Below are 57,671 nucleotides of genomic sequence, written 5' to 3'. Positions count from 1 at the left end.
TGCAACGCGAAAGATAAAAAAATAAAAGATACCAACATTTTGGATACTTAGAGTGCCACAAACCTTGCGGTTTTTAGTGCACTCCTTATCCAACCTCACTTTCATCCCATGCCTAAAGGCGAGGGGCTTTCTCGTTCGGGAAGGGCTGTAATTGCATAATCATTTCTGTTCCACATTGATTACAGTTATACATGTACCATTCCCCTTTACTGGATAACACAATTCGTCTCTCTTATATTCTTCCTGTCCTTGAAGTTAAAAATTATACTATTTTACTTTAAAAATATTCCTCTTATGCCACTTAAAGTATAATTTATTCTCCGGTTGAATTCCTATCTTAGCTTTTGGTATTAATCCAAATTTCAAATAATCTGTTTCCACTATTAATGAGGAAATATGCAGTCGTCCCTGGCCATCAAATGTGATAAACCCTTTATCATAAAGAGCATCATGATTACAGCACAGTAGTACACCGTTATACGGATCTAAGCGTTCCATACTTGTACTATCTTTCCATGGCTTAGAATGACTTGCTCTTAACAATTCTGGTAAATTTATTCCACATAATGCACATTTTCCGTTCCAAATCTCCATTAATTCCTCTCTAAATTTTTGCTGTCCAATTCGGATTTTTGCTTTTACTTCGGATTCCGTCTCAGCTATAACTGGAATTAATGTGTTATTTTCTGTCCTTCTTACCGGATCAACTGCTAACTCTAATTGCTCATCATTTATTTTATAAATGTTTGAATCACCAATTAGTTCCATTAATTTAAGGGCTAATTCTTCATTACATGGATATAAATAACCTTGGTTTCCATTTGCATCTGATTGAAAAGGTGAATATTTAATTGGCAACAGGTGCGATATCTCTTCAAATTTCTCACGTATATTAATTGGTTTTTCTAACTCATGATATTTTAAAGATACCAAATAGCCTTCATCATTCCATTGATCATGGCTTTTCATAATCGATGGTTTATTCGATTCCTTACAATCCTCTTCAGCTATACTAACTGCTACAATGTTTCCTTTTACATAATGAAAGACTTGATCTCCCTTTTTTACTTCCATCATTCTCTTCCATGAATGGGGTACATTATCGCCTTTATCTTCTTTGGGGGACCAAATAATTTCTAGTTGTTTTTCCTCTTGATACGTATGCCCCTGCATAACAATAAAATGATTCATATACTCTCTCCTAAAGCGTTAACTCATTACGCTGTTTTCTATTTAATATAATACTAAAAAACTCTCCTATGATTAGCAAATTGTCTGTTTCATTTTCAATACCAAACAACCTTTTCTACAGAAAAATTCTGCAATTCCTTTTACTCAACAATTGAGAAATTCAATTTTATATCCATTTATAAAAACAAAAGAGTTGACCCAAAAGGTCAACTCTTCTATTTTAAATTTCTTATTTCTCTTCTTCTTTTTTTGCAATTTCCCGTTCATTTTTAGCGATTAAATCATGAAAATGCTCTTCTTTATTTTCTTCAATATAATTCATAAGGTCTTTAAATTCCATTTATATCGCCTCCTGTATTTATTATATCAATAATATAATAAAATGTCAGGATAAAATCCATTAATTATTTTATAAAATTTATACGATATATACTCACTAAAAAACAAGAGCTGATTTCTCGATAAATTGATTATTTCGAGATTCATCAACAATAATTTCTTTTGCTCGTTTTGATTCTTTAAAAGCAAAAACTTCTGGTTCCTTCCCAGTATTATCATATAAAGTATAGCAATCTATTAAATCTTTAATTTTAGAAAAAGTAGTCGCTACTTTCATATGGCTTTCTTCAATTATATTTTGGGGTACCAATCTTCCTGTTATTTTAAAACGCAAATTGGATCGCTCTAAAGCAACCTTTATTGGAACATCTACAATAATTACTTTAATACTAAAACCTGCTAGTCTTAATTGTTGAATTAACTTTTTGTATTTTACTTCATTTTTCATTGTACCATCATACATAAAATTTATTTTTCTTTTCATGCAGATTTTTAAAAGTTTCATGGTAATATCACTACTTTCATCATGAACTAAAAAAGCTGCTTGTTTCATTAACTCAATATCCCCAGATTCTGTTAACTCTTGATATTCTGGTATTTTTTCTTTGATCTTATCAGGATCTATCCAAACCATGTTTTGTTTCTGATGTTTATATCCCTTACTTACTAACTCTCCAATTGAGCTTTTTCCAGCAGCAGAACCACCACCAAGTAATATAGCTTCAGGTTCCTGCTCTTGCTGCGGTTGATCATTTAGAAATAATTTAATGATTTCATTATGTAAAACCTTACGTTCTATTGTATACTCCCCATTAATTACGTACTTTTCTCTAGTTGGTTTCAATTTTTATTCTCCTCTTCTATAGATGCATTATTGTGTCCCTTTAAAATTTGAGACCTTCCCCTTTAACTGCGCTTATTACTTCGGTATTTTGAAATCTCTATAAGAGATTTAACTTACTATAATTTCATATAACTCTTTTTGTTAGATGCTCTATCCTTTATTTCTTTTTTTACACATTCCTTCTAAACAACGATCTTTCTCTCTGACTCAATGTCTTCTACATATATCCACTTAAACAAAAAAAGGACTTCTTTAAGTCGATTAATCGTGCATAGCAAAATAAGCTATATACACTAATCGGCTCAAAGAAGCCCTCTCAAAATTGAAACAAGAAAAAACTTGCTTCTACAACTCAACCACAACACATAAGGTAGGTGTGGGAATAAACGAAATCAAATAAACTAACAATATAACTATATATTACATAATAAAATTATAATTCTCAAGGGTATTTGATTAAAATATTCCTACAGTGCTTCTACCGTAGGAACATCAGCGGGTGCCCACTTTAAATGCTTTAAGTCCTTAATACTCATCCATTTTAGCTCTGCATGTTCAAGAGCTTTAGGCTTACCTGCCAAGATTCTAGCTTTATATGTAGTAAGATGAACAACAATGGTTTCATACTCGTACTCAACTTCCTCTACCTTCTCATCTACAACAATTGTACATCCAAGCTCTTCTTTAATTTCACGAATTAATGCAGCTGATGGTTCTTCTCCTTTGTTTATCTTACCACCTGGAAACTCCCAATAATCAGGTAACGTCATTGTCGGAGAACGTAATGCACATAAGACTTCATTATTTTCATTAACAATTACCGCACCAACCACCGATACTTTTCTCTTCATACTTACACACTTCCTTATACAGATTAATTAATACTTACTATCTTATATTAATTCATATTTTAACACCAAGTTTTCCTTTTAAATGATGATTAACCTTTCATTTGCTAATGAATGAGCCAAAATAAAGCATCTAAAATCTCTAATATACTAAAATCTTTCGAGTAAACAAGACAAAATGAAAATAAAAAAATGGAAAATTTGTTAACGACAATGATATGCTTACATATGTATATTTGTTACATAAATACATTAATTTTATTGAATGAGAGGTGATGAATTGCATCTCAATATTAAATCATTACAGTATTATAATTTATGAGCAAAATCTAGTATCTTAGATAAGGAGGTTCTTAAATGAACTGGAGAAAAATTTTTGGTTATCGCTCTAAAACCGCATGGAAAATGTTTATTGCTTCCATTGTTTATATCTTTATTTTATTTTTAATACTTCAAGCAATTATTCCAAATTCTATCCGCCCTGCCCTTGTTAATATTGGTTTTTTGGGATTTCCGTTAAGCTTACTTGTTTTAATTATTGGATTAATTAAACCACAATTTGTGTTACCCAAAATACAAATTAAAACCAGAAAGAAAGTAGTATATTCATATTTATATCTAGCACTAGCTTTCTTTTTAATGGGTATTGTATTTATTGATGGAAAATCAACTTCCAATCAAACTGTACAAAAGGCAGACACCAAAGTTGCCACTTCACAAGATACTAAAAAAGATACAGCAGACACAAAGAGTAAGGAAGAAGCTCAACGTAAAGCTCAGGAAGAAACTGAACGTAAAGCTCAAGAAGAAGCTGACCGTAAGGCTCAGGAAGAAGCTAACCGTAAAGCTCAAGAAGAGACTCAACGTAAAGCTCAGGAAGAAGCTAACCATAAAGCTCAAGAAGAGACTCAACGTAAAGCTCAGGAAGAAGCTAACCATAAAGCTCAAGAAGAAGCTCAACGTAAAGCTCAGGAAGAAGCTAACCGTAAAGCTCAGGAAGAAGCTAACCGTAAGGCCCAGGAAGAAGCTAACCGTAAGGCCCAGGAAGAAGCTAACCGTAAGGCCCAGGGAGAAGCTAACCGTAAGGCCCAGGAAGAAGCTTCACAAAAAAGTAATGCTGTTGTTTCCTCATCTAGTGGTAATCATAACGGTTCTAATCGGAAACCTTTCCAAAATGATCCTAGTGATGACAAAGAAGCCAATACCACTTGTAAAGGACAAATTAAAGGAAATGCCAATTCGAAAAAATACCATGTTCCTGGTGGACAATATTATGATTCTACAAAAGACAATATTGTTTGGTTCTGTTCAGAAGCTGATGCTCAAGCAGCTGGTTATGTGAGATCTAAAAAATAAAGTCAATTACATTAGAAAAGGAAACACTCTATAAAATGTACCCTATAGAATAGACACTTGAAAAAAGTCTATTCTATAGGGTATTTCTTGTATAATAAAAGGAAAATTGGGATCGGAGAATGTTGAAAATGACAAAAAAACTATTTACAGAAAGAGAAATTCAAATTCTATCAAATAACCTATACGTAAAATCTGTAAGTCAGAAAGGTATCACTTATACAGAGGAATTTAAGCATATTTTTATTGAGGAAAATGAAAAAGGAAAGCTACCTCGAAATATTTTTGAAGAATGTGGTTTTGATATAGATATGATTGGAATGAAACGAGTTATGTCATCGGGAAGTAGATGGCGTGCTGCTTATAGAAAAAATGGTGTATTGGGTTTAAGGGATACACGTATCGAAAACGCTGGAAGAACTCTTGAGAGAGAGCTTACGTTAGAAGAAAAGTATGCCCGTTTAGAAGCCGAACGAAACTTACTAAAGGCGGAAAACGAATTGCTAAAAAAAATCAAACTTATGGAAGGGAGGATGAGAAGGAAATAACACTACCACCTAGTCAGAAATTCATCTTGATTCGTTCTGTCATCATGAAATACAACTTAAGGAATATGGTCAGTCATTTGTGTAAAGTAGCTGGTGTATCCCGTTCGGGATACTATAATTACTTTTCAGTTTCATCTCAAGAACAACGGAAACAAAAGAGTGATCGAGATGAAATCTTGAAGGAAACCATATTAAAAGCACTTCGATTTAGAAATAGAAACAAAGGGGCTCGTCAGATAAAGATGACATTGGCGGGTCAGTTTCAAGTTGTCTACAATTTAAAGCGTATCCGTAGAATTATGAAGAAATACGAGATTATCTGTCCGGTTCGCAAAGCGAATCCTTATAAAAGAATGCTTAAAGCTACAAAAGAACATCGAATAGTACCAAATCAATTAAATCGGGAATTTAAACAAAATACCCCAGGGAAAACACTTCTTACAGATATCACCTATTTAGTTTACGGTAAGAATCAAAGGGCCTATTTATCTACAATTTTAGACGGCTCAACTAATGAAATTTTAGCTTACCATGTTTCAGAACAGATGACATTAGAGCTCGTAACGACAACTCTCCATAAACTAAAAAGGAATCCGCGGATTCGATTGACTGAAGGTGCTTATATTCATTCAGATCAAGGATCCCACTACACAAGCCCTACCTATCAAAAGCTAGTTAAAAAGCTAAACCTAGGACAATCCATGTCAAGAAGAGGAAACTGTTGGGATAACGCCCCACAAGAATCATTTTTTGGTCATCTGAAAGATGAAGCTCATATAAAACCTTGCGTGTCCTTTAATGAATTGAAACAAGAGATTAAGAAATATATGACGTATTATAATCATTATAGATATCAATGGAATTTAAAAAAGATGACTCCTGTTGGATACAGAAACCATCTTCTTGATGTTGCCTAACTTTTTTCAAAATGTCCTTTACAAAGGGTACAGATTACTATAAGCGTTCCCTTTTCTAATGTCAAAATATTATTATCCATTTATTAATAGCGAATAATAAGCTACACCCTATTAAGAGATTAAATATAAGCTGCTTTAAAAGCTTGTTGGACAGCTTGTACTTCAGATGAATTTTTACCATATAAGTTTGTTGCTATACGAATACAACCCTCTTTTAATTCTTTAAAATCAGAAATCATATTTAACTCATCTTTATTCACATAATACAAGATATTAAACATCTTATCTTCTTCCAAAATCCCTTTTCTCTCTTGCTTTTCTTTTAACTCTAACATTTCAAATTCCCCGTTATTATTTATTTCTATTTTCCTATTATCCCTATACATAATTACTTAGGTATAGCTCCCTTTCCTCCTGTTAAAAAAATATATTTTGATCAAATCTTTAAATTGAAAAAAGAGGTTATTGTTATAAAAATTACAATAATACATACTACTTGAATCTCAACAAATATAAATTGATAGAATATTCCGTCTTATATTGATAAATGCTATTAAATAGATTTTGATAGAGGAAATTTCTGATATGATACTAATTGCTGCATAATATCTTTGGAGAGGATGAAATTGAACAATGAATGTTCATATACAGGGGAACGAGCAAATAACTCATTTATTAAATGAATGGTATCAAGAAATTAGAGCTAGGCATGTAGACGCCGCTCAATTACTTAAACAGGAAATCGAAAACAAAATCCATAACATAGAGGAAAATCAAACGATATTATTATACTTCTCACTACTAGATTTTAGACATCAATATTTAATTGATAGTTTAAGTATTTCTAAAGATAGCTTTAAACAAAGTGATGCTTATAAAACTCCTACAGACGATTTCCTTTCATACTATTATCACTTCTTTAAAGCCATTCATTCCAATGTTACTGGCAATCATAGCCTTGCAAAAATACATTACGATAAAGCTGAATACCTATTAGAAACAATTCCTGATGAGATTGAACATGCTGAATTCCATTATGAGTTGGCCATTTTCTATTGTCATACACATAAATCGATTTTATGTATTAATCATGTAATGAAGGCGAAAGATATATTTTCAAAACATCCTGGGTATGAATTGAAAGTTGCCTTCTGTAATAACCTATATGGATTAGCATGTACTCATTTAAAGGAGTGGGAATTAGCTGAGGAACACTTTATCTCGGCTATGGATACATTCCAAAAAGAAAATTTAGAATACAATATTTTGATTGTTCGTCACAATCTAGGATTTATGTATGCTACACAGAATTTATCCGAGGTAGCATTACGTTATTTATCTGAAGTTAATCAGAAGCTACCTAGCGATTATAAAGCTGTTTTTATTGAAGCTAGGGAACATTATAAATTAGGAGAACATCAAATTGCTCAAGAATTAATAAAAAGAGGCCTACAGCTTTCTACTCAATTGGGAATTGAAGGCTATATACACCACTTTAAGATTTTAGAAAAAATGAATCTAAATAGTTGTGCTACTGATATAGAAAAAACTGTTTTAGAAGGAATTTCTTATTTTGAACGCGAAGAACTATATGAGTATATAAATGAATATACTGAAAAGTTAGCAACCCAATTTTACAAAGAAAATAATCATAAAAAAGCCAGCTATTACTATTATGAAGCTAGTAAAGCCAGTGAAAAAAACTTTAAAAAAGGAGCATTAAAATGAAAAAATTAGCGGTTAGCTTACTGGGTATCTTAATTGTTGCAACAGTAACTTTTGGATCAAATTCTTCAACAGGCTCTCAAAGTACTATAAATGTTATTAAATATTCACATGGACATACTGGATGATGAAAGGAAGGATTATACCTTCCTTTTTCTTATATTTTAGAATTCAATACGTATCCCCCTCCTACATTTATTTATATAAATTTAAGAAATAAATAATTCAAAAGGTAAAATAAAAATACTACAATTAAAAACTTCCATTTGTTTCTTTTCGTTGGTTTTCCAGCATGTTGTATATAAAAAAATAAGGCAATACCTGCCATAGTAATTAAAAACATTTGATAGTAATCCATCATTTGTAATACCCCCTCCATACAAAAAATAAGAAGTCTCTTTTTAAGAGACTTCTTATTTTTAATACAAACGACATACATAGGCTAAACACATACAATAAAGTCAGGATGATGTACTTTATTGCCTTTTTATCATAACATATAATTTGTAATTTTTGTTTAATAATCCCACTCAATGAAACTTTATCAACCTTAAAATGTTTTATGATAAAAAACAAATACAAATAAAATTAATAATATATTCACTTGATGCAGACGGAATATTCTCAAAAGATATATAGTTCGGTTACAATATCATTCATGATTTTTTAATTTTTTCCTTCCCTTCTGTTAAGAATACTTCAAAACTTGACTGATTACCTTATGTTAATACTTTATATATGCAAAATTACATACTAACCCTTATTGAAAATAATTCTCATTGTAACTATAATGGTTTCAGGGATTGAAATTTTCACTTTCGTTTCAAATCTCACAATATATTAAAGGAGGAAATACTATTATGAAAAAATTGATTTTAGCAGGGGCACTAGGAATTGCAGTATTTTCAGGTATAAACTTACCAGGGGCTGAGGCATCAAAAGCGAGTGCAGCTACTACGAATTTAGAAATTCAAGAAGTCACAAAATACTACTCTATGAGTTCCTATGAAGTGTCTCAAAAAGAATCATTTAATCTTAAAAAAGGGGAAGAACTTACAGTCTTTGTACAAAATTCAGGGTTCCCAATTTCTTATACGGTCTTTGATGCGGATAATCAAGTAATTGGCACATTTAATGCTAATTCCCCATATGGTCGCGTATTTAAAGCGCAAAAAGACGGTAATATTTCTGTACAATTTCAAGCAGGTGTAAATTCTACGTACATGAAGAAGATGAATTTTACAGCTAAATTTGCTGTTTCTAAACTTAACCAATAATAAAAAATGTAACGATCCTCTTTAAAAACAAATTAAAAAGGTATATCCCTTCAATGGGATATACCTTTAGTTTTAGTGAATTTTATATTGACCAGATAACTGCTCTTGCGCCATACGAACTAAACGTTTCGTAATCTCTCCACCTACTGAACCATTCGCTCGTGCTGTTGAATCTGGTCCAAGTGTAACACCAAACTCCTGAGCAATTTCATATTTCATTTGCTCAATTGCACTTGCTGCAGCTGCTATTAAGATTTCGTTTGAATTATTATTTTCGCGAATTTGCATTTTTTAAACACCTCCGTTGAATTTGGTAATATCATGCTCTATTTCCAACAAAATATGCAAAAAAATTATTCGTTTAGCTATTTTACATATATACCTAAGCTTTCATCCCTTATGTGGGAATAAATAAAGGTATAGGTCATACCCTATACCTTTACCTTCTTCTATCCTACTTACTTTTAAATTCCCCTATTAACCCCTGTAACTCTTGCGAGAGCCAATTTAGAGAATTTGCTAACTCTGCAATATCTTGTACATATAGTTCTTGCTCTTTCATACTTGTCTCCACATTACTACTACTATTCACATATGTATTCGCAATGTGTGATAATTCATTTATAAACTGAACAATAGTTTGATTATCTGTTAGAATTTCACTTGAATGATTCGAAGTCGCTTTAATTTGATTTGTAACAGATTGTGCAGATTCTGAAATCTTTTCAAAAAAAGCACCACTACTTTGAACAAGTGTTATTCCTACTTCTACTTCCTTTGAACTCTTCTGTATGGATCTTACAGCTCTCTCTGCTTCATCCTGGGTTTCACCAATTAATTTAGCTATATCCCTTGCAGATGCCTCGGTTCTTTCCGCTAATATATGTACCTCGTCCGCAACACCTGAAAATTCTTCCCCCATCTCTCCAGCACATGAGGATTCAGTAGAAGCATTTAAAGCTAATAAATTTGTTTGATTTGAAATGGTTGTAATTACAGTAAGAATTTCATGAATTTCCTTAGATCGTGCTTCGAATGCATAAATACTAGAAGATACATCCTGAACTGTATCTTGGATTCTTTTCATTTGATTCACGATTTGCTTAATCAAATCGTAGAGTAGGAAGCGAGCGCCTTGTCATATTGCTATGATAGGTTTCTCAAAACCCCTCACCGAACCGTACGTACTCCTCTCAGAGTATACGGCTCTCCATCAATTGCTTGTCAAAGTTATTTTTTTCTGTTTTTCGCTATAAGTTCTACTCTCATATCATAGTGAATTTCATTATGGCAATCCTCACATACGGCTAATGTTTTGCGTCTACGGGCAATCATTAATTTTTGCCATTTGGCTTTGCCTTTCTCAACATCTTTCATTTTTCGGACATGGTGCATTACTAAGTTAGAATCGGTTTTACCACAATGTTCACATTTGTTGGCTGACAACCTATCCATAAGACTAGTTGTTGACATATGAACTCTTGAGGCTAACAAGTTGTCGATGTTATTTTCTTGTGTTTTCATCTTAGTTATATCAACCGTTCTAAATCCTTCCCTGTAGAAAGAATGAGAGTGTTGTTTGCCTTTTTTATCTTTGTAATTGACTATGAATACACCGTTTTTGCAATATTTCCCCTTAATTTTTCCGATTGAGCTTTTATATTTATTGGCGAATGTTTTATACATGCTGTATTCTAGAACGTAACTGAATTTTTGGAGTACCGTTGAATTAACTGCATATTTGTAGTAGTTGTACATCCCTCTGATCTGTAATACATAATTATGTAGTATTTCCAAATCATCTAGGTGTGCCATTTCCGGTCTATGCTTTGGTTTCCAAGTTTCTTTCCCATTCACATACTTCATTTCTAAAACATTCAGGGCAAGTAATTTATTTCGCCATGTTTCATGGGGGATTTCAAGTCTTACTTTTAGATTGTGATGTCTTCTTTTTGCACCTTTCACCGAGTATTTGGTAAATAACTCGTTTCTAGTGATATTGACGTTGTACCCAAGAAATGTTGCTTTCTTGCTAGAGTGGGTGATAAGTGTTTTTTCTTCTGATAAAGTTAATTTTAATTCTTCATTGAGAAATTGAGCTATATCAGATTTAATGGCTTTGGCATCATCTTTACTGCCGATTATCATTACAATAAAGTCATCAGCATATCTAACATATTTTAGTGACTTAAATTTATCCGACATTGGATTGTAGTAGGGACGTTGTCCCCTTTCCTTAACCCATTCGTTGACTTGCTCGATTAATTCCTGAGCTTCATTGTGTTTACCTTGTTCTCTTAGTAAGTCTGCTTTCTTACGCCCTCTTTTTATTTTGAGGTGTAAGTATTGATATCTTTTATCAACTTCTCTGTCTTTTGGTTGACCTTTTCCGAACTTTTCAGCGTATTTTTCCATGTATATATCTAGTTCGTTTAGATATATGTTGGCAAGAAGAGGACTGAGAATCCCTCCTTGTGGTGTTCCACTGAATGTTTTGTGGAATTGCCAATCCTCCATGTACCCAGCTCTTAGGAACTTCCATATTAATCCGATGAGTGTTTCGTCATTGATACGTTTTCTTAGTAGGTTAATTAGGATATGGTGGTCGATATTGTCAAAGAAACCTTGAATATCACCTTCAATAAACCATTTAGTTCCATTACCACTCTTTTTAATTTGTTTCAAAGCTGTATGACAACCCCTATTTTTCCTGAATCCATGTGAGTTCTCAGAGAAGTTTGGTTCATAAATTGCTTCTAAGATATACTTTATTACTAATTGGACAAGTTTATCGTCAAATGTCGGTACCCCAAGAGGACGTTTTTTCTTACTCCCTTTTTTATCAATATATACTCGCTTAACAGGAGTAGGTTTATAGTTACCATTTTTAATGTTGTTGATGATTTTAGATACTCTATTTTTTGAGAAGCCATCAACAGTTTTATTTATGGTTCCTCTGGTCATATTACCTGGATTGGCATATATTTCTTGATAACCTTTATAGTAGAATTCTGGATTATAAAGATTTCTATATAATCTTTTGAACTTATAGTTTTCTTTAATAGTATTCTTCGACAAGGTGTTCAATACATAAACTGGATTTCTCATCAGCATCTCGCTTCCTTCCTGTTTATTATCATCATGAACTAATTGACTACCTTCCTTCGCCATCCTGATTTCACAACCATGACCTAACGTAATTTGTCATACGTTAGTGTGATAGGCTTTCCCTATCTCTGACTACTACGAAGGCTCCGTTACCATATGGAATATTCAAGAGCCACATTTCTTGGTTTTTACCTTGAAATCATCCTCTATAGCCATAAATGGCGCTTCCACTTAGGTAATCCCCATTTAGTACCTTGTAAATAGTTTGTAGTAATGTCGGTTGGGACTTTCAATCTTTACTAATGTACTTTAGTTGGTTCTCTAGTGTGAAACACACCTCTCTCCACAAAAAATAGATGAGCTGAACTAGAGACATATCGTTTCAATGACACTCCCCGCTCACTTTCGATTACGGATAAGGCTACCGGTGTCGGGTTGTTATCTTGTTTCACTTCACCCGCTGATTTACTAAATCAGAGTTTACAAGGCCCTTATGGGCGCACTTTTCCCTCTACAGAATGCTGTTCCATGTCTTCCAAAGCATTGCCAACTTGTTTTGCAGCTCCTTTAATTTCTTTCATCTTACTTTCCATTTCTTGAACAATCCCTAAACATTTTTGCACTACATATTCATGAGAATGTGCTCCTAAATTTAATCCTGTAATAGCACTTGCAATTTCTTTAAAGGCTATGCTATTCTCTTTTGTACTTACCGACAATTCCTGTGAAGATGTCGAAACTTGTTCAGCACTCTCCCTTACTTTATCTATAATCTTATTAAACTTTTTAATAGTGTTATTAAAATAGATATTAGTTATCCCTATATCATCAGATCTTTCATTCAATTTAATACTTAAATCCCCTTCACCAACTTTACGTAACCCTTCTTGTAAATCCTTTAAAGGCGATAGAGAGTTTCGTGAGATAAATATTTGAATTGTAATTGCGATAGTTAATGAAATTATAATAAATAGTAAACCTTGTATCATAAAGTTTTTCTTTGTAAGTGGAATAATAGAAGCTTCCAAATCCGCTGCAACAATTGCAATTATATTTTTATTTTCATCTGTAACTGGCTCTAAAATTGTTACCCAGAACCCTAATTCATCTTCATACACTTCTGTCATTTGTGCCTGTTTTGTTTGTATTACTTTATCATATGTTTTCATCCAATAAGTAGGCTGCTCATAGTATTCACCTGGTTTTACAGAAACAGTATTTGCTAATTCTGTATCCAAAGCTACTATTTGTAATTCAGCTTTTTCATTTAGCTTGGCTCCTGTAACATATGTTTGTCCAACACTTTTCATATCTTTTATAGATTTATTTAATTGCTCTGTCAATTTTTCTTTCTTCACTCTTTGAGCTGTGGGGTCTTTTGCTACATCTTTTACTATTTCTAGATCTAATTGATTTAATACCGCATCACCTGTTTCAAAAGACTGCCTCTCAAATATAGACATCATACTATTTTGAAACATATTAAAACTTAACGCTCCCATACTTCCAATAAGGGTCAGAATTACTAATACCGTTAGTAATACATTTTTTTGAAGCAACGATAGCTTATGCCAATATTTTTTCATTGATTTCTCCTTTCTTATTTTCAACAATACAAAAACAAAGTAGTAACATATTAAGAGGTGCTCTTTCTGTTATTAATTTAAACTTTAAAATGGCATACTAATCGTTCAACCAAATGTTCCAATTTTTTTCATTTACAATTGCATCTTTTATATGTCCAGCTGCTCTTGGAAATCTATTAAAAGGAAGACGTAATACTTCTACCACTTCATCTTTTCTATTTGTACTGATTTCTTCTAAATCGATGATATTAAAGGATTTGCCTATAATAATTGCTATAATGTTTTATAGACGACTAAGAATATTTAAAATTCCATATTTATCTCCTAAAGATTTTCGAATTAGATTTGTTGCAGTACCTTCAGCAAGGATTTTTTATAATATCGTTAGTTTTAAATAAAGATAAGAATTTTTAAGAGCCTCATCTTTAGTTATTTTTATCTTGCAGAACAATAAAATCTGAAAGTTTAATTCAATCTCCTATTTTATAACTTTTTCCCTTATTTTTCTATAATATTATAATATTTACCTGTACAATCTAAACTTAGACTCTTTTGGCCTTTACTCTTCAAGTGTCTTAAATTCATATGAGGTAGCGCAGAAAGTAAATTTTTAATAAAAAACTTTTGTATTAAAAAATGCAAAAATACATACTCCTCCAAAACTATATGCACTTAAATATTCATATAGTAAAATAAACAGTACAAGCGTGTCCTATACAGCATATTTCCTTAACTGGCTTGATATTATATTCATCATAAAATTGGTGTGACCTTAATATCTCACTTAGCTCTTTAATATTTTAATATTAACAATATAGTGTTAATATATCGCTACACCTACATATAAGCCAAGAATTCAATTACAGAACGGTTTTCATCAATAGTAGACAAAAACATGTCAAACAAAAAGAGACTCAATTATTTATTACTTTTCGTATAGATGTAATAAAAGATTATAGGAGAAATATATATGCTCAAAAAAATAAATAGATTTATGTTTGCTTTGCCTACCATTTCTTTTATTTTTCTTATTTTATTAGGATCATTTTTATTTGTAATACCATTAGATCTATTCTTACCTGAAATACAAAAAAACCCAATAACAGAAGCACCTCTTATTCTTCAAGTTTTATTAGGGGTATTAGCGGCACCTATATATGAAACAATAGTTTTTCAAGTATTTTTATTTTGGCTATTAAGTTGGATTCCTTACATTAAAAATCACGATTACCTTATCATATTAATAGCTTGAATTATATTTGGATTAAATCATCCATATGGAATCACTTATATAGTTGGTACAACGATAATTGGTCTTTTATATAACTATGCTTATTGGGTATATAAAAAAAAGAATGAAAAATATCAGGTTACCATGTCTGCTTTTGGGGTTGTTTTTTTGATTCACTTATTACATAATTCTGTTGCTTTTATAGCTTCAAATTTATCATTTTAGCCAAGAAGACTCCTTCCTCAAGGAGCGTAAAGGGTCAAAAAGCCAATTTAAATATGTAGAAGAAATGAATGCATTTGCTTGTCCGATGGGGTGTATTTTAGAGTATGCGACAACGGATCGTGAAGGATATCATCAATATAAATCCAACCCAGAAGACTACGCTGTTTGTCCGCTACGTGAGGTATGTTTTTCAAAGAAACAAAAAGTTATCACTCATCATATATGGGAGAAATATAAGGATATCGCTAGAAAAAACAAACTAACAGTTACAGGGAAAAAGTTTTACAAAGTACGCTGTTCAACTATAGAGCGAAGCTTTGCGGACGCCAAAGAACTACATGGCTATCGATATGCTTGATTTCGGGGGCTGAAGTCTGTCCAAATGCAGGCTTATCTCACCGCAACTTGTCAAAACATGAAAAAAAATAGCCCTCCATCTGACCAAAAAAGGTCTGGTGGAGGGCTATTTTTTTGAAACTCTATTATTTTATATTGTTTTTATTCGCTAAAATCAAAAACAAACTCATCTTATGACCGCGTTTCTTCTTACGAAATTAAGTAATTGTTTCAATAGCTGGTTTTTTAGTCATAGAATTACTTTCTCTCTCAGCTTTATTATTCTGTTCTTTCGCCTAAAATTCCAATATCCCCATTACTTCCTTCGTAAATAGTTTGAAATCAGTTAAATGTTTTTCAATAATTTGACGAACAATATCTAAATTTACACTTTGATAATCATGAACAGCAATATTACGAAATCCAACCATCGCCTTTAACTTATTTGCTAGATCAGCGCTAAGTAATCCTGCTGTAACCAATAAATCAAAGGCCTCTCGACTAGATTGGGGTAGTCCTAATTTTTTCCCAGCAACAATATGCATTGCTAGATCAATACTCGCTTCACAAGCTCTTTGTATATTCAATATTATTGAATCTTGTTTTGTAAAGTCCTCTAAATTTTCAGGGTCATTTCCATACACATCTTGGATTCTTTTTATACAACGCTCTATTGTAGAAATTTTATTTAAAATAACCTCATTCTTCATATATAGAACCTCTTTTCTTTATATCATCAAATACTACCTGTCGTTCTTCATTCAATTTTGAATACATTTTTAAAGTTTTCATTTCAAAAATAACCTTACGTTTTTCATCGGAACAAAATATTGTCTTTCCTGTATGTATAATCTGAGCTTGAAAAACTGTAGAAGCTTCGGATAAATCAACTAAATCAACATCTCTCTGAACAATGTTAGCTAACTCCTGTGCTAATAAAAAACGTTCATAGTTCCCTAATGTTGTGTCACTTACATAAGCTATATCAATATCACTATCTTCTCGTTCTCTGTTCTCAGCCGTTGATCCAAACACAATTATCCAATAGGGATTCACCGTCTCTTGTAATTTTTCTATAATAGCTGTTATCATGCTTTGAAAAATCATTTAATTAATCCCCCTTATTGTACTTGAATTTTATTATATCATAACCAATCATAAATCCTTTAAACGACTATAAATACGTAAACAAAATTAAGCTTTTTTAGTACTTAACTCCTCACAAAATCAGAAGCTTATTTCTGACCTAAAATTATTATAGTTCAGGAGTAGATATATTGTAGCTTTGGATCTTAAATAATTGTTAATAATCCAACACTTTCCTGTTAAATGCCTTTTTTATTTTCTTCCTGCAAAATTAAAAGACTGACAATAACTGTCAGCCTCTTACTTTAACAACTCTAAAGAACTTTCGCCTATTTCACAATATACATTCTAATAGTTTGAGGATATATTGCTCTATTGAACTACCACCACTTTCACTTCGTTTAGAAGTGAGGGATTCCTAAGTAAAGAGTTCTATCGAACTCTAATTGATTAGGCTAACCCCGCAGTCCTTGCGGTTAGAAGCCTTATCGCTTCATGCTTTAGATTGATACTTGCGTTAATATCCCTATCATGGTGTGTACGACAAGAAGGACAGTCCCATTCACGTAGGTTTAGATTTTTAACGTCTTTATTTTGATATCCACAACAGGAACATAATTGGCTGGAAGCAAATGTTTTCGATACGACAATGACTTGTTTGCCATACCATTTTGCTTTGTATTCTAACATTGATCGAAATTGCAACCAAGATACCTCACTAATTGCTTTTGCTAACTTATGATTTTTTAACATATTCGATACTTACAAATCCTCTATACCGATAACATCGTGGTTTTTGATGATTTCAGTTGAGATTTTGTCCAAGTAATCTTTTCTAGCATTTGATATGTATTCATGAATTCTAGCTATCTTTACTCGTTGTTTATTCCAGCGAGAAGATCCTTTCATTCTTCTAGAAAGAACACGCTGTGCTTTCGCCAACTTATCTTCTAATGATCGGAAAAACTTCGGATTTTTATAGTGTGTTCCATTTGACAAAATAGCGAAATCTTTTAGTCCTACATCTATTCCAATGTAAGAATGTGTTTTCGGAAGTTCTTGTATTTCTGTTTCAACTAATAGTGACACAAAATATCTACCAGAAGGGTTCCGTCTAACTGTAGCATTTACAATACGTCCCTCTACTTCACGACTTTTGGCAAATCGAACAAGGCCTAGTTTCGGCAACTTTATTTTATTCCCTATAATGGCAATGTTTTCATTTGTTTGTTTTGTGGTATAAGATTGTAAATTGTTCTTCTTAGATTTAAAGCGCGGTGCGCTATTTTGTTTTTTAAAAAAGCGCATATAAGCATCCGCAAGGTTGCGAACGGACGACTGAATCGCAATACTATCCACTTCTTTTAGCCAAACAAGCTCTTTCTTCATGGCAGGTAGTTTGGCAGAGCATGTACCATAGGTCAAGCCTTTTCCTGTCTCTTTGTATGCATGATCCCATAAGGATAGGAAATAATTGAATACAAAACGAGAACACCCAATCGTTTTGTTAATTAGAATTGCTTGTGCTTGATTTGGATAGATACGAAACTTATAGGCTTTATTCATCATTATTTGATTCACCTCCATTTCGGTATATGACCATTATACACCAAACGTACATTCGATAGATAGTGGAGTAATACTTTCTATATGTCGAACAATTAAGATGGCTTCCCGCCATCCCTTGTTCAAACCCAATTCATCTCCCACCTACTCACTGGACTGTGACCCTTCACGCTCCTTGAGGAAGGAGTCTTCTTGGCTAAAATGATAAAGAATTATATATTAATCCACCTTTAATTTTTCTTTTACCTTTGTAGGGAGGTCATCTTTTTTCACTTCTTCCCAAGATTTCACACCTTTTTTCTCAGAGTAATATATACGTAAAAACGCTTCTTTACGAAGGTTTTTTAACGCTGTAAACTCCATTTCTTTCTCTTTACCATCCTTATCAAATCCAGGTAATTTATATTCGTAAGTCGTATCCCCATTTACATTTTTCTCTTTTAATTTTTCACCATCCTTGGTAATTTGCACATAATATGTATCTGTACCAAGACGATTTAAATTACACCCGGATAACAACACAGTAAACATCACAAAAAAGCTACACATAAGCACTATTCGTTTCATATTATTCACCTCATATCTTTTCTCACAAAAATTATATCCTAATCTATTGGCTGCCAAAATTCATTTCCATTACGCTAACATTACGTTTTTGTAAGGTAGTAAAAACAGCTTAAAATAAAAAGGATATAAATTCATATTTCTATTGAATTCATATCCTTTGTTCTTATTGAGTAAACTATTTTGTCCCATGCTTAATAGGAGGTATTTCTATTATTCTGGGAAAATAAAGCTAGAGTCCTCTCCACTATTAGCGGTATCTTCTTTCGGGAATGTAATAGTAGATCCTTCATTTCCCTTATTTCCTTTATTTATTTCTTGTTCCTCAGGAAATACAATGGAAGAATCATTACCTAAGTTTGGTGAAAAACCAAGTTTAGATAAAATAGCTTTTAAGTCAGGTAAAACACCAATTTTATCAGAAGTTGGATCATTTGATTTCGTTCCGGTGCTAGAATCACTTAAAATATCCCTAAGTTGACTTGGTGTATATACTCTCCCCTGATTATCTTTTGCTATTCCTTGAATTGATGCTGCAGCACCAGCGATAATAGGTGACGCGCTAGATGTTCCAGCAAAACTAGATGTATATAAATTTGTTATAAATTCACTTGGTTTAGCATCTGTAGTATCTACTGCATTCCCCCATCCATACACATCCACTCTACTACCGTAATTAGAGAAATATGAACGCTTATGAGGAACCCTTGCAGAAGCTGCCCCAACCATAATTGCCCCTGAATCTTTAAAATCAGGACTATTACGATTTAAAACTTGTTTACCATTACGGTCTCTAAATTGATCCAAGTCATTTCCGCCATTTGCACCTGCTTCAATAATAATAATTCCCTTATTTGTTCCCATACGAATTGCATCAAATATGTCTGGTTTTACTTCCACAGGAAAATAGTTCTTATCTCCATATCCATCGTAAGTTGCTTGTGCCTCTAGTAAAAGAATATCTCCAGCTTGCATATTGTTAACCGCACTTAAAATAGCATCAGCTGTATTATAATTTCCGTTATCCCTAATCTGAGATACAACCTTTACCTTAGCTTTCGGTGCGATCCCAATTCCACCTATATTATTATCCTCTGCCGAAACAATTCCTAAGACTGAGGTACCATGATCATGGTGCTCGCTTTTATTCTGTCCAGATATCAGTTCAATCTTTTGATTCACTAAATCCTCATGATTAAATAACCACCCATACTCCATATCTACGAAAGTAGTTCCTTTTCCATCTCCACCTTTTATGCTCCAGGCATAAGGTGCATTAATTCCTAATGGTGCTGGTTCAAGGTAACCTTGTCTTGTAAGTCTAGGCTCATCATATGGATTAACAGATAAGTTTGGCAAACGCTCTGCTGGTGGCGCCTCTTCTTCCTGTAAATACGCCGTTTCAACAAGAGATGATTTTTCAAATTTTGTAAGTAATGCTTGTACATCAATATCATCTTGAGTTTCTACAATATAATAGTTTAGCAAATTAGAAGAAATATGATCGGAATCTTTTATTTCTTTACCAAGATTTTTAATTTCTTTAGGATTTAAAGAATTAAAAAGTCGATTTATAGTTACATTTGGATATTCAGCTAAAATTCCAATTAATTCAGGATCTTGTTTTTCTTCTTTAATGAATTTTTCTATTCCATCCTGATATGGTAAATTCACTTCATTTTTAAATTTTAAAATTAATTGTTTAGTAACTTGCTTATGTACAGTAGAATTCAATTGCTTATTTGAATAATTATAAGTAGCTGCGTAGGCAACTTCTGATTTTTCACTTGGAAGTATACTGCCTACTCCATTAAATGCTGTTAATGCAATTGAAGAAACTAGAATTCCCTTAAAAATTTTCAAAACGCACACCTCTTTTTATTTATATATACTTATAAAAAAATGTATATTACCTAATTTCTTTTTATACAAACGTTTTATATGTAGGACTATATTTTCAACTCCATTCATTCTTTAATATTTGTTTATACATCATTAATACAACCAATTCATACCAACAACTTTATTAATTCAGTTGCACAACTGTAACCATTATAGTTACACCTTTGCGAAATAGTCAACCTTAAATGCAATTTTGCATGTAAAATCATACATACTTCTACCAACTTACTCCCAATTATTTCAAGAGAAGTTAAACTTCTATCATTTTGAGTAATTGCATATATATAATATAAAACATATAAGGGGGGTTAAAACGTGGTAATCTCAAGACAAGATTCCTGGACTGATGATAACGATTTACTTCTCGCATCAACAGTACTTCAGAATATTCGTAACGGTGGAACACAGTTAGCTGCATTCAAAGAAGTAGCAAAATTACTAGCTAGAACACCCGCAGCTTGTGGATTTCGTTGGAATTCATATGTGAGAAAACAATACCAAGAAGAAATACAACTAGCAAAACAAGACCGAAAAATGGGAAACAACATTCCCCTCTCCCCATCAGAAAAAGAAAAAAACTCTTTGTCTATTACATTAGATGATATTATTCTCTTTCTACAAAATTATAAAGATGTGAATGAATTGACAAAATTACAAAATCAAATTGAAGATTTAAAAACAGAGAATCAATCTCTTCTACAACGTATCACTATGTATGAAGAAGAATATCGTATGTTACTGAACCATATCGATAAGACAAGAAATTTAATTGCAGTGGATTAAACAGCATAACTATAATGACTTTCCAGTAGGATCTTCACCCGCCAAAACCACCATCAATAAAGAAAATTCAGACTATTATTGGTAATAATAAGTAAAATACACATACATAATGTATGTGTATTTTTACTTTGACTATTATTAAAAGAAATATTTAGTCTATGTTACATCTTTTCTAATATTTCTTGCCTTTCACACCATTTTGTTAGCTTTTCTAATGCTTTTTTAGATAAACGTTTTGTTTTATAATTACAAAACCTAGATAATGTAGACGGAGAAATACTCATTTCATCTGCTATTTCACGAATGCTTACCTTTTTTTCATTGTGTACTTTCAGTATTTTGTCACGGATCTTTTTCTCTATTTGTTCGACTGATTCTACAGTCTTCTTTATTTCTTTAACAACTGTTACTTCCGGTAACTGCTCTTGTGGTTCCTCTATACTCTTCTTTCCTATTACCCTATCCATTGACTGTAACATTTCTTCAGGTGGCAAAATCGTTATTCCTAAGTTAGTGTAATAATTTTTAAACCAATTACGTTTCCCAATTTGTTGTTCATCCAGTGGATCACTATACTCCCAATGAGAGATTACTTTTTCATTTTCTAAATCCATTAGAACGTTTTCTAACTGTTCTCTAATACGATTAGGCTTCCAATCTTTCGGGATATCCATTACTGCTAGCAGGCCTTTGTCCCCACCTATAGAATATGGCTTTTTCAATGATGAATACATTTGTCTAATTCTCCATTGCCATGTTAAGTATCGTATTAACCTTTTATGATATTTGTGTCTATAACTATTGTATTCAAGTGCTTTTTTAGACAATAGAGCTGTTGTATTATTTGATCCATACAAATAATTAGTTAAAAAGCTACCCGGCTTAATACGACAAGATTCAATACCCATATATTCATTTGTAACACTATGTCTCCACAATACAACCGAATCTAATACAAATAATCGTTTAACAACCTCACGCTTTAATTCTAGTCGTTCCCCTTCATCTTCACGGTCATTTAATACTACGACTTCATTCTCATCATTTAAATAGATAAAAATACTTGCTAAAGCCGCAATTCTTTTTGCTATTTTAATTTTATCTTCCGCTCTATAGTATTCCTTATTTTTGACTACTGTTTTTGGAATATTGCACATCTCTAAAACTTGCTCATAAGAAAAATCAATGAATTCGTCTGGAGATTTTGCTTCGTTTATCCATTGTATTGTAATTGCATCTAGACAATCTGCCGTTAAATCATCCATATTACTCATTACATCATCGACAAGAGTATTCCATCGAGCAGCTTCTTCTATATTAGTAAGTCTTAAATCTTCATCTTTGTGTGAAGAAAGCTGGGCTACACCATTAGAGGATTTTGTTTCAATAGGATATTGTAAAACCTTACTCAATTCATCTTCTTCAAATTGATTTTTTGCAATCCCATCTCTTAGCTTATAATAAACAGCAGAGTTATTTACCTCATAATAATCCTCATGGTTTACTATACTTGTCTCTTCTATATTTTGATCATTTTCTACTATTATGGAACTTGAAGAAGCTATATTTTGGAATTCTTTGTCTATAAATCCTTCAATTTCTTTATATATTTCTTCCTTATAGGAATCAATTTTGGCATAAATTTGTACTAATGTAGTACCGGATTCTTGTTTTTTCTCTAGCCAAGACACTAATGCAGTAAATGATGGGGAAGCATGAGGTGATGTGAGTACTTTATTATTATTGTTTTCAACATCTTTAAAATATGCATTCCACTTATTCCATACTAGCTCGTTAGTTTTATAAATTGGCTCAGAGATTAACAATGCATCTCGAAACATTTGTAATAAGTTATCCACTTTCTTTTCCTCCCTAAACCATGGATCACAATAAAATAATTCTCAGTATAAAAATCTTAACTACTATTATATTTAATTTATTGTAACAGATATTTACAAATTTTTGTTTCTTTCTTCTCTATTCTGCTTTTCTTGCATTCCTTTTGCAACTTTCTTTCCTGAACTTGCAACATGCTGCTCTTTCTTTTCCCTATTTCTTCTTACTTGCATTTCTTTTGCGCCTTGCTTTCCTTAATTCCTTAACTTGCAACATACTGCTCTTTCTTTTCCCTATTTCTTCTTCCTACATTTCTTTTGCTCTTTGCTTTCCTTAACTCTTCAACTTGCAACATACTGCTCTTTCTTTTCCCTATTTCTTCTTCCTACATTTCTTTTGCTCTTTGCTTTCCATATATTTCTCAACTTGCAACATGCTGCTCTTTCTTTTCCCTATTTCCCCTTACTTACATTCCTTTTGCGCTTTGCTTTCCTTAACTCTTCAACTTGCAACAGGTTGCTCCTTCTCTTCCTTATTTCTACCTACTTGCATTTCTTTTGCGCTTTGCTTTCCATATATTTCTCAACTTGCAACACGGTTGCTCTTTCTTTTCCCTATTTCTTCTTCCTACATTTCTTTTGCGCTTTGTTTGCCTTATATTTCTCAACTTGCAACATACTGCTCTTTCTTTTCCCTATTTCTTCTTCTTACATTTCTTTTGCGCCTTGCTTTCCTTAACTCTCCAACTTGCAACAGGTTGTTCTTCCTCTTACCTATTTTCCTTTACTGACATTCTTTTTGCGCTTTACTTTCCTTAACTCTTTAACTTGCAACATGCTGCTCTTTCTTTTCCCTATTTCTTCTTCCTACATTTCTTTTGCGCCTTGCTTTCCTTAACTCCTTAACTTGCAACAGGTTGCTTTTTTTCTTACCTCTTTCTCCTTACTTACATTCTTTTTGCGCTTTGTTTGCCTTATATTTCTCAACTTGCAACACGTTTGCTCTTTCTCTTACCTATTTCTGATCAACTTGCAACATGTTTGCGGTATCCTTTCCCTAACTTTTCTATCATCTTTACTCTAAACCTTTATATACCAAGGGTTTAGGTGCTTTTCCATTTACTTTTATACATATCATCCAACTTGCAACACGTTTGCGGTATGCATGCCCTTATTTTTCTCACAAGATGCAACACTGTTTGCGGTATCCTTTCCCTACTTTCATTCTATAAATGTCAACAAGTCCTTTTATATCAAGGGGAATTATTACAATTCATTTTTAATCATTACGTTCACTAACTTGCAACATGTTTGCGGTATCCTTTCCCTAACTTCCCTACCATTTTCACTATAATTCTTTATATACCAAGGGTTTAGGTACTTTTTCACTTACTTTTATACATATCACACAACTTGCAACACGTTTGCGGTATCCTTAACACAAAAAAAAATCATGAAATTCTCTTATCCCTTGATACAACTAGCTTCATAAGCTGTTGCAAGTTGCTAATTTTCTTCTTAAAGGAGCACCTTTCATCATTTTTCGATTTGCTATAATCAAAATTGGTATATTTTATAGTATTTTGACATATATTTCTGAATTTGTAGAACGGAGGTGAAAAAGATGGGAAAATCATTTGTGATACGTAATCAACGTAGCTTAAATGGGAAAACAACAAACGCAGTTTTAGTAACACTAAAGTCTTGGCAAAAGTTTGTGGAAACATTTGAGGAGAAATACTACAGCTATAAAGATACATATTTAGAAGATATTTTGCAGCACATGACATACGAAGAGCGTATTGCGGATGTAGAAGGTTTTGTTGAAAAAGCCAAACCATCTTTTTCACGTCGGGCAATGTCTACACTTGCAGAAAAAGCAGGACGAAAACATAAATTATACGGTATTACGAATGCTGATCTTGAAGTGTTCTTGTACTTACATAAAAAATGCTATACAAACGGCGTCATTCCAAATGTAACCATACATATGATGTGGGAAGATTATAAGCAATATAAAGAAGAATTTGCTTATATCCAACACTCTCAATTCTATATCGCATTAAAGAAATTAAACTTACATAACATTATCTCCATCGAAAATGGAGTAGATGGCCGTTATACAATCAAACTCACTCATTTTATGAATGAGGAAACAGAAAAAGCAAATCCGTACGTATATATTAGTCCTGTTGTATTTACAAAGGATTTCTTTAAGCTATCTGTAGCAGCTAAGAAACTATTCTTAGACATCGCAATGCAACAACATACGGAAACAACATTAAAGCGTTCTTTGGACAAGCAGGACGAAAGAGGAAACAAAACTCACTTCGGTGGGATGTATCGTTTCTTACATAAAAAGTATCCGCATCAGATCCGTGCGGTTATCGAGGAATTAACAACTGCATTACCATGTACGGGGAATCCCCTATTCAAAATTTGCAAAATGCAAAAAGGTGTAAAGCATACAAAACGATATACGACATTATATCTGTCTATCCATTCAGACTTCTTATGTTCGAAAGAAGCTGGAGAAGAACAACATAGGGATCCATTTACACCAAAAGCTACCTATGCTCGAAAAGCGAAATTTATCGAAGCAGTCCTACAAGAGATGAATATCGGTGAACTTTCTGCAGACATGAATAAATTCATTCATGTATTAAAGCATACTTGTCATCGTCAAATTCGCAGTGTAATTCACGGACTACGTGACATGGTTGATCGAAAAGAAGGATATCCAACGAAAATTGTATATACATTGAAGAAACTATTGCATCAAACATCTCAATATCAAATTCTCGATACAGCAGCAAAAGAAGGTATCTACCCTCTTATTGCGCAGCATATACCAAAAGAGAGAAATAGTGACCGTGAGCAAGCTATCTTTAATTTCGGCCTACATTATTCTATGTACTCTCTTCGTAATATTAAAAAGATGTTTAAAAATGTGCATGCATTATTGAAGCAGAAGTTTGCGGTACCAGTAACAGAAGAATCTTATCACCGTAATTATCTAAAATACCAGGAAGAAACGTTATTTAGAAAATATGCATATGATCAGGGAGTGAATCTCCATGCATATATCGCTTTAGAAATTGAAATGCGTGAAAAACTAAAAGTTCGTGGCCATAAAGAACGCACAATTCCAAGTGATGTACGTGAATGGTTTATTGAAGCAATTGATAAACTACCGCAAGAACAACTGCGTGTGATTGAGCTACCAAAACAGTTTAATTTACTAGAGTTTATGCGTACCTTCGAACGTTTAGTACGTGCTGGTGTAACAATAACAGCTCCAGATCAGGTGCTACACGCAATGGAAATAAAATAATAGTAACGAGCTCTCTATTTTTGAAAAAATCGAAATTAGAGGGCTATTCGTAGTTGTTTCATTCATACTCCTTTTCTACTACTCTATTTATAAATACAAAATCAGAAGGACTTCATGTAAAATGAAGTCTTTTTTTATACACTTCTATACAAATTCTCTTCTAGCACTATATAACTCTCCACATAGTGCTAGGGAGTATTCTTCTAATGTAATAAAACCTATCTCATAATACCTACAAAAAATCAAAAATAAAATTATAAAAACAGTGGATATGAGGACAAATATACTCGAATGTGAATAGTATTTTTCTGACATCATTGTAACTACTAGTGTTGTTGTATATATCTAATAAAAATCATCAATAATAATGTGAGTTATGTGTAAATACTGAGTAATGTTAACAAATAACTACATTTTCTGAACAAAATGTGGATAATTGAACGTTAGATACTGCTTATTTACCAAAATAAAGAAAATAAAGCCTATTTCCATAGTTGGATAAATATAAAGTAATTTGTATCAATTTTTTTCCGATTTCATGTAGAAACATATGCTTTTCTTTCTGCTTTTTTGTAGAATTGAAAGTCTAATAATTATTGAATCTACGGATACATTTTCTACTATTTATGATTTTTTACGTTCTAATATCTAATTTTCCCTTGTGAGAGTAGGTCTTTTCTCTATTTTTGATAGCCTATAAAAGTTTTATCTTTACTTCTTTTTAATATATAAGATATATATTTATAATAGATTTTACAATTACTAATATGATTATTAATAAGATGTCAGACCTAATTGAAAATATTTGTAAAAACCGTTATAATAATGGTAATTAAACATATCATTACTCCCATGTAAAAGGACAAATCTATGAATCCTTATTAGGACTAGATTTGTCTTTTTGTCATTGAAAATAAAAAAAAACATATAAAAAAGGAAAAGGGTTGTTTGTCCGTTTTCCTTTTTTATATGCCAGCAACCGAGCGCAGCAAAGGGCGGTAGCAGGTCTTTCACTTATTTTTTGTTATAATATATGATAAGAATTTAGATGATTATAATGAACAAGGGTATTAGTTTAGAAGTAGGATTAGAAGGATTTTTTTGCTTATTTAGGAGAAAATGAACGTAAAAAATCTAGGGTTGAACGTTATAATTACGATATTAAAGGTTTTTATAAGTGACTAAGAGTAAATGAGAAACTCCTACATATCGAATCATGGAGTGGAACTACCTAAAGAAAATTATTAGGAGTATTTCTATGAGCTAGAAAACAAGACACAGAATATGGCGGTTCTTAAATAAATTGAACTTGTCTAAACTTCAGTATATGATTTTCACCTCTCCTTAATTCCTGATCAATCACTCAGTGATAAGGATTTTATGATCGAAGCAGAAAAAAACTATTAAAACAAACTATACTTCCAACAAAAGGATTAACAGAAAGATAAGTTAAATATGGCCCTCTTATTATGGATAGAAACGCTTTTATAATAGATTTAGTAGTAAAACTATGGGTTGTCCTTACAAGAGCTTGTATCGCCTAATATGAGCCATATACAGTTTGTTAGAAATACCTTAGTGGTTCGTGGTGAGAATGGCATAAATAGATATATCATTATAAAAGGATTATACGAAAATTATCTACAAGTACTATAAAACTATTTCGGAACCTTTAAGAGCTAGAAAGTATACAGATAATTCCTATTTGTGGCATTTAATTTTAATCATGGAACATATGGTTGGGTGTACGAAATCCTTTTAGAGGTTTCCAAACACATTTTTGACTATGGTAACAAATAACTGAGGCAGGGAAAGGTTTCATGTGAGCTAAGTACCTAGCAGGATCTAAATTAGATTTTGCAATGAATAGCCACTCTTCTAAATCCTCAGTATTTTTCATATAAAACTTGCCCCGCTAGTGCAATTTTGTATTCCATGGTTACATGAAACTCTTCAGGTCCATATACTAAAATATCAACTGGTGTTTCCATCACATCGTAAATACCCCAATTGATAAGATTAATCACTTCTCTTTTTCTTGATCCTACACCATCCACAATAATACAAAGATCAAAATCACTATCTTTATTTGGTGTGCCATAAGCATGAGAGCCAAAAAGGATAATTTTTTGGACAGAAGATACGGTTTCACAAATTTTTTGTACTAATAGGTTTAGCTCCCTTTGTACTTCCTCGTTAATCCAAATCACCCCTCGGAAAATAGAATTATATTGACGTTTAAGTATATTATACATGCGCTTCTCTTCTCCTTACTATTACATATTTATTTTCATATTGTGCCCTTGTTTCCCAACGTCCTCCAATGCTTAATAATATTTGTAAACCTTCTTGAAGTCTTGTTAGAACCCATCATCACAGATATCTTATTCCTTAACTTGGTGAAGGACGAAAGTCCAAAGGTAAGTGAAAGTTAAATTAGGGGTTACTTGTAATAGAATGGTTTGTTCCTCTGTAGTTGTATATGAAGCAATGTTCTGTATGTAAATACCTCTAAATACCACCTTTCCAGTGGTCTTTAGAGGTACTTTGCAATTTAAGTTTTTTAGAAAGCTGTTGTTTTTAATAATAGTACCTTGGAGGTAGTGGCTGTGGATTAAGTTCTACAAAAATACAAGGAGGTAGTGGTTGCGGGCTGAGCTGTACAAAATTATCCCATGACCCATATGGAATATACTGCATAGGATTGGGTGTAAATGATGTATATATCTGTAGATGACAACACGGAACTATATGCATTAATATTTCATCTCCTTCAAAATAATAATTCGTTCATGACAATTTATGTATTTTAGATTTAAGTAAAGTAGTAATACTGCCTAATTTTTAAAAATAGTTAAATCCAATTTACTAGAACAAAAAATACATTCATGCAATGAGTATATAATTGGGTAAGAGGGGAAATTTTATGGGATTTGAATCAAAAGAAACAGTCTTATAAATTGCTGAAGCGGATAATAACCACTTAACTAAAACATACTTTGATCCAGGCTGGATTGTATTCAACAGTAGTACTGGGGATAAAAGTGATGTTCTTATATCTAACATTACTGGTACAGTTATGCTAAATTCTGATAAGGGTAATCAAGTTAGTTTATCATACATCCTAAATAACAACATGACCCTCTTGGGGGAAGCAGTGTGGAATACGGTTTTTTAGATTCTTTATTTAACTAAAGATGGAGGGTTCCTTACTGAATGGCGGGATATTGTATCACCTGATTGTAGCTTAAAGAATTATCCTTTCAAGCACATGTAGCCTATTCCACGCAATATTATGATGATTTTGGGCAAATTCGTACTTTTATTAATACCTCCTCAGCACCTTGGTATCCTTACCCTAGGTAACAAAAATTATTATTCAGATTATAAGAAGAAAGGGTGTCTCAATTTTAAATTATTGGCTTTTATCGCTAACAATTTAATAAAATGTTACCTAAAAAGAAACTCTAGGTTAGCCAATAATGTGTATAGGGTGCAGTTTCTATTTCATTTACAATAATCATTATACATGCTCCTCTGCAGTGTAATAAAAAAGACATTGAACAAATACGTCCAATGTCTTTTTCCCTCTAATATACTTGCCTTGTTTATCTTGTATTTATATACCAAGTAACTGCTTCTTTTTGGCGTTAAACTCATCTTCTGTAATAACACCCATATCACACAGCTCTTTGAATTTCTTTAATTCGTCTGCTGTTGATATTGGAGCAGATACTGCTTGTGGTTGAGCTTCATTAGGTTTGCTTTTTAAAGCATCTAGAACTTGATGGATATGATTATTAATGGATTTTGCTGAATCTTTATCTAACGCAACTTTGATCTTTTCTTGCGGAGTATCAATTGTTAGAAAGCCTAACCACATCCCTATTTCAAAAGATATATCATTTATCTTTTCATGATCTACTGCTTTGAATTTTTCACCAGTCATTGTTTTTTGTCCGAACATAATGCGTTTATTACTTATGGCGTAGGCATAATAACCATCATGCTTTGTTGTAGATTGATAATCGTGCATTCCGATATAAGTCATATGAATTTTTTCGCCATTCATCAAGTTATCTTCTAATACCTTGAAGTGTTTTACACCCCACTTTTCATTAAAGCCAGAACCGAATGTATTATCTATACAGAATTGATACATTCCTTCAGCGCATGACAATGGATCCTCAGCAAGTTTTGCTACCTTTGCATCGATTGTAGCTTTCAATTCTTCGATAGTGTCCGTACTTACACTTACAACACCCAAGCCACCTGCTTTATGAAAGCAATCTGGGCATAGCCATGCATCAGATTTTAGTATTTTATAACGATTTAAACCAACCTTTATATCACAAACACCACATACTGCCTTTTTAAAAAAAACCATAATTTTCCCTCCAATTATATATATCGAATAGTAGCAAACAAACCTAACGTTCTACGTAATATTATAATTTAAAAATATAAGTATAACACACCTAAAACACTATAGGATGCCAAACAAAGCCTTAACCATTTGTTCCTCTATAGTTTAAAAAGAAAAAAGACATTGAAACAAACTAATCTGTACCCTTTGTAAAGGACATTTTGAAAAAAGTTAGGCAACATCAAGAAGATGGTTTCTGTATCCAACAGGAGTCATCTTTTTTAAATTCCATTGATATCTATAATGATTATAATACGTCATATATTTCTTAATCTCTTGTTTCAATTCATTAAAGGACACGCAAGGTTTTATATGAGCTTCATCTTTCAGATGACCAAAAAATGATTCTTGTGGGGCGTTATCCCAACAGTTTCCTCTTCTTGACATGGATTGTCCTAGGTTTAGCTTTTTAACTAGCTTTTGATAGGTAGGGCTTGTGTAGTGGGATCCTTGATCTGAATGAATATAAGCACCTTCAGTCAATCGAATCCGCGGATTCCTTTTTAGTTTATGGAGAGTTGTCGTTACGAGCTCTAATGTCATCTGTTCTGAAACATGGTAAGCTAAAATTTCATTAGTTGAGCCGTCTAAAATTGTAGATAAATAGGCCCTTTGATTCTTACCGTAAACTAAATAGGTGATATCTGTAAGAAGTGTTTTCCCTGGGGTATTTTGTTTAAATTCCCGATTTAATTGATTTGGTACTATTCGATGTTCTTTTGTAGCTTTAAGCATTCTTTTATAAGGATTCGCTTTGCGAACCGGACAGATAATCTCGTATTTCTTCATAATTCTACGGATACGCTTTAAATTGTAGACAACTTGAAACTGACCCGCCAATGTCATCTTTATCTGACGAGCCCCTTTGTTTCTATTTCTAAATCGAAGTGCTTTTAATATGGTTTCCTTCAAGATTTCATCTCGATCACTCTTTTGTTTCCGTTGTTCTTGAGATGAAACTGAAAAGTAATTATAGTATCCCGAACGGGATACACCAGCTACTTTACACAAATGACTGACCATATTCCTTAAGTTGTATTTCATGATGACAGAACGAATCAAGATGAATTTCTGACTAGGTGGTAGTGTTATTTCCTTCTCATCCTCCCTTCCATAAGTTTGATTTTTTTTAGCAATTCGTTTTCCGCCTTTAGTAAGTTTCGTTCGGCTTCTAAACGGGCATACTTTTCTTCTAACGTAAGCTCTCTCTCAAGAGTTCTTCCAGCGTTTTCGATACGTGTATCCCTTAAACCCAATACACCATTTTTTCTATAAGCAGCACGCCATCTACTTCCCGATGACATAACTCGTTTCATTCCAATCATATCTATATCAAAACCACATTCTTCAAAAATATTTCGAGGTAGCTTTCCTTTTTCATTTTCCTCAATAAAAATATGCTTAAATTCCTCTGTATAAGTGATACCTTTCTGACTTACAGATTTTACGTATAGGTTATTTGATAGAATTTGAATTTCTCTTTCTGTAAATAGTTTTTTTGTCATTTTCAACATTCTCCGATCCCAATTTTCCTTTTATTATACAAGAAATACCCTATAGAATAGACTTTTTTCAAGTGTCTATTCTATAGGGTACATTTTAAACTGTTCAATGTCTTTTTTTCTTTTTAAATGTTTGTATACTCAAAGTATAATTTTTCTGGTTTTCCATATATGTTAATTTCATTTTGATATAGGACAGCTAATGGCTGAGACATCTCAATGCTTTCCACATAGGATAATGAAGCAGTTGCTTCTATTTTTTCTTTAATCTCATTAGGAATGGCTGAGTAAGATAAGTTATTCATTTTACTTCCTAGTTTAGTATCTGTAGCAGCTTCATAATAAATTTCGGTAATTAAGACTTCATTATCATCTGGATTATACATGTATCCTCGATTAACTGTAATCATATTATATAACTCCTCTCAAGTTTCATATTCTAATTCCTTGTGCTTTTAGCATTGCAACAAGTACTTTACATATTTAAATTTCCTTGTTATTCCTTTCCGAATGCCATTATGAATTAATACTTATTATCTTACTTCATCGTCAAATTTTGAAGTTTTCAACAATATAAAGAGGCGATAAAGGTTTGATTTTATAGATAGTAAGTTCATAACTTTTAACGTATTTATTAATTTTTTTCTTTTGAAAGGTTTAAATGATACCCCCTATTGATAATGTTGGCATATCCAAAGTAATTGCATATTCATATTTCATCATAAATATCCTCTCTTCTAAATAAAAAGCACGAAATATGTGCGTTTTATCCATATTTTTTATGCTATACTCTGTAAAAATTCATATAATCTCTCCTCTAAATTAAACAAAAAGCACAAAATTTGTGTTTTCTCATTTAGCATACTTTTAATTCTGAAGGTTTATGTATAAGTGATTCCTAACTCGAAGACAACACAAAAAGGACTTCTTCAAGTCGATTAAAATGTGCATAGCAAAATAAGCTATATATACACTAATCGGCTCAAAGAAGCCCTTTCATAATTGAAACAAGAATACAACTTGTTTCTAAAACTCAACCACAACACATAGGGTGTGGGAATAGACGGAATCAATTAAACAATAAATATAGATTTATATTAAACCATTTTTATATTATATTCAATTGTTTTCAATAGAACAGGGATAAGAAGGAAGTTTATATGCAGATCCCACATGTATTGTATAATAATGCCCCTAAATCCCCTGCTATAAATCCCCTCTTATATTCAGGCCCTGGTGTTACTTCATGTACTGTATTTCAAAATATAGTTTTTCGGGCTTTTGATTTTGAACTAAATAACAAAGTATTTCCTTAATATTTTTTTCTTCTACTTCAACATTTTCCATATAGGTCATACTTTCGTTTTCCTGGACCTTTTCAAAAATAGCAATAGGTACTTTCACTGGATCAAATATCCTCATTTTACTGCCTAACTTTTTTTCTGATGTACCATCATAGAAAATTTCATTTACTATTACCTCATTATTATCAGGATCGTACATGTACCCTCTTTGTATACGTAGCAATATAGTACTCCTTTCTTGTATATTCCTCCAATGAAATAACTATATTTGTATATAATGTTATTTTATTAACAGGTATCAAAGAATATTATTTCGCAAAATCCTTGCTTTGTATAGAGGTAGATACAGGATTATTAATTTTGTTAAGTTTTTTTGAATATTCCAAGCTAATTATAAAATAAACAAGCCACCCTTGAAGCGAAAACTTGTAAGGTGGCTTAGTTTTCTATAAATAGCTTTGTATCTAATTGTTTAATCTCCCCTTCTGCAAGAGGTTGATAAAAAGCGTGTTGTAATCCTTGAAAATGTAAAGATTCCCCTATGCATAACAATACTTTACCAGGAATTAAATCAAGTAATAGTTCATTATTAATTTGCTTTGCTTGTTTTTTAGTAGAAACATAAATAACTAAGATTGTAGGGTTATTCCCTAAGTCCTGCATAATAACATCTTTTCCTGACTCTACAAAAGTCTTCCATCTAGCAATTATTCGTTTTAATCGATCCTTTTGATCAGATAATAAGGTGGAGTATACAACAAAGTTAAATTTACGTTCTTTTCCTCCATTTACTATAAAACTTAAAGAAGGGGTAAAAACCCCTTTACTAATAGATGGATGCATAATATGACCTAAAAATGAAGGAGCGTAGCGTAAATGACAAAGTAGGTCTATGTCATGCCAATAACGCAGGTGAATATATTTACCATGATTGTCAAGACGCTCTGGGGCAAAGAAGAACATATTTCCTTGCCAGTATTTTAGTAGTTTAAATCCATTATTTGATAAGGTATATGTTTCTTCAAAGATTTCTATATCCAAAATTTCTACTTGCCATTTTTCTATAAATTGATAGTAAAGTAATCCTTGAATTGCATTATTAATTTTCTTCCGCGAAAATTTATTCTTGAATAGATATAATAAATGATTAAACCGAACGGATGTATGAACACCAATAAAATTGAGTATAGCATATTGTTCCTCTGTTAAAAGCTGCTTAAACTTAACTAATTCGTCATAAGAGTGGAATACATAGGTTTTATCCAAATCATGTATCCGATATATTTGAAGTCCTTGTACATCCTCACTTGATAAATGAGGAATAGAAGGAATATAAGTAGACATTTGTTTCTCTATTGTACGCATAATCATCGATTAAAATTGGTAAATTGACGAATTAGATTTTTTACTTTGACCTTGCGGATAATTTAGGATACGTACAGTTCCTCTTCTATTTTTAGCATCAATATTAAGCAGCTCACATGTAACAATTGTTTGGTTTATTGCGTCATCCACGGTTGGATTTGCCAGATTACGACCCTTTAGCCCTTTAAACTGAATACCTGGTGCAACTTCTACGAAAATCCCAGCAATAGCATCTACACCTACAATTTTACCTATAAAGCGGTCACGTCGTTTGTTTAATTCTAATAATTTTTCCATTGGATCCGTTTCTAGTTTCTTTTTATTCCCTCTAAACTCGTAGCGCCCATCCTTTTCCACTACTTTATCGATGATAAGCTCTACAACATCACCAATAATAATATCCGCCGAGCGAACGAATGAATGGGACCATTGCGAGTATCTTACTCCCACTGTTACACCATGAACTTCAACCAGAATTGTTTGTGCAGATGGAATATGTCCAGAAACTGTTCCTGTGTATACTTTATTCCCCTCTTGTTCTACTATTTCTTCATATAATTTTCTTTGCAGTGCAAGTTCTCCTGCGGTGATAGATACAACAGCAAAGTTCCCTTCCTCAGTTTTTTGGAAATGCTCAATAATAACAGGTTTTGATCTACCTATCAGCCATTGAGGATTTTTAGGAATATTTATACCTGCCTCTGTAATTGGACAATATGCTGTCGTATGAGTACCAATTTGCATTGTGAGCACTTGTATCCGCTCAGATGTCCCGTTTTTAGTTGGGAATAATTTTTCAGATACTACGGTAATTAAGCCTTTCCCTACAGTACGTTCACGTTTCATACGAGCTAATTCTTCTAATTCATGTTCACGTATTCGTTCAAATTGATTGAAAGTTGTTTCTATAAAGGTTTCCTCTAGCGTGCTATCCGGTTCAAATGCCATCCCTAGCTCTTTTGTAATATGAGTATTTACCTTATCTTCTACCATTACATTTTCCTCCTAGAACGTAAAAAAGGACACACCTGTACCGTTGGAATGGTACGTAAGGTGTGTCCTTCACGTAAGTCATGTTTTATTTGTATAATTATTAATTAAAATATAACGTTTTTATGTAATTTGTGCAAGTTTTATTTTTTGAAAAGGTAAAAGTTAAAATACTATATCTAACCTTTCCTCCTATTTTAAGCTAGCTTTTCCCTTAAATAAAGCCTTCAATAAAAAGTTATTTTAGGTTTCTTTAGGTATTAATCAAAAAAATCATCTAATTCCTTACTCATTACATTAGATGTATTTTTCTTTTGTTGCTTGTTTTTGTCAAGTAGTGAATTCGTATTGTTATAATAATTTTTTGGTTTGGTTTTTAAGTCCTTTTATCGTTCTGTATAGCCCATATGTTTATATTCAGGCTGTTCTTCGTTAGTTCCAGTGTTCTCCACCATATTCTTTTCTAAGTTTTGATGAACAGTAATGCTAATAGATTCGTAAACTTTTGCAATCTCTTTATCAAGTTTATTTTCTTTAGTGGGATTAACTGTTTTTGTAGCTGGTATCGAATTAGTTTTAATATTTGTTTTTGCTTCCTCTGATATTGTAGTTATAAGTCCCTCTGTTGGAAGCTTTTTTTGCAATGGATAGGTCTCAACAGGAATTCTTAAATGAATTGGGTAATTTATGTCCCTAGTTGGTTCCAACACAGTATTAGGTAACTTTTTGTTCCCTTCTGCTAGCTTCATATTATTTTTAGGACTTACAATTTCCATCTGTTTCTCCTTTGTTATACCCAGCAGCTCGCCATTCATTTGTAAGGCATCTTGTAATCTTGAAGCACGTGTATAATCGATTTTAAATGCGCTCTGTAGTGCATTTATAGAAGCAGTCCCTGATTCCTTAACAAAGGATACTACATCATCGTATAGGATATCTTTAAAGAAGCTTGTTTCCTCTTGCTTGGCTTCTATGTCTTCGTTTGGAATGCTCTTTTTTCGTGAAGTTATATTATCTAAATCTGTATTAGATGAAGGAGTAGTATTGATTTGAGAGTCCCTTGATAATATCGATGTACTATTATTGTTTGTTTCTATGGAATGATTTTGTCCTATTTCATCACCATGCATAGGTGGAAATGATTCTATCTGTTTTATATTATTTGCATCTACATGTTTTATAGGATTTGATTTTGCGATAGATTCTTCAATGAGTCGTAGACGTTCAGTTTCCCAATATTGTCCAGACTTGAGCTCTACTTGAATGATTGCTTGAGCAAATTCCTCCTTAGGTACAAAGTTACTAGTAATTTGTTGTACAGGTTGTACATGATTGTCTTGTACAATACGTGCAGCACAAATGAAGGCACCTTGTGCCATGATATCTCCTGGTGACATAACGACTTCTTTTAGTTTTTGATATGTCGAACCTAAGCGACTAACGGGGTTCTCTTGCATAGGAGAGATCCCTTGTTCAGATTCGGATTCTTTAAATTCCTCTGTTTCACCAAACATGCCAGAGAAAATTTTAGCATCATATGGTGTTACATCACCAAATATCATCTTGTTACGGAACGAACCTAATAAAGTAAACATATACTGCTCTGTGAAATCCAAAGCTAATTGAGATAGTGTTTGACTTACAATTGTCAGAATGACTTTATATTTACGAGATTGTGCAGGGAACTCTTTGAACGGGCGCACAAATGTGTAGCATCCTAGCCCGAGAGGGCTGGGGTAGCTACTAACCCTTACGGGTCGCGATAGGTAAAGCTTTGAAGTTATCTCTACTTTTTCCCCCGCCCCACACCGTGCGTGCGACTTTCACCGCACACGGCGTTCCATCGGTTCAGATTGATAACCCCTAACAAATTTAGTTAGTATCATCCTTATTCTTTGCCTCGCGATTAAGATAAGGTGAACAATGAGATATATTTCAAATGTGTAGCAGCTCACGGTATTTCTTTAGTTTCGGTAGTTTGTATAAGATACTGCCTTCTAAGTCCTTTTGATGTATAAGCTTATGGCATCTTATGCACATGGTGGCAAGATTGCTGAGTTTGTTGATTTTCTCTAAAGGTAGTCGATTATTAACGTGATGGCAATGTATGTTAGTTGGAATCAACCCCGTCTTACATATTCGGCACTTTCCTTTGTCGCGATTATATGCATAATCGCGATTAAGTATATATTCAAAGTTATAGAGTCGTTTGTTCTTAGTTTGTCTAAGCATCTGATACAAGACCATTTGGTTGATTTGATTGTTCGAATAAATGGTTGGTCTCATTTTCTTATCGACCTTGCCATGTCTTCTCGAATAAATTATCCTTCCTATCTGTGTATAGGGGGTCGTATCATAATTGTATAGGAGTGCTTTAGTACTAGGTGTAAAACTCATTTTGGTTAATCCTATCTTAACTCCATCGACTTCAACGAAGGGAACTTTGGTTTTATGCCCTTTATGCCTATCTTTACGATTATCAAGATTTTCAGCTGGAGTAAGCATTTTTTCGAATACTCCTCCACCATGTTTGTTCTTAATAGACTTGTAGAATGTATAGCGTATTTTGTCATCGCATCTAACGAAAATTCTAGCAGCATTTCCTATACGGAAATAATTACTAATACCAATAATTTTGGCGTTAATAAGTTCTATTTGGGCGGCAACATCGTGAGGGTTGGTTGTTTTCCGAACATTGTATGTATCTCGAAGAATTTCTCTCATTTTAGAGTTTAATTTCTTTTTGTTCGGTATAGCTTTTCCTGCAATACGGTTTTTCAGTCTCATCTTTTCAGCTCTGATGTCGAATCCTAGGAATTGGGCTGGCTTCTCTCTCATATCGGTAATAAATGTTTTCTCCTTTGATAATTCTAATTTGAGTATATGTTTGTAATACTTATCGATTTTAGTCAAGAGTGTTCTTGCCTGTGCTTTATCCTCGCATAGAATTATCCAGTCGTCTGCGTATCTAACAAGAAAACATTTCTTATGTTTTCTAACTACTTTTCTAAGTCCTGTACTGAAAGCGTGTTTAACAGTATAACGCGCGTAGTGTTCTTCGAACTCCTTAGCTATCATCCAGTCAAAGTTATTTAAGTATATGTTCGCTAACAGGGGAGATATAATTCCACCTTGTGGAGTTCCCAACTCCGTAGGGAAAAGTTGATTATCTTCTAGTACACCTGCTTTTAACATTTTCTTAATAATAGTTAGGAATCTCTTATCCTTTATGCCCATATTCCACATTATTTCAACAAGTTTATTATGGTTAATATGGTCAAAGAAACTTTTGATGTCACCTTCGATGGCTACGTACGTTTTTGACCTAGAAATGGTATTCAAGATTCTGCCTATCGCATAGTGACATGAACGATAGGGACGAAAACCATAACTATGGTTGAAAAACTTCGCCTCCGCTATGGGTTCTAACACCATTCTTGCTGTTTCTTGGATTATCCTATCTATCATGGCTGGGATTCCTAGAGGACGCTTTTTACCATTGCCCTTGTCAATGTAATGCCTTCGAACGGGTTTAGGTTTGTAGTTGTCTATGTGTTCCCAAATGAGTTTGATAAGCTGTTCCGTTTCCATTTGTAGGTAGTAGTTCACGTCTTTCTTGTCAATTCCTACCGTTTTACTCCCACGATTGCTTTTAATGTTGTGAATTGCCGTTTTAATAGTCTGCTTGTTTTTCATTAGTTCTATCATGCCATGAAAAGAAGAGTTATCTTCTTTGGCCTTTTTGTATATTAGGTCTAACTTATCTTGGAGCTGTGCTTCATTATCTATCAAATGTCCTTTAATCCTCATTACATCTCCCCATTATTCAAGCGATTGTAACGATGTGCTGTTTAATTCCCACTCTAGAAGAGGTTCATATAGACATTTGAAATATCCATTGTTATTCTGAATCGACTGGTCCCCTTCGCTCCACGGACATTACTCCGCTTCCTCACTACTACGAGACCGCTGCCACTTGCATTGTTTCAAGCAGGATCACACTCCCTATGGCAATGCAAGCTTCCCAAGTTCCATTTGTTCTATCCCTTATTTTACATTCCTTTAGGTGCCCACTTTACGCCGACGGTACTCACCAGTCTTGAGTAGCTCTAACATACTGGTTCAGCATAATCGGTAATTACGAAACCGATTATGTGCAAGGATTAGAATTTCGAACCTCTCCTTGTTCCCGTTATTCCTTCCGATTGCTCACGTTAAGAAGGGATTCCCTCACGACGCTTCAAGACATGGATTCCTTTCGTCACCATTGGGATGTTTTTAAAGACCACCGCACCATATAGGCATTAGTGAGTTGTGCCATCAGGTTACGACCTTACCTAACTTCAGACCCTAACTCGTGTGTAAGTTAGCGCATGTAGGGGTATCATGGCTAGGATTAATGAGCTATTATCCTAGAATGGGAGTTTCACCCATAAAATTCGAACAAATAGTTAGGCTGTGTAGGAATCAGCCCCTCCATTTCACGCCGCTACGTTTATAGGAGAACTTGGTGTACCATAATCAGGGAATTCATCCACAATAATATGATGGTATGGTGAAATATTTGGTTCTCTTCGGAATACAGCATTTTGCATACTTAATAATACGAATTTTCCTAGTACATTAGAAAGATCTGCAAGTTCTCCTTTGGCTGTATTTACTAGTAAAATACCACCCTGCTCTAGGTAGGGTAAGTACCCAGCGCCTTATCATATTTCTATGATAGGTTTCCATGTACTCCCCCCCGAACCGTACGTACTTGTCTCCAAGTATACGGCTCTCCATTTATCAATCCAACTTACCTGAGTGTAAATCTACGTGACATTGATGGCAGAGTGCCATAGTTTTTCTTTTTCTAGCAATCATCATTTGCTCCCACATTTTCTTACCTTTTAGGTCTTTTAACTTCCTTATGTGGTGCATTTCGATTGCTTGATTCTTTTTGCCACACACTTCACATTCTTCAGCTAATAATCGTTCAATGAGACTTGTTCTTCCAGACATTTTTAAAGTATTTGGGAGAATATCGACTTCTATGTTGGTATCTATACTTTTTTGTCTCTGAAATCCTTGGTCATAAAGATATCTTATCTTTTCACCGTTTTTAGTTTTGTATCGTATACCAAATTTCCCATTAGTTTTATATTTGTTGAGTATTTTTTTAACACTTTTTTTGTACTTGCTAGCGAACGTCTTATACATACTATATTCCATTATGTATTTGTATTTATTTATAACACTTACGTTGTTCGCCAATTTGTAGTATTCATATAGACCACGAATTTCTGCGTTGTATATACTTAGAATCTCTAAGTCGTCATTATCTTTTAGATAGGTTCTGTGCTTAGGTTTCCAAGTACCTGTATTTTTGTAAATTGTTAGTGCATCTTTTTGAAATAGGTTCTTTATCCATTTGCTTTTGGGTACGTATAGTTTAGGCGTGTAAGAAAATAGCCTTTTCGTCCTTCTATGGGTTGTTTTCGCTGTGGCTTCTTCTCTTGAAATTGTAATATTGTAACTGAGAAATTGTACTAATTTTTCACTATGGGTTATGAGAGTCTTTTCTTGTGACAACTCGAGTTCAAGGGTTTCTTTAAGAAAAATCGTAAGATTTTCTTTGACCTGAATTGCGTCTTCTTTACTACCTATAATTCCTATGAGGAAATCATCTGCGTACCTGGTATATACAATTCTTTTGTAGTTTTCGTCCATAGGTTCTTTTGAATGGATAGAGAGCTGTTCTTTGTGTAGTTTGTTCCACTGTAGTTTAACTTCTCTTTTTTCTTCCTCTGGCATTTGTCCCCATTGTTCCTTATGTTTCTTTCGTAATCGGTATTTCTTTTCCGATAGGTACCCATAATCACGATTTGTTTTTCTTGTTGACCCTTTATCAAATTGTTGTTTGTAAATCTTCATAAATTTGTCTAATTCGTTTAGATAAATATTTGATAGTATGGGACTGATTATACCTCCTTGTGGAGTGCCAGAGAATGTGTTGTTATATGTCCATTCTTCGAGATAACCTGCTCTGAGAAACTTCCAGATTAACCTTATAAACTTTTCATCATTAATCCTTCTTTTAAGGATATTTATAAGTGTATGATGATTTATGTTATCGAAGAAACCTTTTATGTCTCCCTCTACAAACCATCGTACCCCTCTATATGTCTTTTGAATTTGAGTTAACGCAGTATGACAGCTCTTTTTAGGTCTAAACCCATGTGAATCATCTGAGAACGTAGATTCATGAGTACTCTCAAGGATACTTCGTATTATTTCTTGAATAATTTTATCATCCATAGAAGGGATGCCTAGTGGTCTTTTACCACCATTAGCTTTCTCCCTATAAACTCGTCTAGCTGGATAAGGGTTGTAAGTCTCGTGTTTAATTTTGTCTATAAGAGTGTTAATTCTTTCAATACTCATTCCATCGATATTCTTTCCATCCGTACCTTTGGTCATATTACCTTCTTTGGCATATATCTTAGAATATGCCATGTAATAAAATTCTGGATTATACAGGTTTCTGTATAGCCTCTTGAACTTGTAGTCTGTATTACTAGCCATGGTACGTAGGCTGTTTAATACCTCATTTGGATTTCTCATAGAGCCTCGCGCTCCTTCCTAATTTGTATTAAACTGATAAACTGTTTCCCTTCGCCTTGTAATAGGCTTTCCCTATCTCTGACTACTACGGAAACTCCGTTACCTTATTGGATATTCATAAGCCACATACCTTGTTTTGCACTTGGTATCATCCTTAATAGCCGGTTTGTGTTGGCGTTCCAACTTAGGTAATCCCCATTTAGTACATTTAGAGATAAGCTTGTTATAGTGTCGGATGCGACTTTCGTCCTTTTCCACCTACAGTGGATAGTTAGTAATGAGTCTCTGGGAAATGAGTCTAAGGTTATAGAACTCGACCTGCTTTACCATTTAACATCCACCTGATTAAATGGTCATTACTACACAACGTTACTAGTTACCTTTCGTCATGGGGTTCGATATCCCCCTTTGGACTATCGTTTAAGCAGTTTAGCTTTCATCCTTGTCTATACATTTCATCTGGCCATTCAGTCGTAATTGGGTAACTAATTAACTTATGGCTTTACCAACATGCTACACTCCCCGTTCAGTTTCCTTCATGGATAAGTTGGTTAATGATAGGCTTTTGTGAGACCTGAGCCTACAACTTTGCTAGAGTTGAATCTCTAAATGCCCGTATGGGCGCACGTGAACATCAAAATCAAAATCTGATTTTCCAAATAAAACACGCCGTATTAAAACATTTGAGGCTAAATCTTTTAAGATGTTACGCAAACCTTTTACATATTCTTCTTCCCGGTCATAATGCATTGGTTTTCCACGATATTTTCCTGATTTATAAACGGCCGGTTCCCCTTGGAAACCCGTTTTTTCACGAATGGTATTATATAGCAATAGGTAAGGTTTTGAGGCACTCTCCACCTTTTCCCCTGCTCCACACCGTACGTGCGATTTTCACCGCATACGGCGTTCCATCATTAAATTAACTAATCAATAATATCCAAATTACATTTCTGACGAAACATATTGAGTTTTTTCAATTGTTTTCCATCCAATTGAAGTAAGTTTTTATATTTAACAATCGTCTCTTTCTTTGTTGCATGTATAAGTGTATGAACTAATTTATGAACAATCACAAGGTTTTTAAAGTCATCTTTTCCTCCTAATTTTCTGGGGGTTACATGATGACAATGTACCTCTCCAGCTTCTAGGAATGTTCCCAAAATTGAGCATTTCCCTAACTGCATGGAGTACCTAGAGATTCGATTATCCTCGTACTCCAAGTTGTCATTTCTTTGTGTGAACATCATTTTATTAATTTCGTGTTCTACACTTTGTTTAATTCTCTTGTGATTTTTTCTTCCCTCAGTGGTGTAATTACAGATATTTTGACTGAAATTCATTGCATTTTCAGTTCGAATATCTGCTATTGGATATAAATAGACTCCCATTATTTTGTATGTTTTATAGTTGTTTTTATGAAGTCGTTTATATAAAACCGAAGGGTTTATTGGTTTTTCAAATACATGGTTTTTAAGTCGATTATATAAGGTTCGTGATAGACGATAGGCTATTAGGCGAAAATTATAATTTACATGCGTAGCAGTTCGGTAGTAGTTTTTGATTCCTAATATATATTGATTATATTTGTTGACAGATATTACAGTTGGTTTATGTTGAATTTCTTTGATTAATTTTTTGGTTTTAGCTAAAATAGTTTTTATTTGTTTACTTGAAACATGAGTATTAGCAACAAATTTATTCTTCTTTTTAACTGCTTTTAATTTGAATCCTAGAAATTCTGATTTACCCTTTGTAATATTTGTTATCTTTGACTTTTCTCTTGATATATTAAGCTGTAGGTGATTTTCAAGGTATTCTTTGACCGCATGGAATATCTTCTTTGCAGATTCGTGAGAATCTGTAAAGATTTTAAAGTCATCTGCATATCGTACGATAAACATTTCTTTTAACTTTGTAGACTTCAGTGCTCTATATTTGTGAAGGCTTGTGTACTTGTGTTTCGTATCCATGTTCTCCCATTGGTTCGAGATCCACCAATCTAGATCATTCAGTACAACGTTCGATAGTAGTGGTGATAGAATACCACCTTGCGGTGTTCCTTTTGAAGGTATACCTACGCCTTCTATCGGTGATTTAAGCATTTTTGAAATAATGCTTAGCACCCTGTTATCTTTTATTCCAATGTTGTATAGCTGTTTTATTAGCTTGGTGTGATTTACATTGTCAAAGAAACCTTTTATATCTACATCTACTATATGATGTTTATTCCCTTTATTTATAAGAGATTGACATCTAGCTATTGCATGTTTTGTCGCTCGATTAGGTCTAAATCCATAGGAATGATTGTAGAATTTTGCTTCACATATTGGTTCGAGAACTTGTTTAAACATTTGTTGGATTAGTCTGTCTCTCATTGTAGGAATACCTAAAGGCCTTGTTTTACCGTTTTCTTTAGGTATCGCTACCCTTCGTACTTTTTGAGGTTTATAATCATTTAAAGCTGTTCTAATGTCCTTTATGAAGTTTTCTACATTTTTCATTTTGTAATTATCTATGGTTATTCCATCTGTACCTCTTGTCTTTGAGCCTGTATTGGCTTTGATATTGCGGTATGCGAGTAGTATATTTTCTTTTGATGTTATAATTTCATATAATCCTATTCCTTTTGTGCAGTTATATTTACTGCGCTCATATAGCGTGTCAAAGGTGGATTGCATACCGTAGTACTCGCTGTTTCTCAGTGTAGCGTTCATCGATGGATATATTGCTCCTTCCTTTTGGAAAGTCCCATCATCATACTCGACCTTATGAACTTCATTTGGTTACTATTGTTTAATTTCTTTAATGACTCGGGGTTATCCCTCCACTATGTTTCCATAATTTCATCGGTACTGTACCCCTGCTTTCACGAGAGTAAATCAATTTCGGCTTTATACCTTATATGAACCAACCCCAAGATAGTGGTTTAAATAGTTGTCTCTCGCTTCCCACGTTCCGATTTAACTAGCTGTACATCTAATTTTAGGTGGATACTATAGGCCTGTAAGTTCTCTATGTTCATTGTTACATAGTACGAATTTCATAGGTTCGATTCTTACTTTTCGTTGACTTACCCCATACAAGGGATACAGTTTTCACTGTATTCGAATTTTAGACCCGTACATTCGTATCTTCGTCAGACCAGTTGGTCATTCTCACCATGATTAGTTTATAGCCAACCGCATTATCAATTGCCATATACATGTTGTCATGTACTTAGGCTTTCTTCATGCGTCTTCACCTAGCTTCATACAGTGCAGTCTATCAACTTTCTCTGCATGTAGGAGTATTATTGGGAGTGTTTCAGCTCAACATGAAGGCTTTCATTCCACTCACTCGTTAAATCAGTTATTACTATCTGTGTTAATCTAGATAGTCTTCTCATTTCATAGTTATAAACTATTTATAGAGAAACGTGTCGCACCAAACCATTCATCAATACCTTTTATAATCTTATATTCGTTTTTTTGGTCACGTGAAGCAACACCACTTTGAACAAAATCATATAGTTTTTCTACCTGTACTTTTAATAGTTTGTGCATACGGTGTACACGTTCTACATCGTCGTAGGGTAAGCGCCCAACGCCTTTTCACATTACTGTGATAGGTTTTCAAACGCTCCCCTCCGAACCGTACGTACATGTTTCCATGTATACGGCTCTCCACTTATCCTCTGAATTTCAATCTAATCTTCCAGCGTGCAGGTCAACATGACACTTTTTACACAATGCTAGTGTCTTGCGGTTGCGAGCTATCATGATTTTTTCCCAAAGTTGTTTTCCTTTTAGTTCTTTGAGTTTTTTAACATGATGCATTTCGATAGCGGTGTTTTCAGTTTGACACCACTCACATTTACTAGCCTTAAGGCGTTTGATTAGACTATTGCGTCCTGCATATATCATAGTATTTGGAACAATATCTATTTCTCTATTAGTAGTTGGATTTTCATAAACCCTTTTCAAAGGTTCATTATAGAAATATCTATGCTTCTGACCAGTTTTAGTCGTGTAAGAAATTCTAAAATTGCCTTCATGATTAAACTTTTTCATTATTTTGCTGACTGATAGTTTGTATTTGCTTGCAAAAGTTTTTACCATGCTGAATTTCATAATGTAGCGAAACTTCTGTAGGCTGTGTACATTTTTTGCTAGTTTATAGTAATTATATAAACCTCTAATTTCACTATTGTATATACTTAGAATTTCTAAATTGTCGGAGTTTATTAATTCGGCCCTATGAATAGACTTCCAGCTACTATCTTTTTCGATTTTAAGAACTTTGAGCTCCTTAAGTTTTCCAATCCATTTTTCCTTAGGCATGTAAATTTCGCACTTGTTTGATGCATACCTTTTGGCTATTCTACTGTTTGAGCCTTTGTATACAGCTTGAAGGTTACTTATAGTTACATCGTATCCAAGGAATCTCGCTTTCATTTTACCGTGTGTAATGAGTGTTTTCTCTGATGATAGTTCAAGATTTAGTTTATTCTTTAGAAAAGCCGTAAGGTCTTTCTTTACTTCTTCTGCAGCCTGTTTTGAACCGATTATCCCTATTAGGAAATCATCGGCATATCGTACATATTGAATTCTCTTAAAGCTAGAATCCATTAATTCTACTGAACTCATTGTACGTATATCTTTTTGAAGCCTTTTCACTTCACTTGTAATCTCAGTTAATTCATTGTGTGGAGCCAGTGCTTTTCTATCTGCGAATTTCTTTTTTAAATACCAAAGTCTCTTATATTTTTGGGTATATACTATGTTGTTTTGTCGGCGTGTGCCTTTATCAAATAGTGTTTTATACTCTTCGATATACTTATCAAGTTCATTTAGATAAATATTTGATAGAATTGGGCTAATTATTCCTCCTTGTGGAGTGCCACTATAAGTATTATTGAATTTCCAATCCTCTAAATACCCCGCTCTAAGAAATTTCCAGATTAAATTAATGAATTTTTCATCTTTAATTTTTCTTTTTAGCAGTTTGATCAAAATATGATGGTCAATATTATCAAAGAAGCCTTTGATATCACCTTCTACCCACCACTTAACTCCTTTGAAGATTTTAGTTGCTTGTGTTAGTGCTGTATGACAACTGCGATTACGTCTAAATCCATGAGAATTGTTAGAAAAGGTCGGTTCGAAAACAGCTTCTAGGATGTTTCTTACGATTTCTTGAACTAATTTATCATCTATAGAGGGTATCCCTAAAGGCCTCTTCCCCCTATTTTGCCCCTTACTGATATATACTCTGCGAGATGGAGCTGGTTGATAACTTTGATTTTTAATTCTTTCAATAATTATATCGATACGTTCCAAACTCATACCATCAATGGTATGCCCATCTGTTCCTCTAGTCATGTTCCCTTCTTTTGCATATATTTTTTGATATGCTGCAAAGTAGAACTCCTGGTTATATAGATTTCGATACAGACGTTCAAATTTATAAGCTGGGTTAATTGTTTTTTTATTCAGATTGTCTAATACTGCTTTTGGATTTCTCATTGTGTCTCACACACCTTCCAATTTTGTTTTAGACCGGATAAGTTGCCTTCCTTCGCCATGTACTAGGCTTTCCCTAGCTCGGACTACTATGAAGGCTCCGTTGCCTTATTGGGTATTCAGAAGTCACACACCTTGTTAGTAACTTGGTGTCATTCTTCATAGCCAAATTCGCATGTATGCCGGTGGCATCCCAACTTAGGCAATCCCCATTTAGATAGATAAAGAATAGCTTTCATAATGTCGGATGTGACGTTCGACCTTTTCCACTTACTGTGGCTGGGAGGGAGAGGCTCACTGATAGCTTATATGTACGACCTAAACTATCCTCTTTATAACCTTGTTCCCTAGTAATGTATTAACTACCTTTCATTACTCGTATTGCTGACCACCCTTGGTCTATCATTCAAGCAGTGTAGCCTTCATCCTTATTTATGAGTTTTACCTTGCCATTCAGTCGTGATCTTAGTAGTTGACCAACTTATGACTTTATCACCATGCTGTTTTCCCCTTTAGGTTTCCCTTCTAGGTGAGGTGATTGGTAATAGGTCTTTCGTGAGCTAACCTAGATTAGTGCTATTTAATCAATTCTAAATCTACCCTTATGGGCGCACGTACATATCTATTAAGTCATCAAAGGTCACATCTTTTTGTGGGTTATGTAGTTTTAATAAATAAATATGTTGCTTAAGGTGGTTTCGTTGTGCTTGTTCAAAGAATGCATTATTTGATTCCGACAAACCCTGGATAACCATTGCAAAAACCTCGGCTACTTTATCAACTGGTCCACGTAAAATATTAATGTTTTTGGTATCAGGGTTTGTGGGATCAATATAATAAATTGAACTTTCAGGAATTTTGTGTGCTTGTACTAACTTAAATACCTTTTGACATAAATCATTACTCGGTTCAATAACAGTTATCCCATTTAAAAATGTTCCTTTTACTTCTTCGGTATCATAATTATTCTTTTTATACGTATTTTCAAACTTATTTATAAAACGTACCATCCAGTGTAAATCTTGATTAATCATTGGAATAATTAAACTAGATGTCTTACCAGAACCAATAGGACCAATAATAATTCCATTTAGGGTTCTATCTTTCCCTTTGATTCGAATCATTTCTTTGTGCTTAATATGAGGCCCTATCTCAACATCAGGATATATTTGTTTCTCTTGGCTATTAAACCACTTTTGCAACTTATGATTTTTATATTCGTATTTTTGTACCCACTTTAAGATTTCTTCTCTGTAACGGACAATATGGCCACTATACCAAAGAGTAAACAAAATCATAAATACGGTCGGTAAGAATACAAATATCATGGTGAGTGTATGGAAATTTCCTGTTAATACATCCCCCATTGCTTGATATTCACCAAAATTAACATGCTTTGCTTTATTCATAAGATAAGGAATAACTTTTGCATGGATAGGAGTAGTTGCAAACCATAAAAACTGAATATCTACTGCAATATGAGAAGCAATTAAAATTAATAACTTGCCATTTTGAAATTGCAAAGCTGGGATACGGCTGTAGAACCTAAAACTAAATTCTCCTAATAGCAAAGAGAAGAACATTAAAAATAGTGGTACATATGTAATTTCTATAGGATAAGACGGTGGTTCAAATGCATAGTAGAGTAACTGTATGTAGTTTGCCACACCAAATCCAAATGAAAGGATAAATCCGCTAATTAAGGCGATTGTAGTGTATAATGGTAATCTTTGCTTAGATGTCTCCATAAAGGTTCACCTACTTTTTACAGACATAGTTGGGCTTTATGGTGTAATGTAAAACGATTATGAAGTTCTGGCCTGAATTGTTCCTTTGATTTTTTTAGAAAGAACTTCGCTGCATCTTCAGTTTGTTTTAAATATAAGTCAATACTATCTCCTTCACACAATTGGTTATATTCTTCTTGAGTGTAAATGTCAAGATAAACATGTACATTTTCGCTTGTTTAAGCATGTACAAAATCAATCATTTTCTTTGCTAAAATGATCTTTAATTCGATAGGATTGTCCTACAATACTGACCACCGTGGCATGATGTAAGACACGATCTAGTATGGCATTGGCGAGTTTAGGGTCCTGGAATACTTCGTCCCAAGACTTGAAGTTGATATTGGTCGTTAGGATGGTACTACGCTTTTCATAACGCATATCGATTAATTGAAAGAATAATTTTGCATCCTCCGGATCAATAGGCAAGTACCCAATTTCATCAATAATAAGTAATTTGTATTTTGTATAGTGCTTTAAACGAGATTCTAGGCGATTCTCAATCTTGGCACGTTTTAAATTTTGAAGTAAATCATGACATTTAATAAAATAAGTACTTGTTCGCTTTTTAGCTGCTGCTATACCAATAGACGTGGCCAAATGGGTCTTACCAACACCACTAGGTCCTAAAAATACTATGTTTTCTTGTTGCTCTAAGAAACGTAGAGAAATAAAATCTAAGATTTGTTGTTTATTAATACTCGGCTGGAATTCGAAATCAAACTCATCAACCTCCTTTCTATGAGGAAATGCGCCCATTTTCACCATAGAATGAATCATATTTTGTTCTCGTACATCAATCTCATAGTTTGTCAGTTTAACAAGTGTCTCTACGAAGGATAATTCATTATTAATGCTAAAATCGACTACGTCACCTAAATGTTGTGCCATTTGTTTTAATTTTAAATACTCTAGGTTTGTTGTTAATTGTTGATAGCTATTCTTCATTTCTATATACCTCACCAATTACTGATAAATTTTGTTTCGCCAAATTGTCAATGTTCGGATATTTAGGTAGTGACTTAGCCAATGCTTTTTTATAATGTTCTTCTTTATAATTGAGCTTAGATTGGCTGATTTTATGTTGTACAATTAACTTCATGTTATGATAAACATATATTTGATTATCATATACTTGTAAACCGACGGTTTTACCTTGATATTCAGCTGGAACTGAGTATTGATTCGATTTGTAAGATATCATGCCTGATGTATTAACTTTTACAAGTTTATGCTTAATCATATAGGAATCTCTTATCGCGCTCTTCGGGAGTGGTTGTAGGAGATTCTTTTCCTGTTTTAGGGCAAACACTGGAATCTTACCAGTCCCTTGATGAAATGTTTGATTAATTCTTGCACATAATTTTTGCACAAATTCATGTAATTCTTCAAAAGTGAATCTTCCTTGATAAGCATGAATTTCGTCTAGAAGTTTCATTGGCGCTTCTACTTTCCCTTTGGTATTTGGTCGCCCTGCGATACAAGGTTGTACCTTAAATCCAAAATCTTGAGCGAATTGGGCAAACTTATTGTTAATCGTTCCTGTAAAGTGTTCTGTTCGAGCTTCATCCATTACCGTCTTCATATTATCCGTGACAATTACCTTCGGTACACCACCAAACATTTCAAATGCCTCTGTCATAAATGACATTAAAACACTTTGTGATTTTGAAATATTCAAATGAAAAACTTTAAATCTCGAGTAGGACAATAAAAGTACAGCTACATTCACATATACGATTTCGCCACTTTTGGTTTCAAATCGTATGCTTTCTTTCCAATCTAATTGAGCTTGTTCTCCTGGAGGTGTCTCATAACGGACACCCACTGAATGACCTGATAAAATACGCTTCCCCTCATCAAAATATGTTCTAAATTCAGGCTTTCTATTAATATAAGCACGAAATGCAGACTGTGAACATTTTAAACCGTGATTGTCTGTTAGATACTGCCATAACACTCGTTTGTAGTAGAAGATTTGTTTAGAATCACTAGATAAAAGAGCTGCAATCACTTCATAATATGTATCGATTTTCGATGTTTTATTTTTTGTCCCTTTTGGTGTAAAACCATTCAAATACTTATCTATGGTACGCCGATCCACATTCAATTCTCTGGCTAATTGACTTTTATTTATCTTCATTTTTAAGTTCCCCATTAGTTTTTTAAAATTTGGTAAGTCTGAAAGACTTTTAACCTCAAATTCTGTTTGAATATCTAGCTTAATATACATACTAACCACCTCAGAGTCAGTATGGAGAATCCAATTGAAAATGTACATATTTATTCAAGCGTTAATGTACATATTTAAGTTAGCATTTATACTTGAGAAAGTACTGCAATATTTATCTCTAGTTTGTTATTCGTCGCAGTTTCAATTATTACATCGTACCAATAATAATTAGGTTTCCCTGGAATTTTGATATCTTGTAGGGAAACGCAAAATTTAGCTCCCCCTTCTGTAATATGTTTAAGGACTAGTTCTGGAGTTTTAAATGCTTCTCTTGCTGAGAGCACTCCCCCAGTAGTAGTTGCAAATTGTAAGTTCATTGTCATTTTCCACTTCCACCTTTCTCCATACAAAAAAAGGCAAGCGACACCCACTGTAAAAACAGCGTGTGTCGCTTGCCTTAATTTCATATGTTCTGATTTGATTGTAGTTTTGAGTGTTTAGTTCAAACGTTATTCTATCACCTTAAATAATAAAAATCAATAAAGTTATATAAAATTATATAAAAAATAAACGATTAATATAATTCTACAAGTTTACGTCTTTTCGGATTAACGTTATTTGCAGCATGTACCATGATCTGTTCATCGGTTGCTATATTTGTATTTTGAATGGATAGAAGTAGTACATTATCATAAGTGTCCATCAGTAGAATATCTCTAGGATTTTCACGTTTAGGATAGATAACTACAAGCGGAATGCCTTCATCTCCATTCCTTCTTGAAAACACGACATCATCTAATCTTGCAATCATTCGGTAATCATTTTCATTTCCAAAAATAAAAAAGAAATCTTGAATAGAAGCTTTATCTCTCTTGTATGTGCGTCGAAGGCCACCATCTATTGATTCTTTAAACGTTTGAATTTTTTCGACAAAAGTGTAACGCCAATTGACATCTCCTACTGTACGTTGAGATAAAGGAAAAAGAATATCTTGTTCCCAGTTTTGATTATCATCTGTTCCTAGAATGATATCTGAAATAACATCCCCAGCATCTTTCAATGAGCAAATGTGTACATTTAGATTTGGTATATTCATTAATAATTCATGATGCTTCCGCATAGAAAATAATAGATTTTTCATACGTATGTATGGCGGTTCTGCATCTTCAGCAAGGAACATTGATTTGTCGTACATAACAAAGACAACCGTTACATCCTCATTTGTTTTTTTTGCATATTCTATGTACTTCTCTACTTTTTCAACTAAGGTAGAATTTGTCTCTTTGCACATGTCCATCTCAATATGGATATTTTTATCTTGGTATGAAATATGTTCATCAGGAATCAAGGCCAATTGGTTGTCCTCAATTTTTATATTTTTTTTCTGGTAAAAAGAACGAATATCCAATTCATATAATACTTCATTGGTTTGTGTCTTCTTTGTAGTCGCTAAAAGAGTACGGATCATGACTTCACGTGAACACATAGTGTGAAGAGAAGTTGTTCTTGAGTACCGTCTTTTTGAACTTTTTTTTGGAATTCTTCCTATTTCCAATAAGAATTCAATTGTCTTTTCTTTTAAGGAAAATAAAGCGCGTTTCGTAATACTATCAGCCCTTTTATCTATTCTTTTAGTTAGCATAGCTCCATATTGTGAGTAACGGTCAAGCTTTGTAAATATGCTAGCTTCAGAACAGTCTCTTCCCTCAAATGCACTATATAACTGCGTGATTTGCCTTGTTGTAAGTGCTCTTTTGTAATATAAAACTGTAAAGACAAATATGTCAGCTTCTTTTAAGTGAAAATGTTTTTGGGTACCTGATCTTCTATATTTATACACTTTTTCGGACAATGCATACACCTCTTATATTGAATTAAACTAAATTAAATACTTATTATTTTTAATATACTATTACATTGATGTGGTGGTTGTAAAACCCGAAAAAATAAATAAGACATTTTAATTTTTAGAGGTACTTCATTTTGTACGTTGAAGTTGAGATGAAAACTACTCTTATAAATCTCTTATAAATTATTGATTTATAAGGCTTTATTAAATCGTTTGTTTTGTTAGGACGAGCTACTACTAGATACCTAACAATAGTTATAATGAAATTCTATTTATAAAATAATGTTATGACGTCCTAACATTTATTAGATAGCCAATCTACTATTTTAATTGATTAAAATTATTCAAGATTTATAAAAAGGTTTATTGATAATAAAGAGTAATTTTTTCTATCCTTAATTCGAAATTCAACTTTTTATTTGTGATGAAACGCTCTTTTCAACTTCTGCTATTTGCTCAATGTAAAATTCCAACTTTTTCTTTTATGTTTTTTCTTGTATAGAATCATAAATTCACTTAGACAAATAATATTGTAGAGTAGGAAGCGAGCGCCTTGTCATATTGCTATGATAGGTTTCTCAAAACCCCTCACCGAACCGTACGTACTCCTCTCAGAGTATACGGCTCTCCATCAATTGCTTGTCAAAGTTATTTTTTTCTGTTTTTCGCTATAAGTTCTACTCTCATATCATAGTGAATTTCATTATGGCAATCCTCACATACGGCTAATGTTTTGCGTCTACGGGCAATCATTAATTTTTGCCATTTGGCTTTGCCTTTCTCAACATCTTTCATTTTTCGGACATGGTGCATTACTAAGTTAGAATCGGTTTTACCACAATGTTCACATTTGTTGGCTGACAACCTATCCATAAGACTAGTTGTTGACATATGAACTCTTGAGGCTAACAAGGTTCTAAATCCTTCCCTGTAGAAAGAATGAGAGTGTTGTTTGCCTTTTTTATCTTTGTAATTGACTATGAATACACCGTTTTTGCAATATTTCCCCTTAATTTTTCCGATTGAGCTTTTATATTTATTGGCGAATGTTTTATACATGCTGTATTCTAGAACGTAACTGAATTTTTGGAGTACCGTTGAATTAACTGCATATTTGTAGTAGTTGTACATCCCTCTGATCTGTAATACATAATTATGTAGTATTTCCAAATCATCTAGGTGTGCCATTTCCGGTCTATGCTTTGGTTTCCAAGTTTCTTTCCCATTCACATACTTCATTTCTAAAACATTCAGGGCAAGTAATTTATTTCGCCATGTTTCATGGGGGATTTCAAGTCTTACTTTTAGATTGTGATGTCTTCTTTTTGCACCTTTCACCGAGTATTTGGTAAATAACTCGTTTCTAGTGATATTGACGTTGTACCCAAGAAATGTTGCTTTCTTGCTAGAGTGGGTGATAAGTGTTTTTTCTTCTGATAAAGTTAATTTTAATTCTTCATTGAGAAATTGAGCTATATCAGATTTAATGGCTTTGGCATCATCTTTACTGCCGATTATCATTACAATAAAGTCATCAGCATATCTAACATATTTTAGTGACTTAAATTTATCCGACATTGGATTGTAGTAGGGACGTTGTCCCCTTTCCTTAACCCATTCGTTGACTTGCTCGATTAATTCCTGAGCTTCATTGTGTTTACCTTGTTCTCTTAGTAAGTCTGCTTTCTTACGCCCTCTTTTTATTTTGAGGTGTAAGTATTGATATCTTTTATCAACTTCTCTGTCTTTTGGTTGACCTTTTCCGAACTTTTCAGCGTATTTTTCCATGTATATATCTAGTTCGTTTAGATATATGTTGGCAAGAAGAGGACTGAGAATCCCTCCTTGTGGTGTTCCACTGAATGTTTTGTGGAATTGCCAATCCTCCATGTACCCAGCTCTTAGGAACTTCCATATTAATCCGATGAGTGTTTCGTCATTGATACGTTTTCTTAGTAGGTTAATTAGGATATGGTGGTCGATATTGTCAAAGAAACCTTGAATATCACCTTCAATAAACCATTTAGTTCCATTACCACTCTTTTTAATTTGTTTCAAAGCTGTATGACAACCCCTATTTTTCCTGAATCCATGTGAGTTCTCAGAGAAGTTTGGTTCATAAATTGCTTCTAAGATATACTTTATTACTAATTGGACAAGTTTATCGTCAAATGTCGGTACCCCAAGAGGACGTTTTTTCTTACTCCCTTTTTTATCAATATATACTCGCTTAACAGGAGTAGGTTTATAGTTACCATTTTTAATGTTGTTGATGATTTTAGATACTCTATTTTTTGAGAAGCCATCAACAGTTTTATTTATGGTTCCTCTGGTCATATTACCTGGATTGGCATATATTTCTTGATAACCTTTATAGTAGAATTCTGGATTATAAAGATTTCTATATAATCTTTTGAACTTATAGTTTTCTTTAATAGTATTCTTCGACAAGGTGTTCAATACATAAACTGGATTTCTCATCAGCATCTCGCTTCCTTCCTGTTTATTATCATCATGAACTAATTGACTACCTTCCTTCGCCATCCTGATTTCACAACCATGACCTAACGTAATTTGTCATACGTTAGTGTGATAGGCTTTCCCTATCTCTGACTACTACGAAGGCTCCGTTACCATATGGAATATTCAAGAGCCACATTTCTTGGTTTTTACCTTGAAATCATCCTCTATAGCCATAAATGGCGCTTCCACTTAGGTAATCCCCATTTAGTACCTTGTAAATAGTTTGTAGTAATGTCGGTTGGGACTTTCAATCTTTACTAATGTACTTTAGTTGGTTCTCTAGTGTGAAACACACCTCTCTCCACAAAAAATAGATGAGCTGAACTAGAGACATATCGTTTCAATGTCTATTTCGATATGGTCGTCGATAAGACCCCTTGATTTATCCTTCACGCAGTTTAGCATTCAACCTTGTTTACCACGGTACACCTAGAAATTCAGTCGCACTCATGACATTAGAGTGACTTATCCCGTTGCAGCCATGCTACACTCCCCGCTCACTTTCGATTACGGATAAGGCTACCGGTGTCGGGTTGTTATCTTGTTTCACTTCACCCGCTGATTTACTAAATCAGAGTTTACAAGGCCCTTATGGGCGCACAATTGTTTCTACCAAATCATAAATAAGTTAACAATATGTCTATAGATACTTAACATATTGGTTTTAGTCACTTGAATTACCTTCACTTTTTCTTCGTTAAACAAGGAGTTATCTTAACTGAAATAATAAAATTGAACAGTTGTTAATTTTATGTGAGGTTGTAATTGCTATCATCATTCCTCCTGCATTACAAAAAAATTATTGTAATGTAAGTATCACTTTGATGTTAATAAGATGAGATTTCCTTTTTAATAATCTAGTTTGAACAAATGTTTCTTTTTTATAGTAGAGATGTGATTGTTAGCCTACTACTTTTAGAATGTCAAAGTTGATTTATCCTAGTCCTCCCTTTTTAATATGTAGAATATTGAGGGTATTGATGCTGTTCATATGAAATTAACAACCTCTTCTACTGGCTTTTGAGGAATGAATGAAATTGACAA

Annotated in this window: 35 protein-coding genes and 12 pseudogenes; 10 read left to right on the top strand and 37 right to left on the bottom strand. The window is 33.3% G+C overall.

All coding sequences use genetic code 11. From position 1 onward, the window contains the following. Positions 1 to 267 precede the first annotated feature (267 nt). The 3 genes from QCI79_RS28260 to QCI79_RS28250 form a co-directional block, all read right to left on the bottom strand. Positions 268 to 1,191, bottom strand: coding sequence for an HNH endonuclease (locus QCI79_RS28260; protein WP_021727989.1), 924 nt, complete (start codon positions 1,189 to 1,191; stop codon positions 268 to 270). A 436-nt stretch (positions 1,192 to 1,627) separates the two neighbouring features. Then, positions 1,628 to 2,374, bottom strand: coding sequence for a zeta toxin family protein (locus tag QCI79_RS28255; RefSeq protein ID WP_021727990.1), 747 nt, complete (start codon positions 2,372 to 2,374; stop codon positions 1,628 to 1,630). A gap of 467 nt (positions 2,375 to 2,841) precedes the next feature. After that, complete coding sequence (locus QCI79_RS28250) at positions 2,842 to 3,225, bottom strand: (deoxy)nucleoside triphosphate pyrophosphohydrolase (RefSeq protein WP_021727991.1); 384 nt, start codon at positions 3,223 to 3,225, stop codon at positions 2,842 to 2,844. 354 nt (positions 3,226 to 3,579) lie between these two features. On the opposite strand from QCI79_RS28250, the gene tolA reads away from it, so the two are divergent. Then, positions 3,580 to 4,578: a cell envelope integrity protein TolA gene (gene tolA, locus QCI79_RS28245; RefSeq protein ID WP_021727992.1), complete on the top strand. Its 999-nt coding sequence runs from the start codon at positions 3,580 to 3,582 to the stop codon at positions 4,576 to 4,578. A gap of 119 nt (positions 4,579 to 4,697) precedes the next feature. Next, a protein-coding gene (locus QCI79_RS28240; protein WP_087942833.1) for an IS3 family transposase occupies positions 4,698 to 6,040 on the top strand; the annotation gives its coding sequence in 2 pieces (ribosomal slippage) (positions 4,698 to 5,079 and positions 5,079 to 6,040; 1,344 coding nt in all). A 119-nt stretch (positions 6,041 to 6,159) separates the two neighbouring features. On the opposite strand, the gene QCI79_RS28235 is transcribed toward QCI79_RS28240, so the two are convergent. Further along, entirely contained in the window at positions 6,160 to 6,375 is a 216-nt protein-coding gene (locus QCI79_RS28235) for a M4 family metallopeptidase (protein WP_021728814.1), read from the bottom strand. A 298-nt stretch (positions 6,376 to 6,673) separates the two neighbouring features. Between QCI79_RS28235 and QCI79_RS28230 the strand changes: the two genes are divergently transcribed. Together QCI79_RS28230 and QCI79_RS28225 are read left to right on the top strand one after the other, a co-directional pair. Then, the gene (locus QCI79_RS28230) at positions 6,674 to 7,768 is read left to right on the top strand and encodes a Rap family tetratricopeptide repeat protein (RefSeq protein ID WP_001100598.1); all 1,095 of its coding nucleotides are present in this window, start codon (positions 6,674 to 6,676) and stop codon (positions 7,766 to 7,768) included. Further along, positions 7,765 to 7,893 carry a Phr family secreted Rap phosphatase inhibitor gene (locus QCI79_RS28225; RefSeq protein WP_021728813.1) on the top strand — a complete coding sequence of 43 codons (129 nt, stop codon included), beginning with the start codon at positions 7,765 to 7,767 and terminating at the stop codon, positions 7,891 to 7,893. Before QCI79_RS28230 ends, QCI79_RS28225 begins: the two co-directional genes overlap by 4 nt. 71 nt (positions 7,894 to 7,964) lie before the next feature. Here the strand turns inward: QCI79_RS28225 and QCI79_RS28220 are convergent, their stop codons facing one another. After that, a complete protein-coding gene (locus QCI79_RS28220; protein WP_023901606.1) occupies positions 7,965 to 8,126 on the bottom strand; it encodes a hypothetical protein in 162 nt (53 codons plus the stop codon). Positions 8,127 to 8,625: 499 nt separating this feature from the next. Between QCI79_RS28220 and QCI79_RS28215 the strand changes: the two genes are divergently transcribed. After that, on the top strand, positions 8,626 to 9,042 hold the full coding sequence (locus QCI79_RS28215) for a hypothetical protein (protein WP_000733519.1): 417 nt from the start codon (positions 8,626 to 8,628) through the stop codon (positions 9,040 to 9,042). 72 nt (positions 9,043 to 9,114) lie between these two features. On the opposite strand, the gene QCI79_RS28210 is transcribed toward QCI79_RS28215, so the two are convergent. The 4 genes and pseudogenes from QCI79_RS28210 to QCI79_RS28195 form a co-directional block, all read right to left on the bottom strand. Next, positions 9,115 to 9,330 (bottom strand): alpha/beta-type small acid-soluble spore protein, encoded by a 216-nt coding sequence (locus QCI79_RS28210; RefSeq protein ID WP_001167047.1) that lies wholly within the window; start codon positions 9,328 to 9,330, stop codon positions 9,115 to 9,117. Positions 9,331 to 9,496: 166 nt separating this feature from the next. Beyond that, positions 9,497 to 10,156: pseudogene (locus tag QCI79_RS28205) on the bottom strand (methyl-accepting chemotaxis protein); the annotation flags it as partial. 116 nt (positions 10,157 to 10,272) lie between these two features. Then, complete coding sequence (locus QCI79_RS28200) at positions 10,273 to 12,150, bottom strand: reverse transcriptase domain-containing protein (protein ID WP_031310562.1); 1,878 nt, start codon at positions 12,148 to 12,150, stop codon at positions 10,273 to 10,275. A gap of 503 nt (positions 12,151 to 12,653) precedes the next feature. Further along, positions 12,654 to 13,736, bottom strand: a pseudogene (locus QCI79_RS28195) (HAMP domain-containing protein); the annotation flags it as partial. 970 nt (positions 13,737 to 14,706) lie between these two features. On the opposite strand from QCI79_RS28195, the pseudogene QCI79_RS28190 reads away from it, so the two are divergent. Together QCI79_RS28190 and QCI79_RS28185 are read left to right on the top strand one after the other, a co-directional pair. After that, positions 14,707 to 15,192 (top strand): annotated as a pseudogene (locus QCI79_RS28190) (CPBP family glutamic-type intramembrane protease). Between the two features lie 34 nt (positions 15,193 to 15,226). Continuing rightward, positions 15,227 to 15,701, top strand: a pseudogene (locus tag QCI79_RS28185) (transposase); the annotation flags it as partial. 123 nt (positions 15,702 to 15,824) lie between these two features. Here QCI79_RS28185 and hepT read toward each other — a convergent pair. The 5 genes and pseudogenes from hepT to QCI79_RS28160 form a co-directional block, all read right to left on the bottom strand. After that, on the bottom strand, positions 15,825 to 16,238 hold the full coding sequence (gene hepT / locus QCI79_RS28180) for a type VII toxin-antitoxin system HepT family RNase toxin (protein ID WP_000787540.1): 414 nt from the start codon (positions 16,236 to 16,238) through the stop codon (positions 15,825 to 15,827). Beyond that, positions 16,228 to 16,635: a type VII toxin-antitoxin system MntA family adenylyltransferase antitoxin gene (gene mntA, locus QCI79_RS28175; RefSeq protein ID WP_000577229.1), complete on the bottom strand. Its 408-nt coding sequence runs from the start codon at positions 16,633 to 16,635 to the stop codon at positions 16,228 to 16,230. The genes hepT and mntA overlap by 11 nt, the downstream gene beginning before the upstream one ends. Positions 16,636 to 17,064: 429 nt before the next feature. After that, positions 17,065 to 18,183, bottom strand: a pseudogene (gene tnpB / locus QCI79_RS28170) (IS200/IS605 family element RNA-guided endonuclease TnpB). A gap of 216 nt (positions 18,184 to 18,399) precedes the next feature. After that, positions 18,400 to 18,747: a YxeA family protein gene (locus QCI79_RS28165; RefSeq protein WP_021728140.1), complete on the bottom strand. Its 348-nt coding sequence runs from the start codon at positions 18,745 to 18,747 to the stop codon at positions 18,400 to 18,402. Positions 18,748 to 18,957: 210 nt separating this feature from the next. Further along, the gene (locus QCI79_RS28160) at positions 18,958 to 20,607 is read right to left on the bottom strand and encodes a S8 family peptidase (RefSeq protein ID WP_021728139.1); all 1,650 of its coding nucleotides are present in this window, start codon (positions 20,605 to 20,607) and stop codon (positions 18,958 to 18,960) included. 354 nt (positions 20,608 to 20,961) lie between these two features. Between QCI79_RS28160 and QCI79_RS28155 the strand changes: the two genes are divergently transcribed. Continuing rightward, the gene (locus QCI79_RS28155) at positions 20,962 to 21,429 is read left to right on the top strand and encodes an RsfA family transcriptional regulator (protein ID WP_000237072.1); all 468 of its coding nucleotides are present in this window, start codon (positions 20,962 to 20,964) and stop codon (positions 21,427 to 21,429) included. Positions 21,430 to 21,590: 161 nt separating this feature from the next. Here QCI79_RS28155 and QCI79_RS28150 read toward each other — a convergent pair whose 3' ends face one another. Continuing rightward, positions 21,591 to 23,288 (bottom strand): helix-turn-helix domain-containing protein, encoded by a 1,698-nt coding sequence (locus QCI79_RS28150; protein WP_016090252.1) that lies wholly within the window; start codon positions 23,286 to 23,288, stop codon positions 21,591 to 21,593. Between the two features lie 1,600 nt (positions 23,289 to 24,888). Between QCI79_RS28150 and QCI79_RS28145 the strand changes: the two genes are divergently transcribed. Then, on the top strand, positions 24,889 to 26,598 hold the full coding sequence (locus QCI79_RS28145; RefSeq protein WP_093998160.1) for a hypothetical protein: 1,710 nt from the start codon (positions 24,889 to 24,891) through the stop codon (positions 26,596 to 26,598). A 1,057-nt stretch (positions 26,599 to 27,655) separates the two neighbouring features. After that, positions 27,656 to 28,350 (top strand): annotated as a pseudogene (locus QCI79_RS28140) (integrase); the annotation flags it as partial. On the opposite strand, the pseudogene QCI79_RS28135 reads toward QCI79_RS28140, so the two are convergent. The 22 genes and pseudogenes from QCI79_RS28135 to QCI79_RS28035 form a co-directional block, all read right to left on the bottom strand. Further along, positions 28,337 to 28,498, bottom strand: a pseudogene (locus tag QCI79_RS28135) (HEPN domain-containing protein); the annotation flags it as partial. The pseudogenes QCI79_RS28140 and QCI79_RS28135 overlap by 14 nt on opposite strands. Next, positions 28,485 to 28,853 carry a nucleotidyltransferase domain-containing protein gene (locus QCI79_RS28130; RefSeq protein WP_021728808.1) on the bottom strand — a complete coding sequence of 123 codons (369 nt, stop codon included), beginning with the start codon at positions 28,851 to 28,853 and terminating at the stop codon, positions 28,485 to 28,487. The gene QCI79_RS28130 and the pseudogene QCI79_RS28135, both read right to left, overlap by 14 nt. A gap of 1,364 nt (positions 28,854 to 30,217) precedes the next feature. Further along, positions 30,218 to 30,985 carry a PH domain-containing protein gene (locus tag QCI79_RS28125; RefSeq protein WP_021728809.1) on the bottom strand — a complete coding sequence of 256 codons (768 nt, stop codon included), beginning with the start codon at positions 30,983 to 30,985 and terminating at the stop codon, positions 30,218 to 30,220. Between the two features lie 210 nt (positions 30,986 to 31,195). Beyond that, a protein-coding gene (locus tag QCI79_RS28120) for an IS3 family transposase (RefSeq protein ID WP_087942833.1) occupies positions 31,196 to 32,538 on the bottom strand; the annotation gives its coding sequence in 2 pieces (ribosomal slippage) (positions 31,196 to 32,157 and positions 32,157 to 32,538; 1,344 coding nt in all). A 113-nt stretch (positions 32,539 to 32,651) separates the two neighbouring features. Then, positions 32,652 to 32,936, bottom strand: a complete 285-nt coding sequence (locus tag QCI79_RS28115) for a hypothetical protein (protein ID WP_021727959.1) — start codon at positions 32,934 to 32,936, stop codon at positions 32,652 to 32,654. A gap of 829 nt (positions 32,937 to 33,765) precedes the next feature. Further along, entirely contained in the window at positions 33,766 to 34,053 is a 288-nt protein-coding gene (locus QCI79_RS28110; RefSeq protein WP_042991642.1) for a hypothetical protein, read from the bottom strand. A gap of 215 nt (positions 34,054 to 34,268) precedes the next feature. Next, entirely contained in the window at positions 34,269 to 35,195 is a 927-nt protein-coding gene (locus QCI79_RS28105) for a hypothetical protein (protein WP_021727961.1), read from the bottom strand. A 9-nt stretch (positions 35,196 to 35,204) separates the two neighbouring features. Beyond that, positions 35,205 to 36,188, bottom strand: coding sequence for a hypothetical protein (locus QCI79_RS28100; protein ID WP_000228955.1), 984 nt, complete (start codon positions 36,186 to 36,188; stop codon positions 35,205 to 35,207). A gap of 257 nt (positions 36,189 to 36,445) precedes the next feature. Next, positions 36,446 to 37,888, bottom strand: a pseudogene (locus tag QCI79_RS28095) (DNA translocase FtsK); the annotation flags it as partial. Positions 37,889 to 38,120: 232 nt separating this feature from the next. Continuing rightward, positions 38,121 to 39,995: a group II intron reverse transcriptase/maturase gene (gene ltrA / locus QCI79_RS28090; protein WP_209291794.1), complete on the bottom strand. Its 1,875-nt coding sequence runs from the start codon at positions 39,993 to 39,995 to the stop codon at positions 38,121 to 38,123. Positions 39,996 to 40,666: 671 nt separating this feature from the next. Next, positions 40,667 to 40,873: pseudogene (locus QCI79_RS35070) on the bottom strand (conjugal transfer protein TraG); the annotation flags it as partial. A gap of 100 nt (positions 40,874 to 40,973) precedes the next feature. Further along, positions 40,974 to 42,791, bottom strand: coding sequence for a reverse transcriptase/maturase family protein (locus QCI79_RS28085; RefSeq protein ID WP_021728010.1), 1,818 nt, complete (start codon positions 42,789 to 42,791; stop codon positions 40,974 to 40,976). Between the two features lie 591 nt (positions 42,792 to 43,382). After that, positions 43,383 to 43,616, bottom strand: a pseudogene (locus QCI79_RS28080) (conjugal transfer protein TraG); the annotation flags it as partial. Positions 43,617 to 43,717: 101 nt separating this feature from the next. Beyond that, the gene (gene ltrA / locus QCI79_RS28075) at positions 43,718 to 45,508 is read right to left on the bottom strand and encodes a group II intron reverse transcriptase/maturase (RefSeq protein ID WP_021728816.1); all 1,791 of its coding nucleotides are present in this window, start codon (positions 45,506 to 45,508) and stop codon (positions 43,718 to 43,720) included. 702 nt (positions 45,509 to 46,210) lie between these two features. Beyond that, positions 46,211 to 46,363, bottom strand: a pseudogene (locus tag QCI79_RS28070) (conjugal transfer protein TraG); the annotation flags it as partial. Positions 46,364 to 46,474: 111 nt separating this feature from the next. Further along, complete coding sequence (locus QCI79_RS28065; protein ID WP_209291793.1) at positions 46,475 to 48,298, bottom strand: reverse transcriptase/maturase family protein; 1,824 nt, start codon at positions 48,296 to 48,298, stop codon at positions 46,475 to 46,477. 599 nt (positions 48,299 to 48,897) lie between these two features. After that, positions 48,898 to 50,043, bottom strand: a complete 1,146-nt coding sequence (locus tag QCI79_RS28060) for a type IV secretory system conjugative DNA transfer family protein (protein ID WP_042991647.1) — start codon at positions 50,041 to 50,043, stop codon at positions 48,898 to 48,900. A gap of 234 nt (positions 50,044 to 50,277) precedes the next feature. Next, complete coding sequence (gene istB, locus QCI79_RS28055) at positions 50,278 to 51,030, bottom strand: IS21-like element IS232 family helper ATPase IstB (protein WP_000798699.1); 753 nt, start codon at positions 51,028 to 51,030, stop codon at positions 50,278 to 50,280. Then, complete coding sequence (istA, locus tag QCI79_RS28050) at positions 51,020 to 52,315, bottom strand: IS21-like element IS232 family transposase (protein ID WP_000275580.1); 1,296 nt, start codon at positions 52,313 to 52,315, stop codon at positions 51,020 to 51,022. The genes istB and istA overlap by 11 nt, the downstream gene beginning before the upstream one ends. Positions 52,316 to 52,407: 92 nt before the next feature. Further along, positions 52,408 to 52,722, bottom strand: a pseudogene (locus QCI79_RS28045) (hypothetical protein); the annotation flags it as partial. A 107-nt stretch (positions 52,723 to 52,829) separates the two neighbouring features. After that, a complete protein-coding gene (locus QCI79_RS28040; RefSeq protein ID WP_021728067.1) occupies positions 52,830 to 54,107 on the bottom strand; it encodes a replication-relaxation family protein in 1,278 nt (425 codons plus the stop codon). A gap of 645 nt (positions 54,108 to 54,752) precedes the next feature. Continuing rightward, positions 54,753 to 56,585 carry a reverse transcriptase domain-containing protein gene (locus QCI79_RS28035; RefSeq protein WP_353842264.1) on the bottom strand — a complete coding sequence of 611 codons (1,833 nt, stop codon included), beginning with the start codon at positions 56,583 to 56,585 and terminating at the stop codon, positions 54,753 to 54,755. Positions 56,586 to 57,671: the final 1,086 nt, after the last annotated feature.

The organism is Bacillus cereus group sp. MG1 (assembly GCF_040460035.1).
GTDB lineage: Bacteria > Bacillota > Bacilli > Bacillales > Bacillaceae_G > Bacillus_A > Bacillus_A cereus.
The sequence above is the reverse complement of the archived record's forward strand: the minus strand, read 5'-3'. Positions and strand labels throughout refer to the sequence as shown.

Coding starts and splice junctions, on each gene's coding strand:
- ltrA (WP_209291794.1), bottom strand. CDS start 39,995: ATGAGGATTAAAGGACATTTGATAGATAATGAAGCACAGCTCCAAGAT.
- hepT (WP_000787540.1), bottom strand. CDS start 16,238: ATGAAGAATGAGGTTATTTTAAATAAAATTTCTACAATAGAGCGTTGT.
- QCI79_RS28035 (WP_353842264.1), bottom strand. CDS start 56,585: ATGAGAAATCCAGTTTATGTATTGAACACCTTGTCGAAGAATACTATT.
- mntA (WP_000577229.1), bottom strand. CDS start 16,635: ATGATTTTTCAAAGCATGATAACAGCTATTATAGAAAAATTACAAGAG.
- QCI79_RS28100 (WP_000228955.1), bottom strand. CDS start 36,188: ATGGTAGAAGATAAGGTAAATACTCATATTACAAAAGAGCTAGGGATG.
- QCI79_RS28220 (WP_023901606.1), bottom strand. CDS start 8,126: ATGATGGATTACTATCAAATGTTTTTAATTACTATGGCAGGTATTGCC.
- QCI79_RS28060 (WP_042991647.1), bottom strand. CDS start 50,043: ATGGAGACATCTAAGCAAAGATTACCATTATACACTACAATCGCCTTA.
- QCI79_RS28065 (WP_209291793.1), bottom strand. CDS start 48,298: ATGAGAAATCCAAAAGCAGTATTAGACAATCTGAATAAAAAAACAATT.
- QCI79_RS28250 (WP_021727991.1), bottom strand. CDS start 3,225: ATGAAGAGAAAAGTATCGGTGGTTGGTGCGGTAATTGTTAATGAAAAT.
- QCI79_RS28225 (WP_021728813.1), top strand. CDS start 7,765: ATGAAAAAATTAGCGGTTAGCTTACTGGGTATCTTAATTGTTGCAACA.
- QCI79_RS28230 (WP_001100598.1), top strand. CDS start 6,674: ATGAATGTTCATATACAGGGGAACGAGCAAATAACTCATTTATTAAAT.
- QCI79_RS28115 (WP_021727959.1), bottom strand. CDS start 32,936: ATGATTACAGTTAATCGAGGATACATGTATAATCCAGATGATAATGAA.
- QCI79_RS28165 (WP_021728140.1), bottom strand. CDS start 18,747: ATGAAACGAATAGTGCTTATGTGTAGCTTTTTTGTGATGTTTACTGTG.
- istA (WP_000275580.1), bottom strand. CDS start 52,315: ATGTATATTAAGCTAGATATTCAAACAGAATTTGAGGTTAAAAGTCTT.
- QCI79_RS28085 (WP_021728010.1), bottom strand. CDS start 42,791: ATGAGAAATCCAAATGAGGTATTAAACAGCCTACGTACCATGGCTAGT.
- QCI79_RS28235 (WP_021728814.1), bottom strand. CDS start 6,375: ATGTTAGAGTTAAAAGAAAAGCAAGAGAGAAAAGGGATTTTGGAAGAA.
- QCI79_RS28105 (WP_021727961.1), bottom strand. CDS start 35,195: ATGCGTACAATAGAGAAACAAATGTCTACTTATATTCCTTCTATTCCT.
- tolA (WP_021727992.1), top strand. CDS start 3,580: ATGAACTGGAGAAAAATTTTTGGTTATCGCTCTAAAACCGCATGGAAA.
- ltrA (WP_021728816.1), bottom strand. CDS start 45,508: ATGAACGCTACACTGAGAAACAGCGAGTACTACGGTATGCAATCCACC.
- QCI79_RS28130 (WP_021728808.1), bottom strand. CDS start 28,853: ATGTATAATATACTTAAACGTCAATATAATTCTATTTTCCGAGGGGTG.
- QCI79_RS28215 (WP_000733519.1), top strand. CDS start 8,626: ATGAAAAAATTGATTTTAGCAGGGGCACTAGGAATTGCAGTATTTTCA.
- istB (WP_000798699.1), bottom strand. CDS start 51,030: ATGAAGAATAGCTATCAACAATTAACAACAAACCTAGAGTATTTAAAA.
- QCI79_RS28210 (WP_001167047.1), bottom strand. CDS start 9,330: ATGCAAATTCGCGAAAATAATAATTCAAACGAAATCTTAATAGCAGCT.
- QCI79_RS28145 (WP_093998160.1), top strand. CDS start 24,889: ATGGGAAAATCATTTGTGATACGTAATCAACGTAGCTTAAATGGGAAA.
- QCI79_RS28260 (WP_021727989.1), bottom strand. CDS start 1,191: ATGAATCATTTTATTGTTATGCAGGGGCATACGTATCAAGAGGAAAAA.
- QCI79_RS28200 (WP_031310562.1), bottom strand. CDS start 12,150: ATGAGAAATCCAGTTTATGTATTGAACACCTTGTCGAAGAATACTATT.
- QCI79_RS28125 (WP_021728809.1), bottom strand. CDS start 30,985: ATGGTTTTTTTTAAAAAGGCAGTATGTGGTGTTTGTGATATAAAGGTT.